The organism is Devosia sp., assembly GCF_024707125.1.
GTDB lineage: Bacteria > Pseudomonadota > Alphaproteobacteria > Rhizobiales > Devosiaceae > Devosia.
In genome coordinates this window covers 119,942-174,841 of sequence record NZ_JANQAH010000013.1, presented here as the reverse complement: position 1 = coordinate 174,841, position 54,900 = coordinate 119,942, and the positions used below count along the sequence as shown (strand labels likewise).

General features: G+C 62.5%; 56 protein-coding genes, 1 other RNA gene and 3 pseudogenes (2 of these 60 only partly in view). 34 read left to right on the top strand and 26 right to left on the bottom strand.

Going from position 1 to position 54,900, the window contains the following annotated elements; genetic code table 11:
* Positions 1 to 186: pseudogene (locus tag NVV77_RS21735) on the bottom strand (L-threonylcarbamoyladenylate synthase); it reaches 757 nt to the left of the window's first position.
* 121 nt (positions 187 to 307) lie between these two features.
* Here NVV77_RS21735 and NVV77_RS21730 point away from each other — a divergent pair.
* From NVV77_RS21730 to NVV77_RS21715, 4 genes are all read left to right on the top strand, one after another.
* Positions 308 to 1,255: a histone deacetylase family protein gene (locus tag NVV77_RS21730; protein WP_295416862.1), complete on the top strand. Its 948-nt coding sequence runs from the start codon at positions 308 to 310 to the stop codon at positions 1,253 to 1,255.
* A 9-nt stretch (positions 1,256 to 1,264) separates the two neighbouring features.
* Positions 1,265 to 1,513, top strand: a complete 249-nt coding sequence (locus tag NVV77_RS21725) for an exodeoxyribonuclease VII small subunit (protein WP_295416859.1) — start codon at positions 1,265 to 1,267, stop codon at positions 1,511 to 1,513.
* Positions 1,514 to 1,660: 147 nt separating this feature from the next.
* Positions 1,661 to 2,260: an SCO family protein gene (locus NVV77_RS21720; protein ID WP_295416858.1), complete on the top strand. Its 600-nt coding sequence runs from the start codon at positions 1,661 to 1,663 to the stop codon at positions 2,258 to 2,260.
* Positions 2,257 to 3,000 carry a TlyA family RNA methyltransferase gene (locus NVV77_RS21715; RefSeq protein ID WP_295416855.1) on the top strand — a complete coding sequence of 248 codons (744 nt, stop codon included), beginning with the start codon at positions 2,257 to 2,259 and terminating at the stop codon, positions 2,998 to 3,000. The genes NVV77_RS21720 and NVV77_RS21715 overlap by 4 nt, the downstream gene beginning before the upstream one ends.
* Here NVV77_RS21715 and NVV77_RS21710 read toward each other — a convergent pair.
* The 3 genes from NVV77_RS21710 to uxaC form a co-directional block, all read right to left on the bottom strand.
* A complete protein-coding gene (locus NVV77_RS21710) occupies positions 2,991 to 3,500 on the bottom strand; it encodes a CAP domain-containing protein (RefSeq protein ID WP_295416853.1) in 510 nt (169 codons plus the stop codon). The genes NVV77_RS21715 and NVV77_RS21710 overlap by 10 nt on opposite strands.
* A gap of 19 nt (positions 3,501 to 3,519) precedes the next feature.
* Positions 3,520 to 4,371, bottom strand: coding sequence for an aminoglycoside phosphotransferase family protein (locus tag NVV77_RS21705; RefSeq protein ID WP_295416851.1), 852 nt, complete (start codon positions 4,369 to 4,371; stop codon positions 3,520 to 3,522).
* A gap of 199 nt (positions 4,372 to 4,570) precedes the next feature.
* Positions 4,571 to 5,989, bottom strand: coding sequence for a glucuronate isomerase (uxaC, locus tag NVV77_RS21700; RefSeq protein WP_295416849.1), 1,419 nt, complete (start codon positions 5,987 to 5,989; stop codon positions 4,571 to 4,573).
* Between the two features lie 219 nt (positions 5,990 to 6,208).
* Between uxaC and NVV77_RS21695 the strand changes: the two genes are divergently transcribed.
* The 8 genes from NVV77_RS21695 (at position 6,209) to NVV77_RS21660 (ending at position 13,628) form a co-directional block, all read left to right on the top strand.
* Positions 6,209 to 6,370 (top strand): hypothetical protein, encoded by a 162-nt coding sequence (locus NVV77_RS21695; RefSeq protein ID WP_295416846.1) that lies wholly within the window; start codon positions 6,209 to 6,211, stop codon positions 6,368 to 6,370.
* Positions 6,371 to 6,428: 58 nt separating this feature from the next.
* Entirely contained in the window at positions 6,429 to 7,100 is a 672-nt protein-coding gene (locus NVV77_RS21690; protein ID WP_295416844.1) for a response regulator transcription factor, read from the top strand.
* Positions 7,101 to 7,261: 161 nt separating this feature from the next.
* Entirely contained in the window at positions 7,262 to 9,721 is a 2,460-nt protein-coding gene (locus NVV77_RS21685) for an extracellular solute-binding protein (RefSeq protein ID WP_295416841.1), read from the top strand.
* A gap of 181 nt (positions 9,722 to 9,902) precedes the next feature.
* Positions 9,903 to 10,745, top strand: coding sequence for a 2,3,4,5-tetrahydropyridine-2,6-dicarboxylate N-succinyltransferase (gene dapD, locus NVV77_RS21680; protein WP_295416838.1), 843 nt, complete (start codon positions 9,903 to 9,905; stop codon positions 10,743 to 10,745).
* Positions 10,746 to 10,853: 108 nt separating this feature from the next.
* Positions 10,854 to 11,333, top strand: coding sequence for a DUF805 domain-containing protein (locus NVV77_RS21675; protein ID WP_295416835.1), 480 nt, complete (start codon positions 10,854 to 10,856; stop codon positions 11,331 to 11,333).
* Between the two features lie 18 nt (positions 11,334 to 11,351).
* Positions 11,352 to 12,506 carry a succinyl-diaminopimelate desuccinylase gene (gene dapE, locus NVV77_RS21670; protein WP_295416833.1) on the top strand — a complete coding sequence of 385 codons (1,155 nt, stop codon included), beginning with the start codon at positions 11,352 to 11,354 and terminating at the stop codon, positions 12,504 to 12,506.
* Positions 12,503 to 13,048 carry a hypothetical protein gene (locus tag NVV77_RS21665; protein ID WP_295416830.1) on the top strand — a complete coding sequence of 182 codons (546 nt, stop codon included), beginning with the start codon at positions 12,503 to 12,505 and terminating at the stop codon, positions 13,046 to 13,048. Before dapE ends, NVV77_RS21665 begins: the two co-directional genes overlap by 4 nt.
* A 16-nt stretch (positions 13,049 to 13,064) precedes the next feature.
* Positions 13,065 to 13,628 (top strand): hypothetical protein, encoded by a 564-nt coding sequence (locus NVV77_RS21660; protein ID WP_295416829.1) that lies wholly within the window; start codon positions 13,065 to 13,067, stop codon positions 13,626 to 13,628.
* Here NVV77_RS21660 and truA read toward each other — a convergent pair.
* From truA to def, 3 genes are read right to left on the bottom strand one after another with little or no spacing between them, the layout of a single operon-like run.
* Entirely contained in the window at positions 13,625 to 14,362 is a 738-nt protein-coding gene (gene truA / locus NVV77_RS21655; RefSeq protein WP_295416827.1) for a tRNA pseudouridine(38-40) synthase TruA, read from the bottom strand. The two genes, NVV77_RS21660 and truA, sit on opposite strands and share 4 nt — an antisense overlap.
* Positions 14,362 to 15,288, bottom strand: a complete 927-nt coding sequence (gene fmt / locus NVV77_RS21650; RefSeq protein ID WP_295416824.1) for a methionyl-tRNA formyltransferase — start codon at positions 15,286 to 15,288, stop codon at positions 14,362 to 14,364. Before fmt ends, truA begins: the two co-directional genes overlap by 1 nt.
* Before the next feature lie 49 nt (positions 15,289 to 15,337).
* Positions 15,338 to 15,853 (bottom strand): peptide deformylase, encoded by a 516-nt coding sequence (gene def, locus NVV77_RS21645; protein WP_295416822.1) that lies wholly within the window; start codon positions 15,851 to 15,853, stop codon positions 15,338 to 15,340.
* 133 nt (positions 15,854 to 15,986) lie between these two features.
* Between def and NVV77_RS21640 the strand changes: the two genes are divergently transcribed.
* The 4 genes from NVV77_RS21640 to NVV77_RS21625 all read left to right on the top strand — a co-directional run bounded on the left by NVV77_RS21640 (position 15,987) and on the right by NVV77_RS21625 (position 21,620).
* On the top strand, positions 15,987 to 17,411 hold the full coding sequence (locus tag NVV77_RS21640) for a DNA recombination protein RmuC (RefSeq protein WP_295416819.1): 1,425 nt from the start codon (positions 15,987 to 15,989) through the stop codon (positions 17,409 to 17,411).
* Positions 17,412 to 17,858: 447 nt separating this feature from the next.
* Positions 17,859 to 19,385: a Do family serine endopeptidase gene (locus NVV77_RS21635; RefSeq protein WP_295416817.1), complete on the top strand. Its 1,527-nt coding sequence runs from the start codon at positions 17,859 to 17,861 to the stop codon at positions 19,383 to 19,385.
* A 149-nt stretch (positions 19,386 to 19,534) separates the two neighbouring features.
* Positions 19,535 to 20,206, top strand: a complete 672-nt coding sequence (locus tag NVV77_RS21630; RefSeq protein WP_295416815.1) for a response regulator transcription factor — start codon at positions 19,535 to 19,537, stop codon at positions 20,204 to 20,206.
* 1 nt (position 20,207) lies between these two features.
* Positions 20,208 to 21,620 carry a HAMP domain-containing sensor histidine kinase gene (locus NVV77_RS21625; protein WP_295416812.1) on the top strand — a complete coding sequence of 471 codons (1,413 nt, stop codon included), beginning with the start codon at positions 20,208 to 20,210 and terminating at the stop codon, positions 21,618 to 21,620.
* Positions 21,621 to 21,755: 135 nt separating this feature from the next.
* Here NVV77_RS21625 and NVV77_RS21620 read toward each other — a convergent pair whose 3' ends face one another.
* On the bottom strand, positions 21,756 to 22,619 hold the full coding sequence (locus NVV77_RS21620) for an LOG family protein (RefSeq protein WP_295416809.1): 864 nt from the start codon (positions 22,617 to 22,619) through the stop codon (positions 21,756 to 21,758).
* 120 nt (positions 22,620 to 22,739) lie between these two features.
* On the opposite strand from NVV77_RS21620, the gene NVV77_RS21615 reads away from it, so the two are divergent.
* From NVV77_RS21615 to recR, 5 genes and pseudogenes are all read left to right on the top strand, one after another.
* On the top strand, positions 22,740 to 23,573 hold the full coding sequence (locus NVV77_RS21615; protein ID WP_295416806.1) for a DUF817 domain-containing protein: 834 nt from the start codon (positions 22,740 to 22,742) through the stop codon (positions 23,571 to 23,573).
* A 40-nt stretch (positions 23,574 to 23,613) separates the two neighbouring features.
* Positions 23,614 to 23,709, top strand: an RNA gene (gene ffs, locus NVV77_RS21610) — signal recognition particle sRNA small type.
* A 103-nt stretch (positions 23,710 to 23,812) separates the two neighbouring features.
* A pseudogene (locus NVV77_RS21605) lies at positions 23,813 to 25,657 on the top strand (DNA polymerase III subunit gamma/tau); the annotation flags it as partial.
* Complete coding sequence (locus NVV77_RS21600) at positions 25,654 to 25,977, top strand: YbaB/EbfC family nucleoid-associated protein (RefSeq protein ID WP_295416804.1); 324 nt, start codon at positions 25,654 to 25,656, stop codon at positions 25,975 to 25,977. The pseudogene NVV77_RS21605 and the gene NVV77_RS21600, both read left to right, overlap by 4 nt.
* Positions 25,978 to 26,081: 104 nt before the next feature.
* Positions 26,082 to 26,675 carry a recombination mediator RecR gene (gene recR, locus NVV77_RS21595; RefSeq protein WP_295416801.1) on the top strand — a complete coding sequence of 198 codons (594 nt, stop codon included), beginning with the start codon at positions 26,082 to 26,084 and terminating at the stop codon, positions 26,673 to 26,675.
* Between the two features lie 171 nt (positions 26,676 to 26,846).
* Here the strand turns inward: recR and NVV77_RS21590 are convergent, their stop codons facing one another.
* Positions 26,847 to 27,482 carry a LuxR C-terminal-related transcriptional regulator gene (locus NVV77_RS21590; RefSeq protein WP_295416798.1) on the bottom strand — a complete coding sequence of 212 codons (636 nt, stop codon included), beginning with the start codon at positions 27,480 to 27,482 and terminating at the stop codon, positions 26,847 to 26,849.
* A 259-nt stretch (positions 27,483 to 27,741) separates the two neighbouring features.
* On the bottom strand, positions 27,742 to 28,134 hold the full coding sequence (mscL, locus tag NVV77_RS21585; RefSeq protein WP_295416795.1) for a large-conductance mechanosensitive channel protein MscL: 393 nt from the start codon (positions 28,132 to 28,134) through the stop codon (positions 27,742 to 27,744).
* A gap of 169 nt (positions 28,135 to 28,303) precedes the next feature.
* On the opposite strand from mscL, the gene NVV77_RS21580 reads away from it, so the two are divergent.
* On the top strand, positions 28,304 to 29,923 hold the full coding sequence (locus NVV77_RS21580; protein ID WP_295416793.1) for a hybrid sensor histidine kinase/response regulator: 1,620 nt from the start codon (positions 28,304 to 28,306) through the stop codon (positions 29,921 to 29,923).
* Positions 29,924 to 30,214: 291 nt separating this feature from the next.
* Here NVV77_RS21580 and NVV77_RS21575 read toward each other — a convergent pair whose 3' ends face one another.
* Entirely contained in the window at positions 30,215 to 30,604 is a 390-nt protein-coding gene (locus tag NVV77_RS21575; RefSeq protein ID WP_295416791.1) for a PRC-barrel domain-containing protein, read from the bottom strand.
* Positions 30,605 to 30,682: 78 nt separating this feature from the next.
* Complete coding sequence (locus NVV77_RS21570) at positions 30,683 to 32,293, bottom strand: EAL domain-containing protein (protein ID WP_295416788.1); 1,611 nt, start codon at positions 32,291 to 32,293, stop codon at positions 30,683 to 30,685.
* A gap of 149 nt (positions 32,294 to 32,442) precedes the next feature.
* Here NVV77_RS21570 and NVV77_RS21565 point away from each other — a divergent pair, with 149 nt between their 5' ends.
* Positions 32,443 to 32,700 carry a hypothetical protein gene (locus NVV77_RS21565; RefSeq protein ID WP_295416787.1) on the top strand — a complete coding sequence of 86 codons (258 nt, stop codon included), beginning with the start codon at positions 32,443 to 32,445 and terminating at the stop codon, positions 32,698 to 32,700.
* Entirely contained in the window at positions 32,700 to 32,993 is a 294-nt protein-coding gene (locus NVV77_RS21560; protein ID WP_295416785.1) for a hypothetical protein, read from the top strand. The genes NVV77_RS21565 and NVV77_RS21560 overlap by 1 nt, the downstream gene beginning before the upstream one ends.
* A gap of 46 nt (positions 32,994 to 33,039) precedes the next feature.
* On the opposite strand, the gene NVV77_RS21555 is transcribed toward NVV77_RS21560, so the two are convergent.
* Positions 33,040 to 33,705 carry an OmpA family protein gene (locus tag NVV77_RS21555; protein ID WP_295416782.1) on the bottom strand — a complete coding sequence of 222 codons (666 nt, stop codon included), beginning with the start codon at positions 33,703 to 33,705 and terminating at the stop codon, positions 33,040 to 33,042.
* A gap of 239 nt (positions 33,706 to 33,944) precedes the next feature.
* Here NVV77_RS21555 and NVV77_RS22065 point away from each other — a divergent pair, with 239 nt between their 5' ends.
* A complete protein-coding gene (locus NVV77_RS22065; protein WP_367178672.1) occupies positions 33,945 to 34,025 on the top strand; it encodes a hypothetical protein in 81 nt (26 codons plus the stop codon).
* Between the two features lie 185 nt (positions 34,026 to 34,210).
* On the opposite strand, the pseudogene NVV77_RS22060 reads toward NVV77_RS22065, so the two are convergent.
* The 3 genes and pseudogenes from NVV77_RS22060 to NVV77_RS21540 all read right to left on the bottom strand — a co-directional run.
* Positions 34,211 to 34,585, bottom strand: a pseudogene (locus tag NVV77_RS22060) (DUF4037 domain-containing protein); the annotation flags it as partial.
* Positions 34,586 to 34,915: 330 nt separating this feature from the next.
* A complete protein-coding gene (locus NVV77_RS21545; RefSeq protein WP_295416777.1) occupies positions 34,916 to 36,241 on the bottom strand; it encodes a hypothetical protein in 1,326 nt (441 codons plus the stop codon).
* 115 nt (positions 36,242 to 36,356) lie between these two features.
* Positions 36,357 to 37,319 carry an alpha/beta hydrolase gene (locus NVV77_RS21540; RefSeq protein ID WP_295416775.1) on the bottom strand — a complete coding sequence of 321 codons (963 nt, stop codon included), beginning with the start codon at positions 37,317 to 37,319 and terminating at the stop codon, positions 36,357 to 36,359.
* A 301-nt stretch (positions 37,320 to 37,620) separates the two neighbouring features.
* On the opposite strand from NVV77_RS21540, the gene hemA reads away from it, so the two are divergent.
* From hemA to NVV77_RS21525, 3 genes are all read left to right on the top strand, one after another.
* Entirely contained in the window at positions 37,621 to 38,901 is a 1,281-nt protein-coding gene (hemA, locus tag NVV77_RS21535; protein WP_295416772.1) for a 5-aminolevulinate synthase, read from the top strand.
* A 396-nt stretch (positions 38,902 to 39,297) separates the two neighbouring features.
* On the top strand, positions 39,298 to 39,816 hold the full coding sequence (locus NVV77_RS21530) for a GNAT family N-acetyltransferase (RefSeq protein ID WP_295416769.1): 519 nt from the start codon (positions 39,298 to 39,300) through the stop codon (positions 39,814 to 39,816).
* Between the two features lie 71 nt (positions 39,817 to 39,887).
* Positions 39,888 to 40,058, top strand: a complete 171-nt coding sequence (locus NVV77_RS21525; protein ID WP_169745526.1) for a hypothetical protein — start codon at positions 39,888 to 39,890, stop codon at positions 40,056 to 40,058.
* A 282-nt stretch (positions 40,059 to 40,340) separates the two neighbouring features.
* On the opposite strand, the gene NVV77_RS21520 is transcribed toward NVV77_RS21525, so the two are convergent.
* The 4 genes from NVV77_RS21520 to NVV77_RS21505 all read right to left on the bottom strand — a co-directional run bounded on the left by NVV77_RS21520 (position 40,341) and on the right by NVV77_RS21505 (position 45,287).
* Positions 40,341 to 41,888: a tripartite tricarboxylate transporter permease gene (locus NVV77_RS21520; RefSeq protein ID WP_295416763.1), complete on the bottom strand. Its 1,548-nt coding sequence runs from the start codon at positions 41,886 to 41,888 to the stop codon at positions 40,341 to 40,343.
* Position 41,889: 1 nt separating this feature from the next.
* On the bottom strand, positions 41,890 to 42,387 hold the full coding sequence (locus NVV77_RS21515; protein WP_295416760.1) for a tripartite tricarboxylate transporter TctB family protein: 498 nt from the start codon (positions 42,385 to 42,387) through the stop codon (positions 41,890 to 41,892).
* Positions 42,384 to 43,283, bottom strand: coding sequence for a tripartite tricarboxylate transporter substrate binding protein (locus NVV77_RS21510; protein WP_295416916.1), 900 nt, complete (start codon positions 43,281 to 43,283; stop codon positions 42,384 to 42,386). Before NVV77_RS21510 ends, NVV77_RS21515 begins: the two co-directional genes overlap by 4 nt.
* A gap of 156 nt (positions 43,284 to 43,439) precedes the next feature.
* Complete coding sequence (locus NVV77_RS21505; RefSeq protein WP_295416757.1) at positions 43,440 to 45,287, bottom strand: EAL domain-containing protein; 1,848 nt, start codon at positions 45,285 to 45,287, stop codon at positions 43,440 to 43,442.
* 184 nt (positions 45,288 to 45,471) lie between these two features.
* Here NVV77_RS21505 and NVV77_RS21500 point away from each other — a divergent pair, with 184 nt between their 5' ends.
* From NVV77_RS21500 to NVV77_RS21480, 5 genes are read left to right on the top strand one after another with little or no spacing between them, the layout of a single operon-like run.
* Entirely contained in the window at positions 45,472 to 45,795 is a 324-nt protein-coding gene (locus NVV77_RS21500) for a helix-turn-helix transcriptional regulator (RefSeq protein WP_035082712.1), read from the top strand.
* A complete protein-coding gene (locus NVV77_RS21495) occupies positions 45,792 to 46,043 on the top strand; it encodes a hypothetical protein (protein ID WP_295416754.1) in 252 nt (83 codons plus the stop codon). Before NVV77_RS21500 ends, NVV77_RS21495 begins: the two co-directional genes overlap by 4 nt.
* On the top strand, positions 46,043 to 46,480 hold the full coding sequence (locus tag NVV77_RS21490; protein WP_295416751.1) for a DUF1801 domain-containing protein: 438 nt from the start codon (positions 46,043 to 46,045) through the stop codon (positions 46,478 to 46,480). Before NVV77_RS21495 ends, NVV77_RS21490 begins: the two co-directional genes overlap by 1 nt.
* Before the next feature lie 7 nt (positions 46,481 to 46,487).
* Complete coding sequence (locus NVV77_RS21485) at positions 46,488 to 46,856, top strand: DUF1801 domain-containing protein (protein ID WP_295416749.1); 369 nt, start codon at positions 46,488 to 46,490, stop codon at positions 46,854 to 46,856.
* Between the two features lie 8 nt (positions 46,857 to 46,864).
* Positions 46,865 to 47,275, top strand: a complete 411-nt coding sequence (locus NVV77_RS21480) for an SRPBCC domain-containing protein (protein WP_295416746.1) — start codon at positions 46,865 to 46,867, stop codon at positions 47,273 to 47,275.
* Positions 47,276 to 47,466: 191 nt separating this feature from the next.
* Here NVV77_RS21480 and NVV77_RS21475 read toward each other — a convergent pair whose 3' ends face one another.
* The 6 genes from NVV77_RS21475 to NVV77_RS21450 all read right to left on the bottom strand — a co-directional run bounded on the left by NVV77_RS21475 (position 47,467) and on the right by NVV77_RS21450 (position 54,107).
* Positions 47,467 to 49,875 carry a membrane-bound PQQ-dependent dehydrogenase, glucose/quinate/shikimate family gene (locus NVV77_RS21475; RefSeq protein WP_295416743.1) on the bottom strand — a complete coding sequence of 803 codons (2,409 nt, stop codon included), beginning with the start codon at positions 49,873 to 49,875 and terminating at the stop codon, positions 47,467 to 47,469.
* A 37-nt stretch (positions 49,876 to 49,912) separates the two neighbouring features.
* Complete coding sequence (locus NVV77_RS21470) at positions 49,913 to 50,410, bottom strand: MarR family transcriptional regulator (RefSeq protein WP_295416741.1); 498 nt, start codon at positions 50,408 to 50,410, stop codon at positions 49,913 to 49,915.
* A 200-nt stretch (positions 50,411 to 50,610) separates the two neighbouring features.
* Positions 50,611 to 51,717: a hypothetical protein gene (locus NVV77_RS21465; RefSeq protein ID WP_295416738.1), complete on the bottom strand. Its 1,107-nt coding sequence runs from the start codon at positions 51,715 to 51,717 to the stop codon at positions 50,611 to 50,613.
* A gap of 96 nt (positions 51,718 to 51,813) precedes the next feature.
* Positions 51,814 to 52,761 carry an AraC family transcriptional regulator gene (locus NVV77_RS21460; protein WP_295416736.1) on the bottom strand — a complete coding sequence of 316 codons (948 nt, stop codon included), beginning with the start codon at positions 52,759 to 52,761 and terminating at the stop codon, positions 51,814 to 51,816.
* Positions 52,762 to 52,844: 83 nt separating this feature from the next.
* Positions 52,845 to 53,237: a GFA family protein gene (locus NVV77_RS21455; RefSeq protein WP_295416733.1), complete on the bottom strand. Its 393-nt coding sequence runs from the start codon at positions 53,235 to 53,237 to the stop codon at positions 52,845 to 52,847.
* A gap of 3 nt (positions 53,238 to 53,240) precedes the next feature.
* On the bottom strand, positions 53,241 to 54,107 hold the full coding sequence (locus NVV77_RS21450) for a LysR family transcriptional regulator (protein WP_295416731.1): 867 nt from the start codon (positions 54,105 to 54,107) through the stop codon (positions 53,241 to 53,243).
* A 98-nt stretch (positions 54,108 to 54,205) separates the two neighbouring features.
* Here NVV77_RS21450 and NVV77_RS21445 point away from each other — a divergent pair, with 98 nt between their 5' ends.
* On the top strand, positions 54,206 to 54,900 hold the 5' portion of the coding sequence (locus NVV77_RS21445) for a putative sulfate exporter family transporter (RefSeq protein WP_295416729.1). Its footprint extends 310 nt past the window's final position; the window shows 695 of its 1,005 coding nt (coding positions 1-695); its start codon is at positions 54,206 to 54,208; the stop codon falls past the right edge of the window.

The following is a 54,900-nucleotide window of genomic DNA, read 5'->3' as shown; positions in this document are numbered from 1 at the left end:
CACGTGGGCGATCAAGGGATTGAAGCGGGGGCGGCCCTTGGTTTCGTAGATTGAGAGCACGGCATCGGGATTGGTCGCATCGGCGCCGAGGCCATAGACCGTCTCGGTGGGAAAGGCGACGAGATTGCCGGCGCGGAGGGACGCGGCGGCTTCGGCAATGGCCTGATCGTCGGGGAATGTGCTCATGGGCGGTGTTTGACAACAGGCGGGGCGCGCGTCAAGTCGGCGGGGCGCGAGCGAACGTTTGTCGCGTTTTCGCAGCGGAAAAGTGGTATGCCCTTTTCCAGCAAACGCTCCGAAGGCCACTGTGACCACGCTCCTTGTCAGCCAGACCAATTTTGCCGACCACCGTACCCCGCCCGGCCATCCCGAGCGGGCCGATCGCATCATCGCGGTCGAGGAAGCGCTGGCGACGGAGGAATTCGAGCGGCTGATGCGGCGCGAGGCGCCCTATGGCGACATTACGCTCGCCGAACTTGTGCATGACGAGCGCTATATGGCGCGGCTGCGCATGGCGCGGCCGGCAGAGGGCATCGGGCAGGTCGATCCTGATACCTATATTTCGGACCAGTCACTTTCGGCGGCGGCGACTGGACTGGGCGGGGCCATGGCCGCGCTCGATGCGGTCGTCATGGGGGAAGTGGACAATGCCTTTTGCGCCATTCGTCCGCCGGGGCATCATGCGGAAATCGACCGGCCGATGGGGTTTTGTCTCATCAACACCGTGGCCATCGTGGCGCGCGAGGCGCAGCGGAAATATGGGGCGGAGCGGGTCGCGATCATTGATTTCGACGTGCATCACGGCAATGGCACGCAGGACATTTTTTATGACGATGCCAGCGTCTTCTACGCTTCGAGCCACCAGATGCCGCTGTTTCCGGGCACGGGGCATCCGAGCGAGCATGGCGTCGGCAATATCGTCAATACGGCGCTGAAGGCGCATACGGACGGCTCGGAGATGCGGGCGGCCTATAATGAGATCATCCTGCCGGCGCTCGACAATTTTGCCCCCGATCTGATCCTGATCTCCGCAGGCTTTGATGCGCATAAGCGCGATCCCCTGGCGCAGCTCGAATGGGAAGACCAGGACTTTGCCTGGGTCACCGGAAAGTTGATGGATGTGGCCGAACGCCGCTGCGGCAATCGCATTGTGTCGCTGCTCGAAGGTGGCTATGACCTCAAGGGCCTTGCCGGAGGCGTGCGCCAGCACGTGGCCATGCTGATGGACGGGGCGACGAGTTCTCTCAATTTTTAGGATGGCGCCATGGCCGGAACAGCCGAGGATGTGAAAACCCTGAGCTTCGAAGCGGCTTTGGAGCAGCTCGAACAGATCGTGCAGAAGCTCGAAAGCGGGCGGGCGCCGCTGGCCGAATCCATCGCCATCTATGAGCGTGGCGAAGCGCTGAAGGCGCATTGCGAGATGCTGCTGAAGACGGCGGAAGCGCGGATCGAAAAGATTACGCTGAGCCGCGAAGGCAAGGCGATCGGCACTGAGCCGCTCGACGCGAATTGAGATTTGCCTGATGTCGGCAGCGTCATTCCCGCGAAAGCGGGAATCCCTGACCGGTAGAGTGAGATTCCCGCTTACGCGGGAATGACGTGGCGGGGACGGTAGGCACATTGGTCGACCGATGCCCCTGATGCAGAAAAGCCCAAAAGAATGACGACGAACAAGACGCTGCGCAATTTCCGTATTGTGCTTTGGGTGCTGGTGGCCGTGGCGGCGCTGGGGGCGACGTTTCTTTATGTGTTTCGGCCGCCGCAGCGGCCGCTGGGGCTCAATGGACAGAGCTTTGCGCTGAATTCGTCGCAGGGCGGGACGTTCACCGAGAAGGATCTGGTGGGCACGCCGACGCTGCTGTTCTTCGGCTATACGTTCTGCCCCGATGTGTGCCCGACGACGCTGGCCGAAACCATGGCCTGGCGCACGGAACTGGGGCTAACGCCGGATGATCTTCGTATTGTCTTCGTCACCGTCGACCCCGAGCGCGATACGCTCGATATGGTGAAAAGCTATGTCGAAGGATTTGATCCCAGTGTGATCGGGCTGGTGGGGGATCAGGCAGCGACCGACCAGGTGAAGGCCGCGTTCGGCGTGTTTTCGGAAAAGGCCGGCGATGTCGAGAGCGAGTTCTATCTCGTCAATCACACGGCGCTGACGTTCCTGATCGACAAGAACGGCTCGTTCCAGGGGACTGTCGCCTATGAAGAGGCGCAGGATACGGCGCTGGCCAAGGTCAAGCGGCTCGTCGGGCAGTGAGCACCCGCATTCGCCTCGATCTGGCGATTGAGCAGCGAAGGCTGCTTCCGAGCCGCGCGCGGGCGCGCGATGCGATCCTGCGCGGGACGGTGAGCGTCAATGGCGAGCCGGCCAGGAAGCCAAACCAGATGGTGGGGGCGGATGATGTCATTGCGCTCGATGATCCGGCCTCGGGCTTTGTGTCGCGGGCGGCGCTAAAACTGGTGGCGGGGCTCGAAGCGGGCGGGATCAGCGTCGAGGGGAAGGTTTGCCTCGATGTCGGCTCGTCGACCGGGGGCTTTACCCAGGTGCTAGTCGAGCGTGGGGCGGCCAAGGTTTTTGCCGTCGATGTGGGGCATGACCAGTTGCATCGGCGACTCAAGGGGCATCCGCGCGTCGTGAGCCTTGAGGGCTTTAATGCGCGCGAGATTTCGCGCGAGGAAATCCCCGAGCCGGTGGACCTGCTGGTTTCGGATTTGAGCTTTGTGTCGGTGACGAAAGTCCTGGAGGCGCCGCTGGGGCTTTGTGCGCCGCGGGCCGAGGCGGTGATCCTGTTCAAGCCGCAGTTTGAAGTTGGGCGCGATTTTGTCGGCAAGGGCGGTATTGTTACGGACGCGGAAGCCGTTGCGCGGGCGATGGGCGAGGTGATCGCCTTTGTCGAGGCGCAGGGATTTGCGCATCGGCTGAGTGTGGCCTCGCCGATTGCCGGCGGGGATGGGAATCTCGAGACGGTGCTGGTGTTTTCGCGGGGCTACCCATAGACGCGCCAGGCGTCAAAGCTGCCGCCGGCGATCATGGCCCAATAGAGTTTACCCGAATTGGTGCGCGCCACGGCGAGGCCGAATTCTGTGAACTTTGGCGAGAGCAGCGTGTTGCGGTGACCCTGACTTTCGAGCCAGCCGCCGATAACATCAGGCAGGGTCTTGTAACCCTTGGCGACGTTTTCGCCCACGGCACCGAGATAGCCGGCCTCGGTGACGCGCTGGCGGAGGGTCACGCCGAGATCGTGGCTGAGCTTATCCTGGCGGGCCATGAGGCGGGCTTGGGAGAGGGCGGCGGTTTCGAGGCGCGGATTGTAGGTCCAGGGCGGGGCGCCGTTGGCTTTTCGCGTCGTATTGATGGCCGAGAGGATTTCGTCGCGCGTCAGGCTTTCGGGCCGGTTCGAAGTGGCGGCAGGCAGCGGCGGGATGGTGGCCGAACAGGCGGAAAGCAGGCTGGCGGCGCCGAAGACGAGAAGGGCGCGGCGGGAAAGGTGCGTCATCGAGGGATTTCCAGGGCGATCAGGCAAGGTCATAGGCGCTGAGGAGATTGGGCAGGCAGGCGAGTTGCCCGGTGATGGCATTGCCGTCTTCGAGATCCCAACAGGCGGAAAGCGCGGCGTGGGCGGCGGCCCAGCCGAGGATGCGCTTGCGATTGTAGCCGAGGCGTTGGGAGAGAATATCGGCGCGGGCGGCGATGCGGCGCGGATCGGAGGCGATCTCTACGCCACGCTCGGGATTGATGAAGACATTGGCGGTTTCGTAGGCGGGGTCGCCGAGAAGCCCCTTGGGATCTACCGCCAGCCAGCCGCGATCCGAACTCATGATATTGTCATGGTGGAGATCGCCATGGAGCGGCACGATGGCGCTGGGCTTGTCGAAGAGTTTTAGGGCGATGCCGGCGGAGCGGGCGTAGAGATCGCGCGCGGTGCGGGGCCAGGCGCGCACGTCGGTATCGAACAGCGCCTGGAAGCGATCGCGCAGGGGTTCGAGGCCTTCGGGGGCGTCGGGGCGCGGCTTGTGGAGGCTGGCGACGACAGTGGCGATGGCGATGGTGCCTTCGTCGTCTTTGCCGGCGCGGACGGGTTCGCCCAGCGTGCCGCCATCGAGCCATTCCATGAAAATGGTATCGCCATGGGTATCAAAGACGGTGGCGGCGCCGTCGCCTTCGTACCACTGGAGGAGGCGGACGCCCCTGCCCTCTTCCCTGGAGGCTTCAGGTTTGATGATTTTCAGCGCCGCAAAATTGCGGCCGTTCTGCTCGACGCGAAAGAGCCAGCTGCGCGGCGTTTCGGCCACGGGCGTGGATTTCGTCAGGGACCAACGGATCATGGCGCGGCTGAGCGCGGTTTCTGCAGGAGACTGATTCATCATGGCGCCATTAGAGCAGAAGGCGGCGAACGATTCGACTGATGTTGCGCCTTTGGCGTGAGAAGGTGATGAAAGTGTGGTGGAAGTCACGCCAACCACCACGTCATTCCCGCGAAAGCGGGAATCTAGGGCCAGAAACGGAGATCCCCGCTTTCGCGGGGATGACACTGTGGTTGGAAATGAGAGCAGAGCGTAGCGGCGCCTACTTGATCTTGTAGGCGTCTTTCGCTGCCTGGTAGCTCAGATGCTTGGCGATTTCTTCGGCTGAGGATTTGGTCAGCCGGTTTTCACCGACCCAGCGGCCGAGGAAGCCGCAGACTTCGCGGCGCCAGACGTCGTGGCGGGCGGGGATCGAGAGGAGCGCGCGGGTGTCGTCGTTGAAGCCGGCGAGATTGTAAAAACCGGCGGTTTCGACGACCTGGTCGAGATAGCGGCGGATGCCCTGCGGGGAATCGTGGAACCACCAGGGCGGGCCGATCATCAGGGCGGGCCAGTAGCCGGCCATGGGGGCGAGTTCGCGGGCATAGGTGGTTTCGTCGAGGACGAACATGATGAGCCGCAGGTTGGGCTCGTTGCCGCAGCGCGAGAGAAGGGCGCGGAGGCCGCCGACATAATCGGTGGGGCCGGGAATATCGGCGCCGAGATCGGGGCCGCGTTCTCCAAAGAGCAGCGGATCGGTATTGCGGCGCGAGCCGGCGTGAATCTGCATGACCATGCCGTCTTCCACGGACAGCAGCGCCATTTCGGTCATCATCTGGGCGCGGAAGAGTTCCGCATCATTGGCGTCGTGCTTGCCGGCGAGGATTTTTTCCAACAAGGCCTGCTTCTCCACCAGGGGGAGATCAGCCGTGTTGGCCGTCGGCACGCCATGGTCGGTGGCGGCGGCGCCAAAACGACGAAAATATTCGCGGCGCTTGCGGTGGGCGTTGATGAGGCCATCCCACTTGGAAATGTCTTCGCCGGTCAGTTCGCCGAATTTCTTGAGATTTTCGACGATGGCGGGGCGGCTGGGATCGGTGACGTCATCGGGGCGATAGGTGGTGCGGACCTGGCCGATGAGGCCCTGTCCTTCCATCGACTGGTGATGGGTCAGAGGATCGAGCGCGAATTCGGTGGTGGCGATGACTTCCACGTTGAAGCGTTCGAGAATGGCGCGCGGCAGGAGTTCAGGCGCGCCGAGCTTTGCATCGATGGCGTCAAAGATGCTGTCGGCGGTTTTGCCCGAGAGTTCTTCGGTGATGCCGAAGACGGCGTGGAGCGAGTGATCGACCCAGGTTTTCGAGGGCGTGCCGGCAAAGAGATAATAGTTATCGGCAAAGAGGCGCCAGGCCTTGCGGCCGTCGGTTTCGACCGGTTTTCCATCCTTACGGGGAATGCCCAGCGCATCGTAGCTGATGCCCCGGCTTTTGAGCATGCGCAGCACATAGTGATCGGGCGTCAGGAACAGGGCCGTGGGGCTGGCAAAGCGACCATTTTGGGCGAACCAGGACGGGTCGGTATGGCCATGGGGGCTGACGATAGGGAGGTCTTTTACCGCCGGGTAGAGATCCCTAGCAATGGACTGCGCGGGCTCGGACGCGGGGAAGAGACGATCAGGGTGAAGGTGTGCTGGCTGGGTCATGGCAGACTTGTGCCATGTTCGGGAGAGGCTTTCAACATCTTCCATACAAGACGCGAGTTGTGAAGATTTAAGACAAATTAACTGCGCTCGCAAACTGCAATTCGTCATGAAGCCAAGCGAGGCTATCGTGTTGTGGCGGGTGAGAAACAGCCCTTTCCAAGGCGGCTGCCCAATGTCGACACCTGGCCTCAAAAGGCCGGCGCCACATGAGGGATGAGCATGGCCAATCTCGATTTCGAGTCACAGGGACTGAAGCAGGTGCGGACCGATGTGCGGCGCGGAGCGCATGTGCAGCGGGCCCAGCAGATGCTGCTGGCTGCGGGGCTCGCGGCGCTCTGTGTGGTGGGTGTTGCCGGCGCGCTTTTGGCGCAGGTGATGTAAGCCGGTTTCGCGCGGCGCGCGCCTTCGATAATATCCCGCGCGGGGAGACCGACCGCGCATGCGAATTTTGCTTGTCGAAGACAATGAGGACCTGGGCGAGGCCATCGAAAGACGGCTGCGCACGGCTGGTCACTCGGTCGACTGGGTGCGCGACGGCGCCGACGTGGTGTCTGCAGCCAAGGGCGAGGATTTTGACGCGGTGGCGCTCGACCTGATGCTGCCCAATCGGGACGGGATCGGGTTGATTGCCGAACTGCGGCGGGAGAAGTTTTCGGCGCCTATTCTGGTCATTACCGCCCGCTCGGAGATCGACGACAAGGTGAGCCTCCTCGATCTGGGGGCCGATGATTATCTCGTAAAGCCGTTTGATCTGCGCGAGCTTGAGGCGCGGTTGCGGGCGCTGATCCGGCGGACGGGCGGGAAGACCAGCAGCGTGCTGGCGCTGGGAGATCTGGAGCTGGATTTGGCCGGGCTCAATGCCAGTGTGGGCGGCAAGGCGCTGGAGTTGGGACGACGGGAGTTTCGGCTGCTCGAGATTTTGCTTACCCATGCTGGAAAGGTGGTCGCCAAGGAGCGGCTGATGAACCAGCTCTTCAATTTCGATGAGACCGTGTCGATCAATGCGCTGGAGCTGCATATTTCGAGACTGAGGAAGAAGCTGGAGCCGGCGCGGGTGGAGATCGGGACCGTGCGCGGGGTGGGTTATGTGGCGCGGGCGGTGGATGCCTGACGCACTCTTTGGATGCCCGATCTACTCCCCATCACCGGCCCCGCACCTCCCCCTTGACGGGGGAGGTTGGGAGGGGGTGCGGGAGCCACGAGAGCTGAGCGTGCCGGCACCCCTCCCCAACCCTCCCCGTCAAGGGGAGGGTGCAGACCGGGGGCGCGACAATGTCAGTGCCCACTAAAAAGTCCTTCTCCATCCGTCGGCGCATCCTTGCGCTGGCGACGGTGCTGCTGCTCGCGGCCTCCGTGGTGCTCATCGTCTTCATTCGCGACTATGCCGAGCGGGCGGCGGATCGGGCTTTTGACCGGTTGCTCGCGGCTTCCGCGCTGACGATTGGCGGAGCGGTGCAGGTCGAGGATGAGACGGTCATCGTCGAATTGCCCTTTGCCGCCTTTGCCATGTTTTCGGGACAAGACCGCGTTTTCTATGCCGTCGAAGGGCCGGATGGGCGGACGGTGACGGGCTATGAAGACCTCGCGGCGCAGATGGACGAAACCACTTCGGCGGAGCCGCGCTTTGCCGATATTTTGTACCACGATGAAGTGGTGCGCGTGGCTTCGATCGGGCGGCTGATTTCGACGGCGAGCGATACGGGATGGGTGACGATCCATGTCGCAGAAACGCAGAACCAGCGCGAGGCGCTCTCCAATGAAATTTTGTCCAATGCCATCGTGCCGGTGATTGCGCTGACGCTCTTGGCCGTGGGGCTCGTCTGGTTCGGCATTTCGCGCATGTTCGCGCCGCTGACCGAGCTGGAGCATGAATTGGCGGCGCGGCCGCCGGATGATCTGTCGCCGGTCAGCGTGCCGGTGCCGGTGGAAGTGGGGCATCTGGTGGCGGCGCTCAATGGGTTCATGGGGCGGCTGCACAAGGCCATGGAGCGGGTGAGCGGGCTCGTGGCGGAAGCTGCACATGAGGTGCGGACGCCGCTGGCTTCGCTCCGTGCACAGGCGGAAGTGGCGATGGATGAGCAGGACCTCGAAGCCATGCGGGTACGGGTTGGGCGCATTCACACAGGCGCAGTGCAGGCGAGCCAGTTGGTGAGCCAGCTTCTTATGGACGCCACGATTTCGCATCGCCTTGAGGTGCAGGACAGCGAGATGGTGGCGCTGTGGGGGATCATTGAGGAAGTGTGCCAGCGGCTCGATGGCGAGCAGTTGGAACGGGTTTCGCTCGATGCTTCGGACGCGGCGCGGGCGGTGCAGGTGCGCGGGGATCGCGTGGCTTTGCGCGAAATGATGCGCAACCTGATCGACAATGGATTGGTCTATTCCGAGGGGCCGGTGGAGATCGGGGCGGCGATATCAGCGGACGCGCTTGTTGTCACCGTGGAGGATCGTGGGCCGGGGATGGATGACGAGGAGAAGGCGAGCGTGCTCGAACGCTTCAAGCGCGGCAAGGCGAGCGCGGGCACGGTGGGCTCGGGGCTGGGGCTTTCCATCGTGGCGCGGGTGGCCGAGGCGCATGGCGGGCGCTTGCGGTTTGGTGATCGCACTGGGGGCGGATTGGTTGTGGAAGTGGCGCTGCCGTTGACGCGGGTGTCGCGGCGGGCGGGGCTGGTGGCCATTGCCGGCGTGGCGCTGGCTGCGCTCTTGCTGGTGCCGGGAGAGGCCGAGGCACAATCGACGCTGTATCCGGCGCCCGATGGATCGAGCGAGGCAACGCTCACCATTGTGGGGGTGACGGACACGAAAGTGTTCGGGGCCTTCGTCGCGGGCTTTCAGGCGGAGCGGCCGGAGGTGACTGTCATCTATGAAGAGATGGATTCGCTGCCGCTGTTTCGGCAGTTTCTGGATGGCACCTTGCCGGTGGCGCCGGACCTGCTGATTTCGTCGGCTTCGGACCTGCAATTGAAGCTCGCCAATGACGGGCACGCGCTGGCCTATGACAGCCCCTATCTGGGCGACCTGCCGGATTGGGCGCATTGGCGCAATGAGGTGTTTGGCTTCACCTTCGAGCCGGCGGTGATCATTTATAATCCCGACCGGATTGCGCTCGCGGATGTGCCGCGGACGCATCTGAAACTGGCGGAGCTGCTGGAGACGGAAACGGAAAAATTCCGCGGGCAGATCGCGACCTATGACATTGCGCTGTCGGGGGTTGGGTATCTGCTGGCGGCGCAGGACCAGACGATTTCGTCGACCTTCTGGCGGCTGGCGACGGCGTTCGGGCGGGTTGGGGCGCAGTTTTCGGGTTCGAGCCCGGCGATCTTGAATGGCGTTGCCGATGGGTCGCTGGCGCTCGGGTACAATGTGCTGGGGTCTTATGCCTTTGCGCGGCAGGCGGAGGGGGCCAATATCGAGATCGTCGTGCCGGACGATTATGTGCTGGTGCTGACGCGCTCGATGCTCATTCCGCGGGAGGCGAAAGAGGTCGATCTGGCGCGGGCTTTTGTGGACTTTGCGCTCTCGCCTGAGGGACAGGCCATTGCGGCGGGCGGTACGGCGCTGGGGTCGGTGGTGCCGGGATCGAGCGGGGACTGGACGAGCGAGGCGATTGCGGCGCGGGGGCGCGGGGTGATCCAGGCCATTCCGCTGGGGCCGAGCCTGCTGGTGGCGCTCGATACGCTACGGCGGCAGCGGTTTTTGGATACGTGGAAAGAGATCGTGTCGCCAAAACTTTAGCCCTCACGACGTCATTCCCGCGAAAGCGGGAATCTCATCTTCGTGCACAACAGAGATTCCCGCTTTCGCGGGAATGACACGGTGGGGGTGGGGGGAGAGAGAGCGGCTGATCGGCAGAGATTTCGTTGACACTCCGCTTGTCCCCGCTATGGTCCGCGCCAGCATTTCCGTAGGAGCCGTCATGTCGAACGCCCAGCTTTCCACCATCATCGAAACCGCCTTTGAAAACCGGGCCGAGATCAACTTCTCGACCAAAGGCGAAGTGCGCGATGCAGTGGAAACGGCGCTGAACCTGCTCGATAGCGGGCAGGCGCGCGTAGCCGAGAAGGTGAATGGCGACTGGCAGGTCAATCAGTGGCTGAAGAAGGCCGTGCTGCTGTCCTTCCGTCTCAATGACAATGTGCTCATCGAAGGCGCGCCGGGCGGGGCAAACTGGTTCGACAAGGTGCCGAGCAAGTTCCAGGGCTGGAGCGAGAACCAGTATCGCGCTGCCGGTTTCCGTTCGGTGCCGGGCGCTGTGGTGCGCCAGTCGGCGTTTATCGGCAAGGGCGTTATCCTGATGCCGAGCTTTGTGAATCTTGGCGCCTATGTTGATGAAAACACCATGGTCGACACCTGGGCGACCGTTGGTTCGTGTGCCCAGATCGGCAAGAACGTGCACCTTTCGGGTGGCGTCGGCATTGGCGGCGTGCTCGAGCCGCTGCAGGCCAATCCGACCATCATCGAAGACAATTGCTTTGTCGGCGCGCGTTCGGAAGTCGTCGAAGGCGTCATCGTGGGCGAAGGCTCGGTGATTTCGATGGGCGTATTCATCGGGTCGTCGACGAAAATCATCAACCGCGCCACAGGCGAAGTGCATATGGGCAAGGTGCCGCCCTATTCGGTCGTCGTTTCCGGTTCGCTGCCGGGCAAGCCGCTGCCTGATGGCACGCCGGGCCCGAACCTTTATTGCGCTGTGATCGTGAAAACCGTCGACGCACAGACGCGCTCGAAGACCGGCATCAACGAATTGCTGCGCGACTAGGCCCAACAAGGGTTCGTCCGGCATAATAACCGGCGCTGGCTCTCGCCGCGCCGGCATCCTAATCTTCGCTCTGCGCCGGAATGATTCCGGCTCTCTGTGGGGGAAGTCATGGATAAAATCATTGCACTATTGACCACGTCTGAAGGCCGGATCGGCCGCCAGCAATGGTGGATCGGCATCGTGGCACTGATCGTCATATCGCTCGTTGCTACGCTGGTCTTCAGCATCATCAGCTTCGGCAATCCGGTCGTCTTTGGCTGGCTCGCCGTGCTGCTCAATCTGGCGCTGCTCTGGCCGAGCTACAATCTCGGGCTCAAGCGTCGCCATGATCGGGACAATGAGGGCATGGACCTGAAAATCCTGCTCGGGGGCAGCGTGCTGCTCAACCTGCTTACCGCAACCGGCATCGGCCTTACCTGGACCGATATCGGGGGTGGCGTATTGGTGCCGCAGCCGGCGTTCTGGCTGAGCATTCTCAATCTTATCTTCGGCGTTTTCGCCATCTACATGCTCGTGCAGCTCGGTTTTCTCAAGGGCACTACGGGCTCCAATTCCTATGGTTCCGACCCCGTCGGCGCCGCTGCCTGAACTTTTGGGACTATTTCGTTGACCATCGACCCGCAGAATCTGCTCGAACGCCTCATTGCCTGCCCCTCGGTGACGCCGGAGGCGGCCGGGGCGCTGGACCTTTTGGCCAAGGAGCTGGAAGCGATCGGCTTTGCCGTGACGCATCTGCGGTTCGATGGTGACGGGTCTTATCCCGTCGACAATCTCTTTGCGACGCGCGGTACCAGTGGCAAGAAACTGCTCTTTGCCGGGCATACCGATGTGGTGCCCCCGGGCGATCGCGCGCAGTGGACGAGCGATCCCTTCGTGCCGCGAGTTGAAGGCGACAAGCTTTTTGGGCGCGGTGCGGCCGATATGAAATCGGGCGTGGCAGCGTTTGTTGCGGCGTGTTCGGCCATCCCGACCGAGGCGGGCACGATCCAGCTGGCCATTACCAATGACGAAGAGGCCGACGCCATCAATGGCACGGAAAAGCTGGTGCGCTGGATGGAAGCCAATGGCCACCAGTTCGACTTTGCCCTCGTGGGCGAGCCGAGTTCGGCCGAGTTCTTGGGCGACAGCATCAAGATCGGGCGGCGCGGGTCGTTTTCGGGCGTGGTGACGGTGAAAGGCGTGCAGGGGCATGTCGCCTATCCGCACAAGGCCAATAATCCGCTGCCGGTGCTGGCGGCCGTGCTGACGGCGCTGAGCACGACGCGGCTCGACGACGGCACGGAGCATTTTCCGGCCAGCAATCTCGAAGTGACAACGGTGGATGTCGGCAATCCGACAAGCAATGTCATTCCCGGTGCCGGGGTGCTGAAATTCAATATCCGCTACAATGACACCTGGACCCCGGACACTTTGGCGGAATGGGTGAAAGCGCGGATCGCATCGGTTGATGCCCGTGGCACCGAGGTGATTTTCGAGATTGCCGGCGTGCCGTCGCGCTCGTTCCTGTCGCCGCTCAGCGGGGATATCGACACGCTTTCGGACGCCATCGAGGATGTGACGGGGCGGCGGCCTGAATATTCGACCGGCGGCGGCACGTCGGATGCGCGCTTTATCGCACAATATGGGCCGGTGGTGGAATGTGGGCTCGTCGGCCCCTCCATGCACAAGGCCGATGAGCATATCGCCATTACCGATCTCGTCGGGCTGACGGCGATCTATGAAAGCTTTATGGGCCGGTTTTTCGCGGACGGCGCCGAATGAAGATCTGGGCAGCCCTCAAGGAAGCGCTGGCCGGATGGATCGCCCTGGTTCGCGGCGAGGCTGACTGGATCAGGCACTTTTCGATTTCGGCGGCCGGGCTGACGACGGCGCTGGTGCTGTTTCTGTTTTTTGCGCTGCTCTCGATTGCGTTGGCTTCGGCCAATGTCGGCATGCCAAGCCTGATGGGTCTCATCATCGCCATTCTGGTGCAGAGCCTTTCCATCGCGGCGCTGCTGATTGGCATCCATGTCACCAGAAAAATGGTGCCGGGCGAGGTGCGGGTAATGACCCTGCTTGTACCGGGGATTTATGCGCTGATCGCCTATCTCGTCATGGGCACTGTTCTGTCGCTGGTCGCCGGGCCGGTGCTGATCCTGCTCTGGGTTGGTCTTGCCTTTCTGCTGTTTCAACTGGGTTGGCGGGCTGGCGGGTGGAATATCGGCGTCAGTGCGGCATTTGCGGTTTTGACCATGGTGCTGCTTGTCGGTATGCCAGTGACGCTCTACATGGTGCTTGGCCCCGTGGCCGCGCCCACACCCTGAGACGAGACCCACGCCCTTGGCCCAGCCTAATTCTCCCTTTTTCGAAGAAGCCGCGAGCGCCATCCGAGGCTGCGTTGCCCTGATCACCGGCAAGCGCGATGCTTCGGCCTATTTCGACTTTTCCCAGCGCGGCCTGGTCGGCAGCCTGATCGCGGCGGTTGTCGCCGTGATGCTGGCCGGCTTCGGGCCGGTGCTGTTCGGCATTAACCTGCCACCGGGCACAGCAACGCAATCGGTCATCGTCAACGCCGTGCTGTTCGTGGCGCAGGCGGGCATGGCCGCCATCGTGCTGCGGCAAATGGGCCGGCAGGATGGTTTTATTCCCTATCTCGTTGCCAGCAATTGGGTGACGCTGGTTTCGGCGGTACTGCTGCTGGTCTCGACCCTGTTCGGGGAAGTGGGCATCGTGCTGCTGCTTGGCATTGCCATTGTGGCGCTGCTGACTTTTATCAATATTGGCCGCTTTATTGTGACGCTGGCGCCGCTGCAGATCGGGCTCTTGTTCGTATCGCAGGCAGTGGGCGTGTTTCTGGCCCTGGGCATTGTTGCCCTGTTCCTGCCGGCCCCGCCGCTGACCTAATAGTCGACTTTTACGAAGTACAGACCCGCTGATGGCGCCATGGCGCCGCAGCGGCTGCGGTCGGCTGCATCGAGCACGGCGCGGAAATCGGCCGGGGTCCATTTGCCTTCGCCGACGAGTTTGAGCGAGCCGACCATGGAGCGCACCTGATGGTGGAGGAAGCTGCGGGCGCTGGCGGTGACGATCACGTGGTCGAGTTCGCGACGCACGGCAAAATGGTCGAGGGTGCGGATGGGCGAATTGGCCTGACATTCGGACGAGCGGAAGGTCGTGAAATCGTGGCGGCCGAGGATTTTTTGCGCGGCTTCGTGCATGACATCGGCATCGAGCGGCATGGGGACGTGCCAGACCTGATGGCGTTCCAGTGCGGCGGGGGCGCGGCGATTGAGGATGCGATATTCGTAGTGGCGGGCGAGGGCCGAGAAGCGGGCTTCGAAGGTCTCGGGGACGATTTCGCAGTCGATGACCGCGGCGGGGTTCGGGCGCAGGTGATAGTTCAGCGCTTCGCGCACGCGAAACGGGTCGCGGTCGGTCGAGAGGTCGAAGTGGACGACCTGGCCGAGGGCGTGGACGCCGGCATCGGTGCGGCCGGAGGCTTGGGTAGACACCGTCTCGCCCGAGAAGCGGAAGATGGCTTCTTCGAGGGCTTGCTGCACGCTCATCCGATCGGCCTGGCGCTGCCAGCCGCAGAAGGGCGTGCCGTCATATTCGAGGGTGATGCGATAGCGTGGCATCAGCCGACGACGGTCGTGGGCAAGACCCCTGCCCCGCGGAGGAAGGTTGCGGCATCCATGGCGCCCTTGCCTTCGCGCTGCACCTGGGTGAGGCGGACGGCGCCACTCCCACAAGCAATGGTGAGGTCTGGGCCGATCAGCGTGCCTGGGGCGGCATTGCCTGATGCGAGAGTGGAGCGCAGGGCTTTGATGCGGGTCGGCTTGCCGGCGAGGTCGAGTTCGAACCAGGCGCCGGGGAAGGGCGAGAGGCCGCGAATGGTGTTGTGCACCTCTTCGGCACTTTTGGAAAAATCGAGTTTCGCCTCGGCCTTCTCGATTTTTGCCGCATAGGTGACGCCCTCTTCGGGCTGGGGCGTGAAATCGAGGCTGCCGCGTTCGAGCGCGGCGAGGGCGCGGCCCATCAGATCGGCGCCGAGGCGCATCATCTGGTCGTGCAATTCACCGGCAGTCATGTCGGGACCGATGGGGATGATTTCCGTGGGTCCCATGGCGCCGGTATCGAGGCCTTCGTCCATGTTCATCACCACGATGCCCGTCTGCTTGTCGCCGGCCATGATGGCACGCTGCATGGGCGCAGCGCCGCGCCAGCGGGGGAGCAGCGAGCCGTGAAGATTGAGGCAGCCTTCGGTGGGGGCGTCGAGGATCGGATTGGGCAGGATCAGGCCATAGGCGACGACCACAGCCACGTCAGCGCCGAGGGAGGCGAACTGAAGCTGTTCGGCTTCGTTGCGGAGGCTTTTGGGCGTGAAAACGGGGATGCCGAAATTTTCGGCCGCTTCATGCACAGGGCTCTTGCGCTCGGCCTGGCCGCGACCGGCCGGTTTTGGCGCGCGGGTATAGACAGCGAGGACTTCGTGGCCGGAGGCGACGATCTCGGTCAGCGTCGGCACGGAAAATTCGGGCGTGCCCATGAAGACGACGCGCATTGGCTTTACTCCTGGGCAGATGCCCCACGCAGGCGCGAGGCTTGGGCTCTTAGCGCGCAGCCAATTTGGCTTGCTTGTCGAACTTCTTGATGACGCGGTCGCGCTTCAGGCGGCTGAGATAGTCGATGTAGAGCACGCCATCGAGGTGATCCAATTCGTGCTGGATGCAGACGGCGAGCTTGCCGTCGGCGTCCTTGGTGACTTCCTGGCCGTCAAGATCGGTGTACTTCACCGTGACCGTGGAAGGGCGCTCGACTTCATAATAGAGCTCGGGGATCGACAGGCACCCTTCTTCGGTCACCTGGATCTCGTCGCCGAACTTGGTGATTTCGGGATTGATCATGACGAGCGGAGCGGCCGGCTCGTTCTCGCCGGCCAGATCCATGACGACGATGCGCTTCATCACCCCGATCTGGGGCGCAGCAAGGCCAATGCCCGGGGCGTCATACATGGTGTCGAGCATGTCCTTGGCCAGCGTCTTGATCTCCTCGTCGACCTCGACGATGTGATCGGCAACTGCACGCAGGCGCGCGTCGGGAATGATGAGAATAGGGCGGATGGCCATGGCAAAGGTCCGGCAATATCTGGATTTGCCAGTGATATGGAGTTTTGTCGCCCTGCGGTCAACTGCGGAGCTCGTCTGCGCACTGCGCAGAATAGAACATTTTAAGAACAGAAGAATCGGGTAGAGTGCACCCATGAGTGAACTCGACACTATTCTGTTTGTGATCGGCGACCTGCCGGTGACCCTGGGGCTTGCGCTTGTTGTCGGCATCGTGGTGCTGCTGGCAACAGGCGTTTTTCTACTCGTCGGCTCGGCGCGCGCCAACGCGCAGCGGGCCGACGAGGTCGCGCGGGAAGCCAGCGAAGGTCTCAAGGCGAGCTTTCTCGAACAGATCGCCCAGCGCGACATGCGCATTCGCGACCTCGATCTCGGCCTTGTGCGCGAACGCGAGCGGGCGGGCGAGCTGATCGACAATGAGCGGGAAAAGAACAGCGAGCTGACGGCGGAACTGGCCGCGATGCGGACGCGGCTCGATGAGCAGGCGCGGCAGAACGAAGCCAATATGAAGCGTTTTCTTGAAGCGCGGCAGCAGATGACCGACGAGTTCAAGGCCATTGCCGGCGACGTGCTCAAGAGTCACGGCGAGACGTTTTCCAAGCAGAACCGGGAGCAGGTCGACATGCTCCTAAAGCCGCTGCACGAGAAAATCGTCGAGTTTCAGGGCGGCATGTTGCGCGACCGGGCGACCATGGGCGAACAGATCCGGGCGCTGGCGGAAAGCAATCTGACCATTACCACCGAGGCTCAAAACCTGACGCGGGCGCTAAAAGGGTCGTCGCAGACGCAGGGCGCCTGGGGCGAGATGATCCTTGCCACTATTCTCGAACGCTCGGGGCTGCGCGAGGGAGAACAGTATCTCACGCAGACGAGCCATTCGGGCGAGGACGGGGCGCGGTTGCGTACCGACGTCGAGGTGCTGATGCCCAATGACGATCGGCTGGTGATCGACTCGAAAGTCTCGCTGACTGCGTTTGAGGCCTATACCAATGCCGAGGATGATGTGCGCGAGCAGTTCTTGCAGGCGCATGTGATCTCGATCCGCACCCATGTGAAAACGCTCGGGGACAAGAGCTATCATCGCCACGCCAAGTCGAGTCTGGACTATGTGATGATGTTCGTGCCGATCGAAGGGGCGCTTTCAGCGGCGATCAAGGCCGATCCCAATCTTTTCGAATTTGGCATGAGCCAGGGCGTGATGCTGACGACGCCGACGACGCTGATGACGGTGTTGCGGACGGTGCGGAACGTCTGGGACATCGAGAAGCGCCATCGGAACGCGGAAGAAATCGCCGAGCGGGCGGGTGCGCTCTATGAAAAGGTCGCCGGGTTTTTGGGGACCATGGACAAGGTGGGCAGCAGCCTCGACCGGGCGCAGCAGGATTTTGCCAAGGCCAAGGACCAGCTTTCCACCGGACGCGGCAATGTGGTGCGGCAGGTGGAAATGCTGCGGGAATTGGGCGCGAAATCGGGGAAGTCTTTGCCACCTGGTTGGGATGGCGGCGTGGATGAGCAGCCGACATTGCGGCTGGTGGGTGAGGACCCGGGGGACCGGAATTAGAGTTCTCACTGTGCGTCATCCTCGGGCTTGACCCGAGGGCTTAACGATGACGCGACAAGTGCATGGCCCTCGGGTCAAGCCCGAGGGTGACGCGTTGTGTTGCGGTGCTTTCCCTCTTGTCGTCATTGCCGGGCTTGTCCCGGCAATCCATCTCCGGGGAGCATGGACCACCGGAACACGCCCGGTGGTGACGATAGATGTTGGGAAGGTGCACCCCAAGCTTTCCGAACGGCAACGAAATTGCTGCTTCGCGGAGCCGCCGGACTTCCCCGAAACAGTTGCAAGATGTCCAATTTTGCTGGGATTGTGGCGGGGAGATAAGCGCTGCCGCAATGAAGCCAGCAACATTGCGAAACATTAATGCTGGCGCAACTTCTCAGAAAGGCGGACCGTTCCATATCTAGTGCCACAAGCTGTTGAGAGCTTTTTCGAAGGAGACTATTCCTTATGCGTCCCACTCTTCTTTCGCGTACGCGCCGTTGGCTTGGAGCTTCGGCCCTGGCGCTTCTGGTGGGTATCGGCGGCGTATCCACGGCCTTTGTGCTGACGGGTCAGGCGGCCAATGCTCAGGTGCGCAATGCGGCACAGATCGTCGTGCCGCAGGTGAACCAGCAGCAGGGCTTTGCTGATCTCGTGGATGCCGTAAAGCCGGCAGTCGTTTCCATTCTGGTTGAAGCCGAAGAACCGGCCCGCACGGTGCAGCGCGGTGGCGAGTTCGAATTCAACTTCCCCGACCTTCCCGAAGGCCATCCCTTCCGTGACTTCTTCGACCAGTTCGGCGGCCCTGGTGGCCCGCGCGGACAGGGCGGCGAAGATGCTCGCCCCCGCCAATTCATGGCGGCCGGTTCGGGCTTCATCATTTCCGAAGACGGCTATGTGGTGACCAATAACCACGTCGTTTCCGACGCCACCAAGGTCACCGTGATCTTCGAAGACGGCTCCGAACAGGTTGCCACCGTCGTCGGCACCGACGAACGCACGGACCTTGCCGTGCTCAAGATCGAAGGCAAAGACCTGCCCTTCGTGAGCTTTGAAGAAACCCCGAGCCGCGTTGGCGACTGGGTGGTTGCCGTTGGTAATCCGTTCGGTCTCGGCGGTACCGTGACCGTGGGCGTCATTTCGGGCGCCGGCCGCAATATCGGCGGCTCGAGCTATGGCGACTTCCTGCAGATCGACGCAGCCGTGAACACCGGTAACTCCGGCGGCCCGGCCTTCAACACCAATGGCGAAGTGGTCGGCGTCAACACCGCCATCTACTCCCCCAATGGCGGCAATGTCGGTATCGCCTTTGCCATTCCGGCCCACACGGTCAAGCAGATCGTCGACCAGCTGATCGACACCGGCTCGGTGACCCGTGGCTATCTCGGCGTCTCCATCCAGGACGTGACCAAGGACATTGCCGATAGCGTTGGCCTCGCCAATGCCCGCGGCGCCATTGTCCGCGAGCCGGCATCCGATGGCCCTGCAGGTGACGCCGGCGTCAAGTCGGGCGACATCATCACTGCCGTCGACGGCGAGCAGATCGATGACGCGCTTGATCTCAGCCGCACCGTTGCCGGCAAGGCTCCCGGTTCGACCGTCGAGCTGACCATCTGGCGCGATGGCGCGGAAACCAAGCTCAGCGTGACGCTGACCGAGCTGACCGCCGAAGCCGCCCCTGCCCCGGACGCTCCGGTGCCACCGGCCGACATTCCGGAAAGCACGTCGAGCCTGGGCATGACGCTGGTGCCCAATGGTGACGGTTCGGGTGGCCTGCTGGTTCAGGAAGTCGATGCTGACAGCGCCGCTGCCCAGCGCGGTCTTGCCGTGGGCGACGTGCTGCTCGAAGTCGACAACAAGCCGATCACCTCGATCGCTGACTTCGAATCCGCCATCTCGGGCGTGGAGAGCAAGGGTCTTCATACGGCCCTGGTGAAGGTGGCCCGCAATGGCGAAGCCCGCTTCATCGGCCTGCCGCTCGGCGAAGAAGGCTAAGGTTTCACCAGGTGATGAAACCGTGCTCGTTCGCCCACCGCCTGTCATCCCGGCATTAGGCCGGGGTGGGTCGGGCAGCAGAAGCGAATGAGACCAATCCGGTTCCGGGGAAATTCCCCGGAACCTTTTCAAATATGCGGAGCGTCGGCGTGAAGATTTTGTTGATCGAAGATGACCGTGAAGCCGCGAGCTATCTCATCCAGGCGCTGGATGAGGCGGGCCATGTGACCCACCACGCCAGCGATGGCGAAACCGGCTATGCCATGGCCTCCGGCATGGACTATGACGTGCTGATCGTTGACCGCATGCTGCCGCGCCGCGATGGTCTTTCCATCATCGAGAGCCTGCGCGCCGAGGGCGACAATACGCCCGTGCTCATTCTCTCCGCGCTTGGCGAAGTGGACGACCGCGTGACGGGTCTGCGGGCCGGCGGCGACGATTATCTCACCAAACCCTATGCCTTTACCGAACTCCTGGCGCGCATCGAAGTCTTGGCGCGACGGTCGAGCCCGGCGGAGGCCGCGACCAATTACAGCGTCGGCGGGCTGTCGCTCGATCGGCTCAGCCGCAAGGTCGAGCGCGATGGCGAAGCCATTCTGCTGCAGCCGCGCGAATTTCGCCTGCTCGAATATCTGATGAAGCATGCGGGCAAGGTGGTAACGCGCACCATGCTGCTTGAAAATGTCTGGGACTATCATTTCGACCCCCAGACCAATGTCATCGACGTCCACATGTCGCGCCTGCGCTCGAAAATCGACAAGGGGCACGATACGCCCCTGCTCCATACGGTGCGCGGCGCCGGCTACATGATCCGGGATTAAAGTGAGCCGTTTCGCCCAGGTCTGGCGGACGTCCACGGTCCGTCTCACAGCCACTTTCATCGCCATCTTCGTCGTCTTCGCCATCCTGCTCATGGCCTTTATCGGCTGGCAGTCGAGCGTCACGATCCAGCGCCAGCAATCGGACGATATCGACCGCGAAATCAGGCTGTTCCAGCGCATCGAGGCGACGCAGGGCATTCGTGCGCTGGCCTTTGCGCTTAATCGTCTTTCCGGGCAACCGGGGCCGGGCGTCTATTACCTCGGCGATGCTGCGGGCCAATATCTGCTGGGCAATATGAGCGACGTGCCGCCCGATGTGCTGATCGATCCGGGTGTTTACAGTTTCGACTATGATCGGCCTGATCCCCTGGGCGAAGATGCCGTCGGCATGCCGGACCGGCCAAAACGGTCCGGCGTTGCCGTCGTGCGCTCGATCGAACTGGGCAATGGCATGCGGCTGGTCGTGGGGCGCGACGTCGTCGAGCGGCGCGGCTATTCGGCCATTATCCTGCAAAGTTTTCTCGTCGGCGTCGTCGGCATTATTTTGTTTTCTGTCGTGGCCGGCGGGGTGACGGCGCGACGGGTGCTCAAGCGCATCGACACCATTCGCGATACATCCACCAAGATCATGTCGGGCAATCTGTCCGAGCGCGTGCCGATCACCAAGCGCAATGACGAATTCGACGGGCTGGCGCGCAATCTTAACGCCATGCTCGACCGGATCGAGCAGCTCTTACAGGGGCTCAAGGAAGTCACCGACAATGTGGCGCATGACCTGAAAACGCCGCTGACCCGCCTGCGCAACCAGGCCGAGGGTGCGCTGCGCGATACGGCGAGCCCGGAAACCAAGGAAAAGGCGCTGGAGACGGTGATCGCCGAGAGCGATAAGCTGATCCAGACTTTCAATGCGCTCTTGATGATTGCCCGCGTCGAAGCCGGCGCGCCTTCGGGGGCGCTGTCGGAGATCGATGTCAGTTCCATCGTTTCGGACGTAGCCGAACTCTATACGCCCGTCGCCGAAGACGAGGGTATCGAGGTGACGACCGATATTGCCGAGGGCGTTACTCTCAGGGCCAATCGCGAGCTGATTGGGCAGGCCATGGTGAACCTCTTAGAAAACGCCATGAAATATGCCAAGCCCGAGGATGGCCGCGCGGGGAAGATTTCGGTGAGCCTCAAGCGCGAGGGCGGTAGTGTCGTGATCGTGGTTGCGGACAATGGCCCCGGCATTGCCGAAGCCGACCGGAGCCGCGTGCTGGAGCGCTTCGTGCGGCTCGAAAAGAGCCGGTCCGAGCCGGGATCGGGGCTCGGCTTGGCACTGGTCAACGCGGTGGCGCGGCTCCATGGCGGCAGCTTTAGCATCGAGGACAATGGCCCGGGCGTGCGCGCCGTGCTGGCTGTGCCGGGGAGCTAAAGCGCGCCGCCAGCCCCACCCTTGATCCCTCCCCACAAGGGGGAGGGAGACGAAGAAGAACCGGGACGGCTGAGGCTTGCGCCTCCCTCCCCCTTGTGGGGAGGGAATGAGGGTGGGGGTATCAGCCCGCAAAAACTAGCCCCCGAGCCAGTCCGGCTCATCCGTCTCCGGCAGATCATAAAAATCGCGGACGACGGCCCAGCCTTCCTCGGCGGTGTCGACGATGGAGAACAGCTCCGGATCGGTCGGCGAAATGGTGCCGGCTTCAGCGAGAGCCTGCAGATTGATCACCTTGTCCCAGAATTCCTTGCCGAAGAGCACGACCGGAATGCGGTCCATGCGGCCGGTCTGGATCAGCGTCAGCGTTTCGAAAAATTCGTCCAGCGTACCAAAGCCGCCGGGGAAGACCGCCACCGCCTTGGCGCGCAGCAGGAAGTGAATCTTGCGCGTCGCAAAATAGTGGAAATTGAAGGAGAGATCGGGCGTCACATAGACATTGGGCGCCTGCTCGTGCGGCAGCACGATGTTGAGCCCGATCGAGGGCGCGCCCATATCGGCAGCGCCGCGATTGCCTGCTTCCATCACGCCCGGCCCGCCGCCGGTTACCACCACATATTCGGTAAAGTTGCTGGCGGCCGAAGTCTGGCTCGCCAATTGGGCGAAGCGCCGCGCTTCTTCATAGTAGCGCGAGGCGGCTTCGAGATTGCGCTTCTGCACTTCGTTCTTGGCAGCCCAGGCCGGCTTGCCCGGCTCGGGAATGCGCGCGCCGCCGAACAGCACGACGGTCGAGACAATGCCGCGCTCGCGCAGGCGAAACTCGGTCTTGAGATATTCGAGCTGAAAACGGACGCCGCGGGTGTCTTCCGAGGTCATGAAGTCGTCATCGGCAAAGGCGAGCCGATAGGCCGGGTTCTCGGTCTGGGCGGTCTGCGGCGCTTTCTTGGCGGCGGCAACGTCCTGCTTGGACGTGCGCAGCGAGGTCGGGTGGCGTCTGGCCAAATGGCTTCTCCGTTCCGAATCCGGTCTTGACCGGCGCGCCACAATTCGGCGCTTTGCACTGGGCATAACCAGTGCGGTGAGCCGGGGCAAGGGCGGGAGGAATCCATTCACTTCACGAGTGTGGAAGCCAGGATCGATGCGGCAGCGCATCTGGTCCTCGCGCGATTGCCGCGCGGCCGCGTGGCGGACGGTCTTGTCGAGTTCCTGGTGTTCGGCCTCAAGCAGGCCTGGGCCTGCCTTTTCGGCGGGCTCATGCTGGGCATGATCATCGCCACGCGCCTCTGGTGGCCCGATATCGGGCTCAACCGCTACGATTTCTGGTTCATTGCTGCGCTGGTCATTCAGGCAGGCATGATCCTCTTTCGCCTGGAAACACTCGACGAAGCGCGCGTCATCCTGATCTTCCATGTCGTCGGCACCATCATGGAAGTGTTCAAGACCGCGGTCGGCTCCTGGGTCTATCCCGACGATGCGCTTTTCCGCATTGCCGGCGTGCCGCTGTTTTCAGGCTTCATGTATGCCTGCGTGGGCTCCTATATGGCCCGCATCCAGCGCATTTTCGACATTACCTTTACCCGCTATCCGCCGATCTGGCTGACGGTGCTGCTGGCCTTGGGCATCTATATCAACTTCTTCACCCACCACTATTTCTACGATTTTCGCTGGTGGCTTTTTGGCGGGGTCGTACTGCTCTATGGCCGCAGCTTCATGCACTATCGCGTGTTTCGTTTCCGCCATTCCATGCCAATGTTGCTGGCTTTCCTGCTCGTTGCGCTCTTCATCTGGATCGCCGAAAACATCGGCACCTGGAGCCGCGCCTGGATCTATCCGAGCCAGGAAAACGGCTGGAACATGGTGAGCTTTGAAAAACTCGGCTCCTGGTATCTGCTGATGCTGATCTCGGTGGTTTTGGTCACCCTCGTGCATCCGCCGCGGCGGCATAAACCGGACTGACCCCTTGCTTTCGACACCATTTGTTCGCATATAGCCAATCGGGAGGTTGGCGCGGACGTGTTCCTCGCCAACCGGGTCAGGTCCGGAAGGAAGCAGCCCCAACGAGATCCTCACGGGTCGATGCCAGCCTCCTACTCAATTCTCTGTTCGTATCTGGCAATTTGAGCCGCAGGCTTTTGCGGGACGAACGTCATTGCCCTATGGTCAGAACATGACCCAAGGCCGAATCCCAAAGGCACAGGCAGGAAAGGGCAAAAATGGCTGACGCTCAGACCACGCCCTATCTGGTGCTGGCCCGCAAATATCGCCCGCGCGACTTCTCGACGCTTGTCGGGCAAGACGCCATGGTGCAGACGCTGGGCAATGCCTTTGCGCAGAACCGCATCCACCACGCCTTCATCATGACCGGCGTGCGCGGCGTGGGCAAAACCACGACGGCGCGCATCCTGGCCCGTGCCTTCAACTATGAAGACGAAAACGGCCGCCGCCCGACGCTCGATCTCGAAAAAGAAGGCATGCATTGCCGCGCCATTATCGAGGGGCGCCATGTCGACGTCATCGAAATGGACGCCGCGAGCAATACCGGCATCAACGATATCCGCGAGATCATCGACTCGGTGAAGTATGGCCCGGCTTCGGCGCCCTACAAGGTCTATGTCATCGACGAAGTTCACATGCTCTCCACCGCGGCCTTCAACGGCTTGCTGAAGACGCTGGAAGAGCCGCCGCCATACGTAAAATTCATCTTCGCGACGACCGAAATCCGCAAGGTGCCGGTGACGATCCTGTCGCGCTGCCAACGGTTTGATCTCAGGCGTATCCCCGCCGATATCATGACCGCCTATCTCGAAAAGATCCTGGGCCAGGAAGGTATCGGCTTTGAACCCGATGCCCTGGCGATGATCGTGCGGGCCGGCGAAGGTTCCGCACGCGATAGTCTGTCGCTGCTCGATCAGGCCATTGCCCATGGCGGCGGTTCGGTTTCGGCGGCGACGGTGAAGACCATGCTGGGCCTCGGTGATCGCGCCAGGATCATCGATCTTTTTGAAGATGTGATGGGTGGCCGTGTCGCCGAGGCGCTGGCCGCCCTGCGCGAGCTTTATGATCTCGGTGCCGATCCGCAGACACTGCTCGCCGACTTAGCTGAATTCACCCATCTCGTGACGCGCATAAAAGTCGTGCCGGCGGCGGCCGACGATGCCTCGCTGACGCCGGATGAAAAGAGCCGTGGCCGCGATCTGGCGCAACGCCTGCCGATGCGGGCGCTGACGCGGGCCTGGCAGATCCTCTTCAAGGGCAATGAGGAAACGGGCCGCGCCGGCAATGCGCTGCAGGCGGCGGAAATGACGCTGATCCGGCTCGCCTATGCCGCCGATCTGCCGAGCCCGGATGAGGTGATTTCAAAGCTCTCGGGTCAGGTGCTCGCCAATGCGCCGCTGCCCTCGCCTGCCCCGCGCCTGCCACAGAATGGTGGTGGCGGTGGCGGCAGCGCAACGGCGTTGCGCGTCGAAGCGCCGATGCCTGTCGCGACACAAGCTATCGCCTCAGCGCAGCCGCAGGCTATCGCCTCAGCGCAGCCACAGGCTATCGCCTCAGCGCAGCCACAGGCTGTCGCAGAGCCGATGCCCACCACGCGACCGCAGGCTGTCGTTCAGCCGGCGCTGGCGACGGTCGCGACCTACAAGGACCTCATTGCGCTGGCCACGGCCAAGCGCGATGTGCTGGTGAAACTGGCGCTCGAATCGCAGATGCGGCCGATTTCCTTCGAGCAGGGCCGCATTGAAGTGGCGCTGGCCGATGGCGCCGATCCCGGCATGATCGCGACGCTTTCGGCACGGCTGCAGACCTGGACCGGTCAGCGCTGGCTGGTCATGGTTTCGACCAAGCCGCCCGAGGGCCTGACCATCCGGCAGGAGCGCGAGCAGCGCAAGGAAGCGGCGACCGCGGCGGCCCATGAGGACCCGCTTGTGAAGGCCATTCTTGAAACCTTTCCGGGGGCCAAGGTCGTTAACGTCTCCGTTAAGGACGATGAGGCCGCCACACCCGAAATCGCCCCCGCACCAATTGAAGAGGACGACGAATGAAAGACATCATGGGCATGATGAAGGCCGCCAGCGAAATGAAAGGCAAGATGGAGGCCATGCAGGCCGAGCTTGCCGACATGGTCGTTGAAGGCCGTTCCGGTGGCGGTCTCGTCACCGTCGCGCTCTCGGGCAAGGGCGACTTGCGCGGGTTGAAGATCGATCCGACGCTCGCCAACCCGGCCGAGATTGAAGTGCTGGAAGACCTGATCGTCGCGGCCTTCAACGACGCCAAGGGCAAGAGCGAAAGCGAAGTGCAGCGCAAGATGGCGGAAGTGACCGCCGGCCTGCCGATCCCGCCGGGCATGAAGTTCCCGTTCTGATATCTCGGTGTCATTCCCGCGAAAGCGGGAAGCCCCTCTCAAACAGAGATCCCCGCTTTCGCGGGGATGACATTGTGGGTGAGAGGGCATAGGGGCCCAAAAACATGCCATCCGGCGGACCTGAAATCGAGCAATTGATCCAGCTTCTGGCCCGTCTGCCGGGCCTGGGGCCGCGTTCGGCGCGGCGGGCTGTGCTGCATCTGATCAAGAAGAAGGAGCAGCTGATGCTGCCCCTTTCGGCGGCGCTTGATCGCGCCGTGGTGGCGGTAAAAAGCTGCGAAGTCTGCGGCAATATCGACACCGTCAGCCCCTGCTCGATCTGCTCGGACCCGCGCCGCGGCGATAGCGGCATTCTCATCGTCGTTGAAGACGTGGCCGACCTCTGGGCGCTTGAACGGGCAAGCCCCGGCCAGGTGCGCTATCACGTGCTGGGCGGTGTGCTTTCGCCGCTCGACGGCGTCGGCCCCGATGATCTCAATCTCGAGATGCTGATTTCGCGTGCGCCGGATTATTCCGAAATCGTGCTGGCGATGAACGCCACGGTCGATGGGCAGACGACAGCGCATTACATTACCGACCGCCTGGGGCCGGGTACCAAGGTGACGAGGCTCGCCCATGGCGTGCCGATCGGCGGGGAACTCGATTATCTCGACGAAGGCACGCTGAGCCAGGCGCTGCGGGCGCGGACGCAGATTTAGTTTCATCGCCACCGCTGTTAGCGTTCGCCGCATCTCATCCCTGCCACCCAACGTCTTCCTCGGGCCTGACCCGCGGACACTTCTCTCAACGAAGTCGCCGCAAGTGCAGAGCCCTCGGGTCGAGCCCGAGGGTGACGAGTGGGGATGGTCAAGGAATTTTTTCTTATACGCTCAGCTCGTCAGCACGATCCGCATGAGGTCGGCCGTGTTCTTGGCGCCGAGCTTTTCCATGACGCGGGCGCGGTGCACTTCGATGGTGCGGGGCGAGATACCCAGTTTTCGGCCCGCTTCCTTGTTGGATTGCCCATTGGTGATGAGCTGGAGCACTTCGCGTTCGCGCGGGGTCAATTGAGAAAAGCCCCGCACCTCCACGGGTCGCCGACCACCCTGCATGGCGCCCAGATGCACATCGCGGCGCAGGGCGTCGCGGATGATGCCGAGCAGGTGCTCGCTGTCGATGGGTTTTGGCACCACATCGGTTGCGCCCAGTTTCATGGCGGTGACGGCCGCCTCGAGCTGGGGGGAATTGGCCAGCATAACCACCGGCGTGCCGGTGTGCAGCGTCTTGACGCGCCGCAGCAGTGGCAGGCCGCTTTCCTGGTCAAGCGCCAGATTGACCACCGCCACATCGACCCGTCGCCGCTCGAGCGAGGCGAGGAAGTGCCCGGCCTCGAGCGAAAACATGGTCTGAAAGCCTTCGAGGCGGAACAGTACGCTCAGCCCCTCGCAGATGGCGGGATCGTCATCCACGATGTGGATCACACGGTCCCGGTTGAGAAATGAATGATAATAGGTGTCGTCGCTCATCGTGCCCAAAGCCCCTTTGGCAAGGTTCGCATTACCCTTGGGCCGGAGCCGCATGGCAGCGAAGCAAACACTCCGCCACCCTCCGTCCCACTCACCCCGGTAGTTTGCTCTAAGTGGTCATGCCGTCCGATAGAGAGAATGCTTACGTGTCACTACGCACTTGTTAGGTATATTTGCCTATGTGCAAATCGTCAACAGATATTATTCCTAGATCATAGGCACGAAAAAGCCGGCTTCTGCAAGCCGGCTTTTGTTCGCGTCAAACGCGGGGGTTGGCGCGCAGGGCGTCGCGGATTTCGGTGAGCAGGACTTCTTCCTTGCTCGGAGCGGGCGTGGTTTCGACCGGCTCCTGGGCCGCTTCGCGCTTGAGGCTGTTGATGGCCTTGACCACGAGGAAGAGCACGAAGGCGATGATGGCGAATTTCACCACGGCATTGATGAAGAGGCCGATATTGACCCGTGCCTCGCCGACGGTCAGCACGATGCCGGAGAAGTCGACGCCGCCGATGATGATGCCGAGCAGCGGCATGAAGATATCGTCGACAATGGAAGAGACGATGGCACCGAAGGCCGCACCGATGATCACGCCGATGGCGAGATCGATCATGTTGCCCTTGACGGCGAAATCACGGAATTCCTTAACAAAGCTCATAGGTTCGACCCTCTTCAAACTGGAAAGCGGCCTCCGGTCAGGACGTTAACGGAGGGATAACCAACATTTCCGACCTCGCGGCAATTTGCAATGGTCCCTCAGTCGAACTTGCGCCCCTGCGTCGGGGGGCCGATAACGGCTCTCAACAATTCGAGTTTGTCTGAAACCCATGGCGCTTTCCTCTGCTGACAGTGCGGCCAGTCTCCGGCTGGCCATCGACTATCTGCCCCAGGGCATCGCGGTCTTCGATGCGGGGCTGCGGCTCGTCGTGTCGAACCGGCGCTATAATCTGCTGCTTGCTCTGCCGGAGGATTTGATCCGCGAAGGGGCGGCCCTGTTCGACATTGCGCTGTTCCTTGCCGAACGCGGCGACCTCGGCCCCGGCGATGCAGCGCGGCTCGCCATCGAGCGCATCAAGCTTCTCACCGAAGCGCCGATAACGGTGACCCAGCGGCTCGGCAATGCCGGGCAATCGCTGGAATTTCATTCGAGCCGGCTTTCGGATGGCGGCCTCGTCATCAGCTTTTCCGATGTGACGGCGCGGGTGAAGGCGGAGCGTGAACTCGAACGCGTCAATTTTTCGCTCGAAGGACGGGTCGAGGAGCGCACGGCGGACCTGACGCGCGTCAATGCCGAGCTTGAGATCGCGCGTGCCAAGGCGGATGCGGCCAATCACGACAAGACGCGCTTTCTCGCCGCGGCCAGCCACGATCTCTTGCAGCCGCTCAATGCCGCGCGGCTCTATACGTCCACATTGATCGAGCGGGCCAAATCGACCGCCTTTGCCGAATTGGCGACCTCCATCGAGGCCTCGCTGACGGCAGTTGAAGAGATCATGTCGGCGCTGCTCGATATTTCGCGCATCGATAGCGGCGCGCTCAAGCCTGCGCCGGCCCCGGTGGCGGCGCAGGACCTGTTGCGAAAAGCCGAGGTGGAATTCGCCCCCCTCGCCCGCGAGCACGACGTGACGCTGCGGATCGTCAAGACGGCGGCCTCGGTGATGGCGGACCGCTCGCTGGTCGGCCGTATCGTGCAGAACCTTGTTTCCAACGCCATCAAATATACCCCTGCGGGCGGCAAGGTGCTGGTGGGGCTGCGGCGCCGCGGCAATCGCCTGCGGCTCGATGTGATCGATACGGGCATCGGGTTCAATCGCGACCAGCACCGGCTGGTCTTTGCCGAATTTTCGCGGCTCGACCGGGCGGCGCGCATGGCGCAGGGACTGGGGCTTGGGCTGTCCATCGTGCAGCGTCTCGTGACGGCCATGGACCTGACGCTGGAGCTCGACAGCAAGGAAGGTCGCGGCTCGCGCTTTTCGCTCTACCTGCCCGTGGTGCGCAATGCGCGGCCGGCGCAGGGCGAAGCTTGGCCGATGGTGGAAAGCAATGTCGGCACGCTGAATTTGAAGGTGCTGTGCGTCGACAATGAAAAGGCCATTCTCGAAGCCATGCAGGGCCTCCTGGAGCATTGGGGTTGCGATGTGCGCGTGGCCCTGTCGCTCAAGCAGATCGACAGGGAGCGCCTGCTCGAGGGGTGGTATCCCGATCTGGTGCTGATGGATTATCACCTCGACCAGACTTCGGGGCTCGATGCCATCGAATGGCTGCGGCATAATCTGGGCGGGCATTTGCCGGCAGCGCTGGTGACGGCCGATCGTAGCCCGGCTGTGCGGGCGCTGGCGGAAGATCGCGGCATTCTGGTCGTGACTAAGCCGGTGAAGCCGGCCGCCTTGCGGGCAACGATCAGCGGGCTTGCCAACCAATCGGGACGGGGAAGCCGGGCGGGGTAGGCCCCATGCACCGCTTCGTTCCTGGCTGGACACTCGACACCCACCGGCTGTCATCCCGGCGAAGGCCGGGATCCATCTTGAGATCTCAGGATGGGCCCCGGCCTTCGCCGGGGTGACAGCCTGTGGGTGGGGTTGCTCGGCTCAGCAAGCCCAAAAACCCAAAAAACCAAAAAGGCCGGCACCCGAAAGGGGCCGACCCGATGCAGCATCACTTGATTGAAAATGTCTGCCTGAAAAGTCGCTGGTGCTGAAAGCCGTTGACGCCCGGGAGCTCCCGAGCGCCGGAAAGGGTCAGATCCAGTAGGGCGTCACGCCATAGTAGTCGTAGACGCGGCGACCGTTTTCTTCGGTCCAGTATTCGTCCTCTTCGCGTTCATAACGCGGGGCGCCTTCGAGCTGGGCCTTGGTCACATCGACGCGATAGCCGCCGAGGCTTTCGTCATAGTTCAGCTTCGACCAGGGCAACGGATAATGTTCGTGCCCCATGCCGAGGAAGCCGCCAAAGCTCAGCACGGCGTAAGACACCTTGCCGGAGCGCTTTTCGACGAGAATGCGTTCGATCGAGCCGATATGCTCGCCCATGGGATCATAGACCTTGGTGCCTTCGACCTTGTCGGAAGCAATCAGATCGTGAGTTTCCTTGATATTGGCGTCAGCTTTGCTGATGTCATCATAGGCCATGTCGGTCCTCCTGGGTTTATCCATGGCCGACCAACGCAGTGTCACCGGAAGCGGTTGCCCGGCTTGAGGCAAATGTGATCAGGCAACCAATCGCGGCCTTGCGCTGGGGCGGGGACCACGATCGGCGAGGAAACGGGCAAAGGCATCGCGGTCGAGCGGGCGGGAAATATAGTAGCCCTGCGCGAAATGGACCTTGCCGCAGGCCTTGAGCGCGGCAAGGCGCGCCGCCGTCTCGACGCCTTCGACCACGACCCTGCGGCCCGAATCCTGCACCATGTCGATGGCGTGATCGAGCATGCGGGCCATGACCGACTCGTCGGGCGCCATGGCAAAACTGCGATCGAGCTTGACCCCGTCGACCGAGAGGCCGGCGAGAGTATGCATGGACGAATAACCGGCGCCGAAATCGTCGATATAGATGTGGACGCCCGCATCGCGCAGGCGCTCGATTTCGCCCTGGGCGGTATCCAGTTCGAGCGCACCGGTCTCGACGATTTCGATGGTGAGATCAAAGCGCGAGGCCGAGCTGAGGAAGGGCGCAAAGATGTCGAGCAGCACGGCGGCATCGAGATCTTGCGGGAAAATATTGAAATTGACCTGCATGCGCTTGCCCATGGGCACGAGCGGCAGCAGTTCGGCATGGGCGCACGCGACGATGAGGCGGGTGAAGGGCTGGGTCAGGCCGTGCTTTTCGACGATGGGGATGAAGCGATCGGGATAGATCAGCGTACCATCGACATCGCGCCAGCGCGCCAGGACCTCGCAGCCGGTGACCAGATCCTTTTCGAGATTGAGCAGGGGCTGATAGGCGCAGGTCACGCCCTGGGACTGGAAGCGACGCAGGAAACGGGATTCGAAGGACCAGCGGCGCGCCAGCTGCGCGTAGATCTTGCTAGAGAGCCACGCCGCCAGGATGCCGCAGACCACAAGGCTCAAGCCGAAAACTGCGCCGCCGACGACCAGCAATTGGCCGAGCGTGGCACGGGCGGCAAGGCAATGCAGCCCGGCGACGTCGCACTGGATAGTGGTCAGGGCGCCATTGCGCAGGCCGAAGGGACCATTGCTTTCGGCCAGGCCTTGCACATAGAGGCCGGACGCGCCGGAGGTGTGCCACCAGCGCCCGTCGGGGGCGCGCAGGACCACCTCGAATTCGAGCCATTTGGAAATGCCGGTGGGAATGGGCGTTGCCGGAACCACCATGCCGTGATTGCCGCGTACGGCAAAACTTCCCCTCAGACCCGTCAATCCCAGGGCGTCGAGATTGCGATTGACCCAGAGGGTGACCGTGAAGGGATTGGAGGGAACGATATCGGGCTCGCCCAGATCAATCGGCGTGGGCAGGAGGCCGTTATTGGCCGTGCAGATGATCTTGCCGCTTTCAAAGAAGAAAAGCTCGTTCATGCCGTCGGGCAGGAAGGCAACGCGGCGCTGCTGGGCGGCATAGTCGGCCGAGCAGGGATCGGCGGTGAGCTGGCGATCCATGATGTCGAGCGTCTCGACCACGGCGCTGCGCACCTTGGTATAGGTTTCGAGCGCGCGCGAGACGTCGGTATTCATGCTGGCATTGAGTTCGCGCAGCATGAACCAGGAGCTGGCCGCCAGCAGCGCCAGGAAGCAGACCAGCCAAAGGCCGAATTGCACCTTGTTCTGGTGCTTTGTCGCTATCAGAAACGATACAACTGAATTCATCGGCATCCCCTCGCCGTGCATGAGGATGCGCAGGGACCTCTCAAGGCCGCGTTAATCCGACCCTTTGCCAATTGCGCACAAATGGAACTTGTCGCCCGCGACAAGCATTTTTCTTTGTGGCCTTAAGCGCATGAGACGAGGAGGGAAAAATGGTTTTCGGCAATCTTGAACGTGAGATCATGAGCCGGGATAGCCTGACCCCGATGCAGATTGCCCAGCACAGCCTCTTCACCGCGCGCGAAAAGCTCGACCTGCTGCACCAGCTCCGGGCCGATGCGTCCGGCGCCGAGGCGGAAGGACGGGGATTCGGCTTTACCTCGGGCGAAATCGACGAGGCCATCGCCCATGTGCATCGCGGCGTACAGCACGGGGTGGGGACTCAAACCGTGTTCAAGGGAGATTACTGATGGCCAATAACACTGAAGGGCCGGCGCCCAGCGTCGCCAAGGTGGACTTTCTGATCGACGAAAAGGGCTCGAAGATCGATGTGCCCGATGGCTCGGATCTGCGCCCGACGGGCGATATCGAAGCGGCGATGGGCGGCACCAGTCCGGGCCAGTGGTGGCTCTATGGGGTGGTGGCGATTGCGGTCGTCGCGGCCATTGTCCTCGCCATGCAGATCTTTTCGGGCGCACCGGGCACCGATGTGCAGCCCGGCACGCCGACGGCGGCCCCGGTGACCGAAACCACCACGCAATAAAAAAGCGGCCCCGGAGGGCCGCTTTCTGATCAGGCAAAGATCAAGCTTAGCCGCGGATGGGCGAAAGCTGGATTTCGACGCGGCGGTTCTGCGCGCGGCCGGCTTCGGTGGCGTTCGAAGCGATCGGGCTCGAAGCGCCCTTGCCTTCGATGAAGAAGCGGCGCTGATCGACGCCCTGATTGGCGAGGATCGTGGCGACCGAAACGGCGCGGCGCTGGCTAAGCTCGAGATTGTGCGCAGCGCTGCCGGTGGAGTCGGTGTGGCCATAGACGTCGACAATGGTCTTGTCGAACTTGCGCAGCACGAGACCGACCGAGACCAGGGTCTGGTTGAACTGCGGCTGCACGGTCGCGGAATCGGTCGCGAAGGTAATGTTTGAGGGCATGTTGAGAATGACCTGGTCGCCGACGCGGGTCACCGAAACGCCAGTGCCCTGGAGCTGGGCGCGGAGTTCGGCTTCCTGCTGGTCCATATAGGAACCGATGGCTGCGCCGCTGAGGCCGCCAACACCAGCGCCGATCAGTGCGCCGATGCGCGGGTCGCCGCCCACGGCTGCGCCCACGATGGCACCGGCCAGGGCACCGCCGCCGGCGCCGATCAGCGTACCGCCGGCAGTGTTGGAAACCTGGGACTGGCCGGTAAAGGGATTGGTGGTGGTGCAGGCAGAAAGCGCCAGAGCGGCGGCAAGTGCGACGAGAACCTTGGTCTTCATGTTTTCCCCCGAAGGAATCTGAACAGTGGCCTTTGATTGACCCTTCATTACGGCAGGAGCGTGATGAGGGAAAGATGCTGAACGATGGATGAATATAGACACGAATATTGCGAGAAGGCAGCCAGCTGTCTCACTCGGCAAAGAGCTGGCGAATAATGGCGCGCGTCTTTCCAGGATTGGTCAGAAGCGGGGTCAGGTCACTGACCTGATCCACGGCCCCCACGACCGGAAGCGCGGCAATGGCCGGATCGACAATCGCGGCCATGGCGCTGGCGACAGCGTCATCGGTATTGATGGTGGTGAAGGGCCGGTCGAAATAGGGCCCGACAACGGGCTCGAAGGGCGCGATGTCGTGAGCGTTCTGCCATTGCGCCAATGCCAGATAGGCAGCAGCGAGCGCTTCTCCCCGCTCCTGCCACGCCTCGGCGCGCAAGGCGGCTTCGAGATGCGGGGTTAGAACGGTGGCGATGGGGAGGCGCGAAAAACCGCTGCCGAACCATTTGGGATAGGGTGCATAGCGGCGCTCAAGCAGGAATCCCATACTCATCACGTCCCGGCACAAGCGGGCGGCAATGATGCGGGAACCGAGATCGTCTCCGGCCTGCCCGGCGCGGCCGACAAAGGCCTGCTCCTCGGCAATACGGAGCCATTGGCAGGCGATCTTGTAGAGCCAGACATCGCGGGGGAAATAGGCAAGGGTTTTGCGCAGGGCTTCGAGCCGGCCGCCATCGTCGCGAAAAACGGCGCCGGCAGTGAAGGCGAGGAGGCTTTGTTCGGGCAGGCCCAGCCAATCGAGCGTGGTCAGATTTTCGAGCGAGCGTAGACCTGTATGGGCTTCGAGCCGCCCCTCAAAAGTGTGAAACTCCAGCCCGTGCTCCATGGCACCAACGGCATCGGGCCCACTGGCCGCCGGATGCGGGCGGCTGCGCCAGCCGGCAGGTTCGCCGAGGAAGGTTTCGGGCACGACCTCTCCGAAGTCGGCGAGCAGGCGCGATGCATGCGCTTTGAAATCGTCCTCACCGAGATAGATATGGACCCGCGGACCCCAATTGTGGTCCTTCGAGGTCTCATCGTCAAAACCCAGCAGTTCCGAGCCATAGCCGATGAGCGCGGCGGAATGCGGCACGTCTGGCGCCACGCGCAAAAGCCAGGGCGCGACGATGTCACCGTAGAAGCGGCGCGAGAGGTCTATGCCCTGCATTGCCGGACCTCAGTGCAGACGCTCCACCGAGGGCATCATCTTGTGCGGCGCGACATCGCGGGCTTCCACTTCGTCGAGCAGGCGCAGGATCTTGTCGACATTGGCGATGTGGCGCTGCTCCATGGAGAAATTCAGCGTCACATAGTCTCTTCCGGGGCAGAAGGTGCAGATGTTCACCGCCGCGTGCCAGGCGCCGCAATAGAGCGGCTCGACCATGCCATGGGTCATGGGCCCATAGGTGCGGTGCGGCGGCACAAGCGTAAGAACAATGTGCATGCCGCCATTGAAGCGCCAGAAGCGCTTGTTGGGGAGGCCCGGAAAGACGCGATTGAGAGCGCGCATGGCCCGGAACATGGCCATGATCATCACCTGGAACGAGGTGATGTCCTTCTGCTCGATGCCGGCCACGGTATCGTCGACGGCGCGGACATAGGCGACAAAATCGTCCATGACCTTGAACTTGGCTTCCAGCGCCCGGACGCGGAAGAAGTCGTCATCGGTATTGTTCCGCTTGGTGTCGAGCATGGTATAGGCCGCCCCGATCACCTTCTTGCTCATCAGCTTTTCTGCGCCCTCACCATTGAGCGCATGGGTGACGAGCGCGAACATCAGCGAGCGCTGGCGCACGCCGAGCTTGTTGGCGAGCTGGCGCAGGCGATGCCGCTCGATGGCGAGCGTCTTGAAACCCCAGGGCTGCTCCTTGGGCGCGAAGACATTGGCAAGGGCGAGATAGATCAGCGCGGTCATGCCGCCGCGAAATGCGCTCTTGATCCGATCGAAGAGCGGCAGCTTGTTGCCCTTGTCGGACTGGACGCCATGGCCGGCCGAGGCCGAGCGCGTCAGGAGCGCGGAATCCGAGCCTTCGAGCAAAGCGTGGCTCGATCGCACCTGCAGCACCGCGGCGCGACCCTCTGCATCCGGACCACCCCGGCGAACCGCCGCCATCAGGCGAAAGAGCGGCAAGTCCTTGCGCTCAAAAATATCGTCGGACGTGCTCAGCCACTTGTCGGGATAGCCGTCGAACTCGTCGACCATTTCCACCGAGGTGATGGCATCGAGCAGATGCTTGGGGAAAGGCTGGCCCGGCTGGGCTCCGACAAAGCCATGGGTGAGCTGTGGCGCAAGCGCGACCATTTCGGCCACCACATTGCCCAGGCTCTCCTTGTCATAGCTTTGGGTCGAAAAGGCGGTAAAGAAGACCGTGTCCTGGCCTTGATAAAGGAACCACTGGAAATCGGTGAACAGGGCCTGCGGATCTTGCTTTACAGCCGCGCTGGCCAGGGCCATCGCATCGGCGTGCTGGCCTGCAAAAGAAGACGAAGAAAAACTCTTCACTTGATTACCCCCTCATGCCGTATCCCCCCGGCCCGATAATCTAAGCGTACTCTTTCTTAACCGGCAATGACTTGCGGCCTTGCCGGTTAATGCGCGGCGGCACAAAACACGCAATTTATGCCGGCGTGATATTTTTTCTTCCATTTTCACGGGCGAACCACGCCTCGAGAAGCGCCAGCAATCGTGGTGCGAGCGGCAGCGCATCGATATCGCGCAGATCAAAAAGCGCCGGCGGTCCTTCAGATTCGGACAGATGATGGATCATATTGGGCACGATATGGGACTGCGCCGGTGCCCGTGACAGCCGGGCTAGGCGCTCCGCGCTCTCGGGGGTGCATTGCAAATCCTTTTCCCCCGCGATCAGCAGCATGGGACAGGGCACAGCGCGGTAAAGCGCGTTGATATCAACCGCGATCAGTTCACGCAGCCAGCGGGCGCTGACCCGAGCCGGTCCGAGCCGAATGGTGCCACCCTCGAGCGCACGGACATGGAGCAGTTTCCTGCGCATGTGCTGATCATAGGGGCCGGTAAAGCGGCGCATGAGGCGCAGCATGGTGCCGAGGAGGCCGGAGAGGCCAGGAAGCTCCCGCTCTATGCCCTCGGCCTGATGGATCAACATCGCCTCGGCGCTTATCTCGAACGGACAAAGCTGAATGAGCGCACGGGGGAGCGGTGCAAGCCGAGGCGCCAATTGGGCTGATATGGCCGTCCCTTCGCTATGGCCCAGCACATACATGCGGCTGTGATCAACGAAAGGCGTCCCGGCAAGCGCCTCCCAGGTGGCCTGCGCGTCTTCGACAAGATCGTGATAGCCGGTGGCCAGAAAATCGCCGCCGCTGGCGCCGGCACCGCGCTTGTCATAGCGGTAGCTGGCAATGCCAAATTCGGCGAGCGCCCGCGCTAGTTTGGCGTAAATACCGGCGCCGCGTCCGCCCGGATTGCCGTCGCGATCGACCCGGCCACTGCCGCCAAGCAGCAGGACGAGAGGAAATTGGCCTTCCCGAGCTGGCAGGCAGAGACTGCCCTTGAGGGTCAGTCCGGGACGCTCAATATCCCAGTCTCGCTCGAAAAAGGTCATCGACACGCCCCTGGCCCCCTCGTCGGAATTTCCTAGATGTGCACCCGATGCCTGCAGCGAAAGCCATGCGGGAAAAATTTCCGGGGGCAGCGGGGCCGAAATCCAATGATGCGAGGCCACATCGGTAGTTGGCAGAGCGGCGGCGAGACTTTAGAATGGTTCTTGAAAGCGCCGCCGGAAACTCTGCGGCTGCGCGTCGAATTGACATATATCAATGCGGCTCTCGCGCTCATAAGTAGGGTGCGATGCAGCCACATTGGCATTCCTGCCGATGCTTCGGCAGGCGCAAAGGAACGGCCCCATGGACTATCGTGGTATCTTCGAGGATGCAGTGGACACGCTGCGGGCGGAAAAGCGCTATCGCGTATTTGCCGATCTCGAGCGGGTCGCCGGGCGCTTTCCCAAGGCCATCTATCGTGACGACGCGGATAATGCCCGCGAAATCACCATCTGGTGCTCCAACGATTACCTGGGCATGGGCCAGCACGAAAAGGTCGTGACAGCGATGCAGGAGACCGCTGGCGCCATGGGTGTCGGCGCCGGTGGCACGCGCAATATTTCGGGCACCAATCGCCCGCTGGTCGAGCTTGAGCGTTCGCTCGCGGACCTCCATCGCAAGGAAGCCGCTCTCGTCTTCACCTCCGGCTTTGTGTCCAATGAGGCCGCGATCTCGACCATTGCCCGGCTCCTGCCCGATTGCATCATTTTTTCCGACCAGCTCAACCACGCCTCGATGATCCAGGGCGTGCGCCAGTCCGGCATGGAAAAGAAGATTTTCCGGCACAATGACGTCGCGCACTTACGCGAACTCCTGAGCCAGGTCGATCGCAAGCGGCCGAAACTGATCGCGTTTGAATCCGTCTATTCGATGGATGGCGATATCGCCCCGATCAAGGAAATCTGCGACCTCGCCGAAGAGTTCGGCGCGCTGACCTATATCGACGAAGTCCATGCCGTGGGCATGTATGGCCCGCGCGGCGGCGGCATTGCCGAGCGCGAAGGCCTCATGGACCGCATCGACGTCATCGAAGGCACGCTCGCCAAGGGTTTTGGCGTCATGGGTGGCTATATCGCCGCCAACAAGGCCATCATCGACGCCGTGCGCTCCTATGCGCCGGAGTTCATTTTCACCACCGCCCTGCCCCCGGCCCTTTGCGCCGCGGCGCGGGCCTCGATCGAGCATCTCAAGGGCAATGGCCAGGAGCGCATGATGCATCAGCGCCAGGCACGCCTCACCAAGGCGATCCTCGCCGATGCCGGCCTGCCAGTGATGGAAACGGCCACCCATATCGTGCCGCTGATCGTGGGGGATGCGCGCGCGGTGAAGGCCGCCAGCGACATGCTGCTCGACAAGCACAATATCTATATCCAGCCGATCAACTACCCGACCGTGCCCAAGGGGACGGAGCGGCTGCGGATTACCCCGACCCCGCTCCACACCGACGAAATGGTGTTCGAACTGCGCCATGCGCTGGTCAGCGTCTGGACGAGCCTCGAACTGCCACGCGAAAAGGCCGATGCCGCTATCACCGCGAGCAAGCTGACCTCGGGTGATCTGACGCTGCCGAGCCTCGGCGGCTAGGGCCCTCGGAATCATTCCAAACACGGTGTCATCCCCGCGAAAGCGGGGATCTCTGTTTGTGGGCAAGCGCGCCCACACCCACCGGACGTCATCCTCGGGCTTGACCCGAGGACACTTCACTTTTTTCGGCATCACAAGTGCAGAGCCCTCGGGTCAAGCCCGAGGGTGACGCGTTGCGAGGGATGCGTTCCCGCCCCCTTGACCAAAATCCCGCGGCACGACAATTATTTGTCATGATGCATCCCGCGCCCAAACTCCGACGTTGTGGCTTCCAATCCCATGTGGACGGGGGCATGGCGCTTGGGCGACGACGAGGCTGAGTTTTATCACGCCGTCATCGACTCAACGCATACCTGCCTCCGCCCGGTTGGCAGGTTTTTTGTTTTCGGATTAGTGATGCCTCCTCAGTTCGTTGCCTTCAGTACGGCCACCGCGGCAGACGTCCCCGCCATTCGCGCCCTCGTACGCACCGCCTATGCCAAGTGGATCCCCATTATCGGGCGCGAGCCGCGCCCCATGCTCACCGACTATGCCGAGGCCATCCATGACTTCCGCTTCGACCTGCTGACGGTCGACGGACAGGTGGCCGGGGTGCTGCAGACCTGCCTTTGCGCCGATCATCTCTGGATCGAGAACGTCGCCGTGCACCCGCACCACCAGCGGCGCGGCCACGGCCAGGCACTGCTCGTCCTTGCCGAACAGCTCGCGCGCCACGCCGGGCTCGGCGCCCTGCGCCTTCTCACCAATGCGGCTTTTGCCAGCAATGTCGCGCTCTACCAGAAGCTCGGCTATGTGGTGGAACAGAGCGAAGCCTTCATGGGAGGCACGACGCTCTACATGACGCGCCAACTCGCACCCGCCGCTCCCATTCGCCCAGCGCATGGCTGGAATAACGAGAGCCGCACTACCGCTTGAGCCAAGGAAGGATCATTTAGGGGTCATGGAAGCGAACCGGGATTGTCCCGGGTCCGACAGTGGAGAAAACCATGAGCACCCCGCGCAAGAACAAGTTCTTTGCGACCCTCGACACCTTCGTCACCGTTTTCGGCAGTGCCGCAGCGGTTTCGGCAGCAGTTGAGGCCGGCCGGGCGCCCAAGGCCAAGCACCTGACGGCCCTCGGAATCGAACCCACCGCCTTCCGCTCGATCGGCCGATAACAGCCGCGCGGGCCGCTGCTCCCTCCCCGGCGTTTTGCCTCCCAAAACGCCAAGCGGCCTGATGCGCTAGAAGCCGACACAAAAGCCCGGATGCCAGTTTCCCTCCCTGGCCTCCGGGCTTTTTCTATTTTTTGGGCTTTTGGTCATGCGAGGGCTGCATGGCCGAGTTCCCTCTACTTCGTCGTCATTGCCGGGCTTGTCCCGGCAATCCACTCTCGGGGAGGCATGGACCACCGGGACAAGCCCGGTGGTGACGATGGTGGGGATGACCAGGCTAAAGCCTCAGTCCTCGTCGCTCGCCAATTGTCCGAGCACGGCACCCTTGCCGCGCATGCGCATGATAACAGGCAGCACCACCGCAATGATCGCCACGGCGTAAAGCACCAGTGAGATCGGCGAGTGGAACAGTACGGCCGGGTCGCCCTGGCTGATCGAGAGGGCCCGGCGCAATTGCTGTTCGGCCATGGGGCCCAAGATAAGCCCCACCACCACCGGCGCGATCGGATAGCCGAAGCGGCGGAGAAGGTAGCCGAGCACGCCAAAAGTGAGCAGCAGCACCAGTTCGAACGAGATGCGCACGGAACCAAAGCCCATGGACATGGCCCCATTGGCGCCCAAAGTGCCGAGCGTCGCAAAGGTCAGGATGCCGGCATAGAGCCAGGGTTTTGGAATGGTGAGCAGTTTCACCCAGAGCCCGATCAGCGGCAGGTTCAAGACCAGCAGCATGAAATTGGCAACGAGCAGGCTCGCGATCAGCGACCAGACCAGCGTCGAGTTGTTGGCGAACAACAAGGGACCGGGCTGCAGGCCGAACTGCTGGAAGCCGGCGAGCATGATGGCGGCGGTCGCCGTGGTCGGCAGGCCAAGGGTGAGCAGCGGCACCAGCGTGCCCGCCGCAGAGGCATTGTTGGCGGCTTCCGGACCCGCAACGCCTTCGATGGCGCCGTGGCCGAATTCCTCGGGCTTCTTGGCAAAGCTCTTTTCAGCGCTGTAGGACAGGAAGCTCGCAATATCGGCGCCGCCGGCCGGCATGGCGCCGATGGGGAAGCCGATAAAGGTGCCGCGCAGCCAGGAGGCCCACGAGCGCTTCCAGTCTTCGATGGTCATCCAGACCGAGCCCTTGATGGCCATGACCGAAGACTCAACCTGTTCACGGTCGGCGGCGGTCTTCAACGTTTCACCGATGGCAAAGAGCGCGACGGCCAGCGTCGTGACTTCGATACCGTCGAGCAGGTCCAGAATACCAAAGGCCATGCGGGTCTGGCCGGTCTGCTGGTCGATGCCGATAATGCCCAGGCCAAGGCCGATGAAGAGCGCCGTGAGGCCACGCAGCGGGCTATCGCCGAAGGCGGCGGAGACGGTGATGAAGGCCAGGACCATCAGCGCAAAATAGTCGGCGGGGCCGAAGGACAGCGCGAATTTCACCACAAAAGGCGCGACGAAGGCGAGGCCCAGCGTGGCGATCAAGCCGGCGATGAAAGAGCCGATGGCGGCGGTTGCAAGGGCGGGACCGCCCCTGCCCTGCCGGGCCATCTTGTTGCCTTCGAGCGCGGTAACGATCGAGGCGCTTTCGCCGGGGGTGTTCAGCAGGATCGATGTGGTCGAGCCGCCGTACATGCCGCCATAATAGATGCCGGCGAACATGATGAGCGAACCGGCGGGGTCGAGCTTGTAGGTGACGGGCAACAGCAGCGCCACGGTGAGCGCCGGGCCGATGCCGGGCAGCACGCCGACGGCCGTGCCGAGGGTAACGCCGATCAGCGCGTAAAGCAGGTTCTGCACCTGCAGAGCGGCGACGAGGCCCTGGGCGAGAAGATCAAAAGTGTCCATCTCAGAAGGCTCCCGTCGTCAGAAAGCGTTCGATGGGTCCCTGCGGCAGCGAGAGTTGCAGCCCGCGCGCGAAAATGAACCAGACGATGAAGGAAAAGACGATCCCGATGGGAATGGTCTGCCAGAGCGGGCCGCGGCCAAATCCCCTCGCCGTCAGCGCGAAGAGCACGCCGGTCGCAATGGAAAAGCCCGCGGTCGAGAGCAGCAGGATCTGCGCCACGAGGCCGCCGACGATCCAGGCGATGGGGCCGTAGTCGTCCTTGCTGCGGGCCGGAAAGCCGTTGCGCAGGGCGGAGATCAGCGTGCCGATGGCCAAAAGCCCGAGACCGGTCGCGACGATATAGGGGAAGACGGTCGGGCCGACGCGCTGCTGGATGGGCGGCACGCGCATCTGGCTCGTCTGCCAGAAGATGATGATCGAAATGGCGGCGAGGATAACCGCGATGACGAGCGCCGCCCCATCGGGGCGGCGCGTGCTGTTGGATTGGCCAGCGCTCATTGCACGAGGCCGATGTCTTTCAGGATGGTTTCGGTCGCGGCGATATCGGCAGCAAGCTGCGTATCGAAGGCTTCGCCATCGAGATAGGTGTCGACCCAGCCCTTGGTTTCAAGCGCGGCCTTCCACGAGGCCGAAGTTGCCAGCGCCTTCACGTCGGCAGTGATGGCGGCCTTCTGCTCGTCGGTGATGCCGGGAGCGGCAGCAACCATGCGCCAGTTCTGGACGGCCAGATCAACGCCGGCTTCCTTGAGGGTCGGACCATCGACACCCGGCACGCGCTCTTCGGAGGAAACAGCGAGGAGACGCAGTTCGCCGGCAGCGATCTGGGCGGAGAATTCGCTGATGCCGGAAATACCAACGGTCACCTGGCCACCGAGAATGGCGGCAAGCGCTTCGCCACCGCCGGAATAGGCGATGTAGTTGACCTGGGTCGGGTCGACGCCAATGGTCTTTGCCAGGAGACCAGCCGTGATGTGGTCAACGCCACCAGCGGAGCCACCGGCCCAGGAGACGGCGCCGGTGTTTTCCTTGAGTTTTGCCACGAGGTCGTCGAGCGTCTGGATATCGGAAGCGGCGGGAACGACGATGGCGACGGCTTCACCGGTAAGGCGGGCGATCGGGGTGACATCGGCGAGGGTCACGGGCGACATATTGGTCAGGATGGCGCCAACCATCACATAGCCGCCGACGATCAGGGAATTGGGATTGCCGGCATCTTGCGTCGCGAACTGGGCGAGGCCAATGGTGCCGCCGGCGCCGGGAACGTTGGTGACCTGCACATTGCCCGAAATGCCTTCGGCAGTGAACGCTTCCTGCATGGTGCGGGCGGTCTGGTCCCAGCCGCCGCCGGGCGCAGCGGGCGCCAGAATGGTGTAGTCGGCAGCGAATGCGGGCATGGAGAGGGCGCCGGAAACCAGCGCCGCGAGTAGCAGCTTGTTCAAAAGATCCTCCCAGAACAAAGGCGAACGTCGTTGCGTTCGTGCCCTTACTGTAGGGACGCTCCCTGTCATCGTCCTGTCACGGAATTTTTGGGGCTGTTTGGGCCGGAAAACCTAGGCGCTGCGGCGGTTTTCGCCGTCGGCTGCGATCGAGCGGCGTTGCGCATGGGCCTCAAGCAGGCGCGTGCATTGCGCGGCCGAAACGGGCTTGGAATAGAGATAGCCCTGCGCCAAACGGCAGCCGAAACGGCGAAGAGCCGCGGCCTGTTCCTCGTATTCCACGCCTTCGGCAACGATGCGCATGCCGAGTTTTTTCACGATATCGACGAGGCCGGACACCACCGTCTCGCTCGGCCCGTCGACACCGAGTTTCGTAACGAAAGACCGGTCGATCTTGATGATGTCTACGGGGAAGGACAGGAGGTGCGTCAGGGACGCAAAGCCAGTGCCGAAATCGTCGAGGGCCACGAGAATGCCGCGGCTGCGCAACGCTTCGACCGCATGGGGCACGCTTCTGTCGCTGCCGCCGACGAATACGGCTTCATTGACTTCGAGCACGATATGGCTGAGCGGCACATTGGCCCAACCAAAGATGTCGATGATGCGCTCGGCCAGATCCCCGCGCTGGAAATCGCCTGTCGTTACATTGACCCCGACATGCTGGAAATCGATGCCCGCATCGAGCCAGCCGCGCATATCCTGCGCTACCTGTTCGAGCATTTTGCCGGTCAGTTCGCAGGCGAGCCGCGGATCGGTCAGGGCGGTCTGAAACTCCCCCACCGACACCACCTCGCTTCCCATGCGCAGCCGCGCCAGGGCTTCGAGCCCGACGATCTCGTTGGTCTCAAGATTGACGATGGGCTGGTAATAGGGCTCGACGCGGTTTTCGGCGAGGGCCTGATCGAGCTGGCGCACCTGGGCGATGCGATGCGTCATCTCGGTGCGGAGGTCCGCCTGAAAGGCCATATAGCCGCCACGGCGCGCTTCCTTGGCGTGATAGAGCGCAAAGTCGGCATTTTGCGACAGAGTATCGGCATCCTTGCCATCCATGCCGAAAACCGCGCCGCCCATGGTCACATGGGCCTCAAAGGACTGGCCGGACATTTCGACCATGCCGGTGGTCGCGTCGCTCACCATGCTGGCCCAGTGTTCGAGCATGTCATGGCTGGAGCAGCCGCGGGCGATAATGGCGAATTCATCGCCGCCGAGGCGGCAGGGAATGAGGGTCGGGTGCACGGCGCTGAGACGCGCTCCGACCGTGGCGATCAACCGATCGCCGGCGGCATGGCCGATCGTGTCATTGACCGATTTCAGATGGTCGATATCGAGCAGGATCAGTCCAAAGGGCTGGTCCATGCCGATATGTTCGCCCAGCAGTTCATTGTAGCGGCCGCGATTGGGCAGGCCCGTCAGCACATCGTAATAAGCGAGGCGGAAATTGCGGTCGCGGATACGTTCGTGCTCGATGGCGAGCGCGCAAAGATGGGCGCAGGTCTCGACGATGTTGCGCTCGGTGGCGCTGGGGCCGCGGGTCGAGCGGAAATAGAAGGCAAAGGTCGCGATCACCTGCCCGGCAGGATTTTTGATGGGCGTCGACCAGCAGGCTTTCAGGCCCAGCGGCGCGATCATGGCGCGAAAATCGTCCCAGAGCGGATCACTGGCAATATCGGTGACCACCACCTCTTCCCGGCGATAGGCGGCGGTGCCGCAGGAGCCAGCCTGCGGCCCGATCTTCAAACCATTGATAGCGGCAGAATAGAATTTTGGCAGGCCGGGAGCGGCCAGAGCGCGCACCGAGCCGTATTCGTCGACCAGCAGGATGGAGCAGACGGCCTCGGGCGCGAGCTCTTCAGCGCGCTGGCACAAAAGGCGTCCGATGGCCGGCAAGGCCTCTCCCTGGGCCACGGCTTCCAACACTTCGGTCTGCAACCGCAGAAGCTGCTCTGTCTCGCCGCCGGTCATCACCGTCTCCCCGGGATTCCCGAACAAAATGCGCGAGCCGAGTAAAGGGAGCGTTCTGCGACCCCAAGCAATTGCATAAAATCGTCAGCTTCATGCCAGCGCATTGCCGCTCACCAAATCGCGCTTGACTCTCAAATAGCCGCGGAGCTATGAATTAACTCATAGCCAACGAGGTATCGATCCAATGCAACCGGGACCAGACACGGTGTTCAAGGCGCTGGCCGACCCGACACGACGGGCGCTGTTCGAACGCCTCTGCCGCGAAGGCGAACATACCGTGGCGGTGCTGACCGCCGGCGCCGGCGTGTCCCAGCCGGTGGTCTCAAAGCATCTCGGCGTCTTGAAGGATGCCGGGCTCGTGCGCGGACGGATCGATGGACGGCAAACCCACTATAGCGCCCAACTGGCCGCGCTTGGACCTCTGGTCGACTGGACCAAGGAAATGGCGGGGTTTTGGGAGGACCGATTTGATGCCCTGGAAGATCTGTTGAGGAGAATGGACCAATGAGCGAAATCACCACCACACCACCCCGTTCCGCCTGGCCGCGCCGGGTCAGGCAATCGCATCGCTGGATTTCGGTCGCCTTCGTCCTGAGCGTGATCGCCACGTCGATTGCGCTGGCACAGGCCGAGCCGATCATGTGGATGTCCTATGTGCCGCTCTTTCCACTGCTGCTGCTGTTTCTGACCGGCACCTATCTCTTCGCGCTGCCCTATTTTGCCAAGTGGCACCGGCGCGGAAAGGACGCAGCCTGATGGCGGAGAGAAAGCCGCTGAAGCCCAACAAGGATGGCGTCGTGCTGCTTTCGGGCGACAATCCGCAGATTGCCAAGGGTTTTGGTGATGAACCGGTATCAGCCTATCTCTCCGCCGTGCCGGGCTGGAAGCAGGCGATCTGCCGCGAGGTGGATGCGCTGGTGGTGAAAACCGTGCCAGGGGTGAAAAAGGCGGTCAAATGGAACACGCCGCTTTATGGCCTCGACGGCGAGACGTGGTTTTTGAGCATGCATTGCTTCAAGGCTCATGTGCGTGTGACCTTCTTCAAGGGCACGGAGCTCAAACCCATGCCGGCCAAAGAATCCAAAGTTGCCGGCGTGCGTTATTATGACGTCACCGAAGAGGCCGGGATCGACGAAAAGCAGTTCGTCACCTGGGTGAAGCAGGCCGTGCTGCTGCCGGGCGAAAAGATGTGAGGGTGAAATGACCGAAAAGAGTGCTGCCGAAAAAATCGATGCCCGCATTGCTGAACTCAGCGGTTGGCGCGGCGAAATGCTGGCGCGTATCCGCAGGCTGATCAAGGAGGCCGATCCCGAGGTCGTCGAAGAGTGGAAATGGGAAAATCCGGTCTGGTCGCATGGCGGCATTATCTGCACCGGCGAGGCCTATAAGGCGGCGATAAAGACCACTTTCCCCAAGGGCGCCGCCCTTGCCGATCCCTCCGGCATCTTCAATTCGAGCCTGACCGGCGGCACGCGAAGGGCGATCGACTTCAAGGAAGGCGACGAGATCGACGAAGCCGCTTTCAAGGCGCTGATCCACGCCGCCATTGTCCAAAATCATTCAAAGTAGGTTTGTCCATGGCCGAAGCTACGCCTGAAATCCGCACTGTCGTTATTGAACGCGATTTTTCCCATAGGCCGGAAAAGCTCTGGCGGGCGCTGACGCAGCCGCACCTGATCAAGGAATGGCTGATGAGCAGCGACTTTGCGCCTGACCTTGGTCACAAGTTCAAGTTCACCGCCGATTGGGGCGCCATTGACTGTGAGGTCAAGGAGATCGAGCCCAATCGTACGCTGGCCTATTCCTGGGACGCCTATGGGCTTGAAAGCACGGTTACCTGGACGCTGACACCGATCGCCTCGGGCACGCAATTGCGCATGGAACAGACCGGTTTCCGGCCCGACCAGAACCAGGCCTATCATGGCGCGCGGATGGGCTGGCAGGACTACTTTGGCAAGCTCGAGGATGCCCTTGGGCGGATGGAGTAAGACACTACTTCCGCAATTTTGGCGGCATCGCTTACCCCACCCTTGATCCCTCCCCACAAGGGGGAGGGAGACGATGGAGCCGGGAAGACTGAGGCTTGCGCCTCCCTCCCCCTTGTGGGGAGGGAATGAGGGTGGGGGTACGGGAGCCACCACACCAAGAATAAGGCGGCGCCTGAGCGCCGCCTTTTGCCTTAGTCCGGCAGCTTGAACGCCACGACCTTGGTCGAGAAGCGCGACTGGATGGCGCCCTGACCGCCGGCAACGACGGCGATGTACTGCTTGCCATCGAGCGTGTAGCTGATCGGCGCGCCACCGGCGGCCGGCAGTTCGGTCTTCCAGACTTCCTTGCCGCTCGCCAGTTCATAGGCTCGCAGCATATTGTCCTTGGCCGCGGCGATGAACACCAGGCCGCTGGCGGTGATCATCGAACCGCCATGGGTCGGCGTGCCGAGGGTCAGCTCGAACGGCAGGTTGATGCCGAGCGCGCCGCTGCCCTTGGAGGTGCCGAAGGGCTGGGTCCAGAGCATCTTGCCCGTATTGAGATCGACCGCGCTCAGATAGCTGTAGGGCGGGTCGATGCAGGGCACGTTGAGCGCGGTGAGCCAGAAATAGGGCGCCGCGGCATAGGGCACATTGGCCTGGGCCACGAGCCCACCGACTTCACGACGATCGCCCCATTCGCCCTGCGGCTTGGCGCCACGAGCATCCGCATCCTCGCGGGAGAGCAGTTGGACATAGCTGGCGAAGCGGTTGGAATTGACCACCATGATGCCGCGCAGGGGATCGACGGAAACGCCGCCCCAGTTCATCGCCCCAAAGGTGCTCGGGGTCTGGATCGAGGGCGTCAGGCCCGGCGGGGTATTGGTGCCCTCGTAGCGCGCTTCCTTGAATTTGACGCGGCAATAGAGCTGGTCGAAGGGCGACACGCCCCACATGTCCGCCTCGGTCAGCGTCGCCATGCGGAAGGATGGCAGGCTGTTGGAGAGCGGCTGGGTGGGCGAATTGCGCTCTTCGGGCACGACGCCGGTCTGGGGCATCGGCGTTTCGGTGACGGGGAAGATCGGCTCGCCGGTCGTGCGGTCGAGCACAAAAACTTCGCCGGCCTTGGTGGGCTGCACCAGCGCCTTGCGCATCGTGCCCGAAGCATCGGGCAGGTCGATGAGCGAAGCGGGCGAGGCGACGTCATGGTCCCAGATGTCGTGATGCTTGGTCTGGAAGGACCAGCGCAGACGACCGGTTTCAGCATCGAGCGCGACGACCGAGGAATTGAACTGATCGTCGAATTCACGGCGCTGGCCACCGAAGAAGTCGGGGGTCGCATTGCCCGTGGGCAGATAGACCAGACCCAGTTCTTCGTCGGCTACGGCCGGGGCCCAGCTGTTCGGCGTTGCCACGGTATAGCTTTCGCCATTGGGCGGCAGGCCAGTGCGGTCCTGGCGACCAAGGTCCCAGGCCCAGGACATGTCGCCTGTTACCGCGTCAAAAGCGCGGATGACGCCCGAGGCTTCGCCCCAATATTGGCCATCGGTCACCCAGCCACCGACCACGACCTTGCCGCGCACGAAAGTGGGCGCCGAGGTGATGGAATAGTAGCCGCCGATGATCTTGCCTTCATAGTCGTGCATGCCGACGAGGAGATCGACGCGGCCGCCCTCGCCGAAATCGGCGCAGAGTTCGCCGGTCCGCGCATCGAGCGCGATCAGCTTGGCCGTGGCCGTGCCATAGAGCACGCGCTCGGCGCAGGCGCCGGTCATGCCCGGAACCTTATGGTAGCTCACGCCGCGGCAGGTGCCGCCATGGCCTTCCGAGCCGTCATACATCCAGCGCTCGGCGCCGGTTGCCGCATCAAGGGCAAAGGCCTGGCTAAAACCGTTGCACATATAGATGCTGTCATCGATCTTGAGCGGGGTCGAATTGTTGGCGGGAATGCGACCCACATCCACCGACCAGGCGACTTCCAGATTTTTGACGTTATCGAGGGTAATTTCTTCGAGCGGGGTATATTTCTGCCCGCCCTGGTCGCCACCGAAATAGGGCCAGTCGGCACCGGTCTGCCCCAGCGCCGCGGCGCCGTTAGCCTCGGCCGGAAATGCGCCAAAACCGGTCTGGAAGCGCGGGTCCTGCGGCAGGCTCGGCGCGCTGATGGCATAGAGCCCGGCACCAAGCGCCACCGAAACCACGGCAGCCGACGTAATCAGACCCGTTGCGCCAAACGGCACGCGCTTCGCAAGATCCAGAGTGCCGGAAAGGGCATGCTGGCTCCAGGGCAGCAGCAGCCAGATGCCGAAAGCCACAGGGATCATCAGACGCGGCAGAAGCGCCCAGCCATCGAAACCGACTTCCCAGATGGCCCAGATGATGGTGAGCGCCAGCGTGAGGCCAAAAACCCAGGCACCAAGGCGCCGGCCGCGGAACAGCAGCACGGCGGCGCCGAGGAACAGCAGCCCCGAAACCACGTAGTAAAGCGAACCGCCAAGGGTCGCGAGATAAGCCCCTCCGCCCACGAAAATCAGGGCCATGACGCCCAGAACAACGGCGAACAGGCCCATCAGGCCGCGTTCGACGATGTGAGGCGCCCTCGCCCCACCATCACTACTCATAGTCTTTCCTCCAGAGGATTGATCGTATCGTTATTGGTTACGAGGCCGCCTTGATGGGGGCCTTCGGCTCGTAGAGCGCCTCGTTGAGTTCGGCCGAGAGCGCTTCAATGCGGTTGAGAAATTTGGCGATGGCCTTGAGATCGGTGTCCGAAAATTCGGCCGTCCCGACATGGTATTCCGCCCTGATGCGTTCATGCAGCGCCAGCGGCTCGGCTGCGGCCTCGGTATCGAGCACAATAAGAACACTGCGCCGATCTTCAGGGTGGCGGCTGCGTGTGATGTAGCCCGCGCTTTCCAGCCGATCGAGCAGCGCCGTGCCCGCGCCCGAGGTCAGGCCAAGATGGCTGATGATGTCGCCGGGGCTGACGGGCTCGCCCTTGAGGTGGAGATAACCCAGGCAGCGAAAATCGGTGGGGTGCATGCCCTGCCAGCGCGCCGCCCGCTCCTGCGCTTCTTCGGCCCGGCGGATCATGTGAATGAGCGCCGTACCAACCCGGTCTTCCAGTTCCGCCCGCCCGTCCATCATTATCCCCATGACAAAGAATCTTGATCATAAAGATATTTGTCATCGAAACCGCTGGCAAGCGGGCATGGCAAGCAAAAGGGCGCGGTTTTGGCCGCGCCCTTTTGGGGGATTCCGATAGCGCTGAAAGGCCGGCAAACACCGGCTGTCATCCCGCCGAAGGCCGGGATGACAGCCGAGGGTGACGGCGTTCCAGATGAAAAGCGAGAGCCCTAAATCTGCCCTTCGAGATCCTCGGGCGTCTCGATGGTCCGCATCCATTTGAGCGATTTGACTTCCCAGGCGGGGTCGGATTTTTGCAGATCGTCGAGCAGGCCCGGCAGATGCCCGGCGCCATAGGTGACAAAAATCTTGTCGTCCGTGCTCGTCTCGATGCGCTCGGCGAGCTTTTCGTTGCGGAAATCGAGAATGACCGGATCAAGCGGCGATGGCGCGGTCTTGTTGCCCAGCAGCATGGTCATCCAGCCGCGACAGGCGAGGCCAAGAATCTTTCGCTGGCCGGGCGTGGCATTGGCGAGCCAATCGAACAATTGCGTCGTCTGGTCGGCCTCGCCGTCCTCCGGCGCCGCTAGTTTCGATTGTCCGGCCGTCGCCGCAAATTCGGGGTCGGTCTCCATCAGCCGCTGATATTCGTTCATCATGTCGGCCGTCGACACGTCGGCTTCGACATGGCGCTCGGGGCGGGCCTTCATATCGGCGGCGAGAAGCTGGAAATATGGCCCCTGGAACTGCAGGCCGCAGGCATCGCCAAAGGTCTGGTAATTGGTGTTGAGATCGCCACCACCGGCCAGCGTTTCGGAGAACCATTTGTCGCCCGCCGGGTCGCCGCGCACGCCTTCATAATAGATGGCATAGCCATCGCTCAGCGCCTTTTCGAGGTCATAGACGACGCTCTTGTAAAAACCTTCCGAGCCGATGTGCATCATGCCCTGGAACACCACCGTCTTCTTGCCATTCGACAGGGTCGCCTGCGGCACGGTGAGCGGGGTCAGCTCGGTGCGGAAGGCGAGATAGTAGAGTGGCGCGGCAATCAGCGCCGTGATGGCAAAGACCAGCGCCAGGAACGCCTTGATATAGCTCCAGAGCCGGCGCTGACGACGCTGCCCGGCAACGATGCGGCGCACCAGCCAGGCCGCGGGGAAGGCGAGAAGCAGTGCCAGCACGACCACCGCGACAAGCAGCAGGACATGCACATCGAGCAGCACCGGCAGGCCGAGCAGGAAGCCGGCCGCGAGAAGAAACCAAAGAATGGTCGAGACACGCAATTTCAGGCGCTCGCCCCAGGCAAGGTTTTTCGCCGGCGTAGAAGGTATGGCCATGTCGTCCCCCAGACGTACTGCACGCCCCGCAAGCTAACCACCAGCCAGCAGCAAAGCCAGTCCCGGAAAAGCTGAAAGTCGTGGAGTATGAAAGACCTAGTTGGCCTGACGCGCGTCACCCGGCGCCATGCCGTAGACGCTGCGGAAAACGCGATAGAAGGTCGCAAGACTTTCAAAGCCACAGGCATAGGCCACCTGCGCCACGGTCAGTTCCGGCTGCCCGACGAGAAGCCTCTGCGCTTCCCTCGCCCGCATGAGCACAAGCGTGCGGCTAAAAGTGTTTTCCGCATCTTCGAACAGCAGGTGCAGATGTCGCACCGACAGACCAAGGCTGCGGGCGACCAGGGCCGGGGTCAGGTCGATCTGGTGATATTGCTCGGCCATGATGTCGAGGGCGAGATAGCGCAGCCCGGCGCGGATGGCGCTGCGCACTTCGGGCAGGTTTTCCGCAAGGCGCCCGCGCGCCGCTAGCCCAAGCCGGGCAATGTGGACGATATCGCGCTCTGCATCTGCCGAGGCGCGCTTGTGCGTGGTCAGCACGTCCAAAAGGGCCCGCAGTGGACGCAGCGCCCTCGTCCCCTCCAGCGGCCTTGCCGCAGAGAGATCGGAGATGGAGCGGCCGAGCGTCAGCTCGTCGCTGACCGGGATCTTGAGCATGCGGAAATGAAAGCCGCCATTCGTTCCCGGCGTTGCGCCATAGGGCAGGTCGGAATGGTTGATGATCATATCGCCATTGGCGATCAGCTCGCTGCGCCCCGAACCAGTATCGAGCCGCCCTGGCCCGCGCACCTGCAGCCCAAGACAAAGACTGTTGCCGGCGACGCGCGCAATATCGGCTTCGGTGCGGCGAATGGTGTAGGCGGAAGCCGCTATCTCCGAGACAATCGCCGCGCCGAATTTTTCGGCACGAAAGGACCCCGCAAAGGCGGCGCGCCGGTCTGCCGGCAATTCGATCGTGACGCCGAAAAGGTCCCTGCTGCGGACCTCGCGCCACTGCTCGAAGCGGTCCCCGGGGGCCACGTCATCGGTCGAAAAACTCAGCATTCTTTGGGCCCCTCCCCTCCATGGCCCGCATGGAACTGGATTTGAGCCAAAAGGTCAACTTTTAGCTATTTTCCCACCCTGGCCTAGTCTTCGGTCCGGCTCGCGCTGGTGCGATCGCGCTCAAAATGCCGGTCGAGCGGCAAGGGCGGCAGCCAGGCTTCGCGGCGAATGGTCCAGAGTTCATAAGTGGGCCGGAACTGATCGGGCGCATCGAGCGAGCCGAGATTGATTTCCACCTCGTCGCCGCTACGCGAAAAGACCGACGAACCGCAGCGCGGGCAGAAGCAGCGCCCAAGATAGTCGCCAACCTCTCCCGAGATCGTCACCGCCGCTTCGGGGAAAATGGCCGAGGCATGAAACAGCGCGCCATGGTGCTTGCGGCAATCCATGCAGTGGCAAATGCCGACCCGGAAGGGGCGCCCCGCAGCCACGAACCGCACAGCACCGCAAAGACACCCGCCAGCAACCTCTTCCATGCCCTAGCTCCCTTCAAGACAGAGATCGCGAAACGCCTTCACCGCCGCCGAGGGCCGGCGTTCGCGATGGTAGAGCAGGCTAAAATTGCGCTGTGGCAATTCAAAGGGCAGGATCGACAGGCGCCCCGCGGCAACAAAGGGCGCCACGACCATTTCGGACAGGGCGGCCGCGCAATCGCTGTTGAGAACGGCGTTGAGGACGGCCTCATTGGTCGGCAGCGCCAGGGCGACATCCAGCGTTGCCGGATCGACACCGAGTTTTGCCACGCCCGCCTCGAACTCCGCTCGCGTTCCAGAACCGGGCTCCCGCATGATCCAGCGGTAGTCGGAAAAGCGCGGTCGCGCGAGGGCTACTGACGGCACGGAAACGGCGACCAGCCGGTCTCGCCCAATCGGGCGGGTGGCGAGCACGGGCACGTCGACATGGCCCTCAACAATGCCCAGTTCGGCCGCACCCGAAATGACCGCTTCAGCCACGTCATTGGTATTGGCCGCAGAAAAATTGACCGTGATCCCCGGATAGCTTGACGCAAAAGCAAGGAGGCGCGCGGGCAGCCAGTAGTTTGCCACCGTCTGGCTTGCCATGACGTCAAGCGTTCCGCGCTTGAGGCCGCCGAGATCGTTGAGCGCCTGTTCGGCCTGCCGAACACGGGCCAAGGTCTGCCGCGCCTCTTCAAGAAAGGCCATGCCATCGCGGGTCAGCTCGATCCGCCGCCCGACGCGATCAAACAGCCGGACGGCGTGCACGGCTTCAAGCGCCTTGATCGCCGCGCTGGCGGCCGAAGGCGTCAGCCCGACCGCCGCGGCACCCTGGGTCAGGTGCTGACGCTCCGCCACGGCGATGAAGATGGCCAATTGCTCGATGGTCACGGCTTATACGGAAAAACTGCATGAAACATGCATGATTATGCGATGGATTCTAATGAATGCAAGCTTCATCCTCCACTGCATCCGCATTGGAGCAAATCATGCTACCGCTGCCGCAGTTTCGGCAACTCATTCCTGGCCTGACCCTATCCATAGGCATCACCTTGCTTGCCCTTCTGGCAGAGCGCCTTCAGCAGCAGGTGCTGGGCTGGGTCATGTTCGACGGGCTGGTTATCGCCATCATGGCCGGCATCGCCGTACACAGCCTCTTCGGGCTTGCGACACGCTTTCGTGCCGGCGTTCATTTCGCGGCCAAGACCGTACTCGAAGTGGCCATCGTCCTTCTTGGCGGCACGATCAGCGCCGGGGCCGTGCTGCAGATCGGGCCGATGGTGGTCGCGGCCATCATGCTGGTTGTCGTGCTCGCTTTGGCACTGAGCTATGGCATAGGCCGCGCCCTGGGCCTTGATGCGCGCCTTGCGACGCTCGTTGCCTGCGGCAATTCCATTTGCGGTAATTCCGCCATCATGGCGACGGCGCCCGTCATCAAGGCGCCGGCAGACGATGTTGCCGCCGCCATCGCCTTCACCGCAGCGCTCGGCGTGCTGGTCGTCCTGCTGCTGCCGCTCGGCTTCACGCTCCTCGGGGTCAGCGAATGGCAATATGGCGTCATTGCCGGCCTCAGCGTCTATGCCGTGCCGCAGGTCCTTGCCGCCACCGTGCCGGTGGGTGTGATGAGCACCCAGATCGGCACCCTGGTAAAATTGATCCGCGTGCTGATGCTCGGCCCGGTCGT

Bases quoted from the DNA above. Each gene is read 5' to 3' on its own strand.
- NVV77_RS21475 (WP_295416743.1), bottom strand. From the start codon at position 49,875: ATGAGTAGTGATGGTGGGGCGAGGGCGCCTCACATCGTCGAACGCGGC.
- NVV77_RS21525 (WP_169745526.1), top strand. From the start codon at position 39,888: ATGAGCACCCCGCGCAAGAACAAGTTCTTTGCGACCCTCGACACCTTC.
- NVV77_RS21575 (WP_295416791.1), bottom strand. From the start codon at position 30,604: ATGGCCTATGATGACATCAGCAAAGCTGACGCCAATATCAAGGAAACT.
- NVV77_RS21490 (WP_295416751.1), top strand. From the start codon at position 46,043: ATGGCGGAGAGAAAGCCGCTGAAGCCCAACAAGGATGGCGTCGTGCTG.
- NVV77_RS21480 (WP_295416746.1), top strand. From the start codon at position 46,865: ATGGCCGAAGCTACGCCTGAAATCCGCACTGTCGTTATTGAACGCGAT.
- NVV77_RS21665 (WP_295416830.1), top strand. From the start codon at position 12,503: ATGAAGATCTGGGCAGCCCTCAAGGAAGCGCTGGCCGGATGGATCGCC.
- def (WP_295416822.1), bottom strand. From the start codon at position 15,853: ATGGCCATCCGCCCTATTCTCATCATTCCCGACGCGCGCCTGCGTGCA.
- dapD (WP_295416838.1), top strand. From the start codon at position 9,903: ATGTCGAACGCCCAGCTTTCCACCATCATCGAAACCGCCTTTGAAAAC.
- NVV77_RS21465 (WP_295416738.1), bottom strand. From the start codon at position 51,717: ATGGCCATACCTTCTACGCCGGCGAAAAACCTTGCCTGGGGCGAGCGC.
- NVV77_RS21705 (WP_295416851.1), bottom strand. From the start codon at position 4,371: ATGATGAATCAGTCTCCTGCAGAAACCGCGCTCAGCCGCGCCATGATC.
- NVV77_RS21600 (WP_295416804.1), top strand. From the start codon at position 25,654: ATGAAAGACATCATGGGCATGATGAAGGCCGCCAGCGAAATGAAAGGC.
- NVV77_RS21505 (WP_295416757.1), bottom strand. From the start codon at position 45,287: ATGACCGGCGGCGAGACAGAGCAGCTTCTGCGGTTGCAGACCGAAGTG.
- NVV77_RS21710 (WP_295416853.1), bottom strand. From the start codon at position 3,500: ATGACGCACCTTTCCCGCCGCGCCCTTCTCGTCTTCGGCGCCGCCAGC.
- NVV77_RS21565 (WP_295416787.1), top strand. From the start codon at position 32,443: ATGGTTTTCGGCAATCTTGAACGTGAGATCATGAGCCGGGATAGCCTG.
- truA (WP_295416827.1), bottom strand. From the start codon at position 14,362: ATGCCACGCTATCGCATCACCCTCGAATATGACGGCACGCCCTTCTGC.
- NVV77_RS21580 (WP_295416793.1), top strand. From the start codon at position 28,304: ATGGCGCTTTCCTCTGCTGACAGTGCGGCCAGTCTCCGGCTGGCCATC.
- NVV77_RS21495 (WP_295416754.1), top strand. From the start codon at position 45,792: ATGAGCGAAATCACCACCACACCACCCCGTTCCGCCTGGCCGCGCCGG.
- NVV77_RS21510 (WP_295416916.1), bottom strand. From the start codon at position 43,283: ATGCCCGCATTCGCTGCCGACTACACCATTCTGGCGCCCGCTGCGCCC.
- NVV77_RS21530 (WP_295416769.1), top strand. From the start codon at position 39,298: ATGCCTCCTCAGTTCGTTGCCTTCAGTACGGCCACCGCGGCAGACGTC.
- fmt (WP_295416824.1), bottom strand. From the start codon at position 15,288: ATGCGCGTCGTCTTCATGGGCACGCCCGAATTTTCCGTGCCGACGCTG.
- NVV77_RS21685 (WP_295416841.1), top strand. From the start codon at position 7,262: ATGTCAGTGCCCACTAAAAAGTCCTTCTCCATCCGTCGGCGCATCCTT.
- NVV77_RS21520 (WP_295416763.1), bottom strand. From the start codon at position 41,888: ATGGACACTTTTGATCTTCTCGCCCAGGGCCTCGTCGCCGCTCTGCAG.
- NVV77_RS21570 (WP_295416788.1), bottom strand. From the start codon at position 32,293: ATGAATTCAGTTGTATCGTTTCTGATAGCGACAAAGCACCAGAACAAG.
- NVV77_RS21725 (WP_295416859.1), top strand. From the start codon at position 1,265: ATGGCCGGAACAGCCGAGGATGTGAAAACCCTGAGCTTCGAAGCGGCT.
- mscL (WP_295416795.1), bottom strand. From the start codon at position 28,134: ATGAGCTTTGTTAAGGAATTCCGTGATTTCGCCGTCAAGGGCAACATG.
- NVV77_RS21460 (WP_295416736.1), bottom strand. From the start codon at position 52,761: ATGCTGAGTTTTTCGACCGATGACGTGGCCCCCGGGGACCGCTTCGAG.
- NVV77_RS21515 (WP_295416760.1), bottom strand. From the start codon at position 42,387: ATGAGCGCTGGCCAATCCAACAGCACGCGCCGCCCCGATGGGGCGGCG.
- hemA (WP_295416772.1), top strand. From the start codon at position 37,621: ATGGACTATCGTGGTATCTTCGAGGATGCAGTGGACACGCTGCGGGCG.
- NVV77_RS21540 (WP_295416775.1), bottom strand. From the start codon at position 37,319: ATGACCTTTTTCGAGCGAGACTGGGATATTGAGCGTCCCGGACTGACC.
- NVV77_RS21485 (WP_295416749.1), top strand. From the start codon at position 46,488: ATGACCGAAAAGAGTGCTGCCGAAAAAATCGATGCCCGCATTGCTGAA.
- NVV77_RS21690 (WP_295416844.1), top strand. From the start codon at position 6,429: ATGCGAATTTTGCTTGTCGAAGACAATGAGGACCTGGGCGAGGCCATC.
- uxaC (WP_295416849.1), bottom strand. From the start codon at position 5,989: ATGACCCAGCCAGCACACCTTCACCCTGATCGTCTCTTCCCCGCGTCC.
- NVV77_RS21695 (WP_295416846.1), top strand. From the start codon at position 6,209: ATGGCCAATCTCGATTTCGAGTCACAGGGACTGAAGCAGGTGCGGACC.
- NVV77_RS21555 (WP_295416782.1), bottom strand. From the start codon at position 33,705: ATGAAGACCAAGGTTCTCGTCGCACTTGCCGCCGCTCTGGCGCTTTCT.
- NVV77_RS21560 (WP_295416785.1), top strand. From the start codon at position 32,700: ATGGCCAATAACACTGAAGGGCCGGCGCCCAGCGTCGCCAAGGTGGAC.
- NVV77_RS21635 (WP_295416817.1), top strand. From the start codon at position 17,859: ATGCGTCCCACTCTTCTTTCGCGTACGCGCCGTTGGCTTGGAGCTTCG.
- NVV77_RS21470 (WP_295416741.1), bottom strand. From the start codon at position 50,410: ATGGGGATAATGATGGACGGGCGGGCGGAACTGGAAGACCGGGTTGGT.
- NVV77_RS21455 (WP_295416733.1), bottom strand. From the start codon at position 53,237: ATGGAAGAGGTTGCTGGCGGGTGTCTTTGCGGTGCTGTGCGGTTCGTG.
- NVV77_RS21675 (WP_295416835.1), top strand. From the start codon at position 10,854: ATGGATAAAATCATTGCACTATTGACCACGTCTGAAGGCCGGATCGGC.
- NVV77_RS21500 (WP_035082712.1), top strand. From the start codon at position 45,472: ATGCAACCGGGACCAGACACGGTGTTCAAGGCGCTGGCCGACCCGACA.
- NVV77_RS22065 (WP_367178672.1), top strand. From the start codon at position 33,945: ATGGCCGGATCGACAATCGCGGCCATGGCGCTGGCGACAGCGTCATCG.
- NVV77_RS21590 (WP_295416798.1), bottom strand. From the start codon at position 27,482: ATGAGCGACGACACCTATTATCATTCATTTCTCAACCGGGACCGTGTG.
- recR (WP_295416801.1), top strand. From the start codon at position 26,082: ATGCCATCCGGCGGACCTGAAATCGAGCAATTGATCCAGCTTCTGGCC.
- NVV77_RS21640 (WP_295416819.1), top strand. From the start codon at position 15,987: ATGAGTGAACTCGACACTATTCTGTTTGTGATCGGCGACCTGCCGGTG.
- NVV77_RS21720 (WP_295416858.1), top strand. From the start codon at position 1,661: ATGACGACGAACAAGACGCTGCGCAATTTCCGTATTGTGCTTTGGGTG.